The organism is Acetoanaerobium noterae, from assembly GCF_900168025.1.
GTDB classification, from domain to species: domain Bacteria; phylum Bacillota; class Clostridia; order Peptostreptococcales; family Filifactoraceae; genus Acetoanaerobium; species Acetoanaerobium noterae.
In genome coordinates this window covers 634,386-692,056 of sequence record NZ_FUYN01000001.1, presented here as the reverse complement: position 1 = coordinate 692,056, position 57,671 = coordinate 634,386, and the positions used below count along the sequence as shown (strand labels likewise).

54 protein-coding genes and 2 riboswitches (2 of these 56 cut by a window edge) are annotated in these 57,671 nt (G+C 32.5%); of the genes, 41 read left to right on the top strand and 13 right to left on the bottom strand.

Going from position 1 to position 57,671, the window contains the following annotated elements:
- The 20 genes from B5X47_RS03455 to B5X47_RS03360 all read left to right on the top strand — a co-directional run.
- Positions 1–257 carry the 3' end of a glycerophosphodiester phosphodiesterase family protein gene (locus tag B5X47_RS03455; protein ID WP_159446387.1) on the top strand. 943 nt of this gene lie to the left of the window's left edge, so 257 of the gene's 1,200 nt are visible here — the last part of the coding sequence; the start codon falls outside the window, past its left edge; the stop codon is at positions 255–257.
- A gap of 89 nt (positions 258–346) precedes the next feature.
- Positions 347–2,155 (top strand): LTA synthase family protein, encoded by a 1,809-nt coding sequence (locus tag B5X47_RS03450; RefSeq protein ID WP_079588805.1) that lies wholly within the window; start codon positions 347–349, stop codon positions 2,153–2,155.
- A 15-nt stretch (positions 2,156–2,170) separates the two neighbouring features.
- Complete coding sequence (locus B5X47_RS03445) at positions 2,171–4,240, top strand: DUF5693 family protein (RefSeq protein ID WP_079588804.1); 2,070 nt, start codon at positions 2,171–2,173, stop codon at positions 4,238–4,240.
- On the top strand, positions 4,233–5,336 hold the full coding sequence (csaB, locus tag B5X47_RS03440) for a polysaccharide pyruvyl transferase CsaB (RefSeq protein ID WP_143215745.1): 1,104 nt from the start codon (positions 4,233–4,235) through the stop codon (positions 5,334–5,336). Before B5X47_RS03445 ends, csaB begins: the two co-directional genes overlap by 8 nt.
- 15 nt (positions 5,337–5,351) lie before the next feature.
- On the top strand, positions 5,352–6,107 hold the full coding sequence (locus B5X47_RS03435; protein WP_079588802.1) for a WecB/TagA/CpsF family glycosyltransferase: 756 nt from the start codon (positions 5,352–5,354) through the stop codon (positions 6,105–6,107).
- 133 nt (positions 6,108–6,240) lie between these two features.
- Entirely contained in the window at positions 6,241–8,619 is a 2,379-nt protein-coding gene (locus B5X47_RS03430; protein ID WP_079588801.1) for a Lon protease family protein, read from the top strand.
- Between the two features lie 262 nt (positions 8,620–8,881).
- A riboswitch (molybdenum cofactor riboswitch) is annotated at positions 8,882–9,002 on the top strand.
- 46 nt (positions 9,003–9,048) lie between these two features.
- Positions 9,049–10,245 (top strand): S-layer homology domain-containing protein, encoded by a 1,197-nt coding sequence (locus B5X47_RS03425; protein WP_159446386.1) that lies wholly within the window; start codon positions 9,049–9,051, stop codon positions 10,243–10,245.
- A 73-nt stretch (positions 10,246–10,318) separates the two neighbouring features.
- Positions 10,319–13,735, top strand: coding sequence for a two-component regulator propeller domain-containing protein (locus B5X47_RS03420; protein WP_079588799.1), 3,417 nt, complete (start codon positions 10,319–10,321; stop codon positions 13,733–13,735).
- Positions 13,736–13,759: 24 nt separating this feature from the next.
- Positions 13,760–14,581 (top strand): molybdopterin-dependent oxidoreductase, encoded by an 822-nt coding sequence (locus B5X47_RS03415; RefSeq protein WP_079588798.1) that lies wholly within the window; start codon positions 13,760–13,762, stop codon positions 14,579–14,581.
- 13 nt (positions 14,582–14,594) lie between these two features.
- Positions 14,595–16,172 (top strand): FMN-binding protein, encoded by a 1,578-nt coding sequence (locus B5X47_RS03410; protein WP_242950991.1) that lies wholly within the window; start codon positions 14,595–14,597, stop codon positions 16,170–16,172.
- Positions 16,173–16,201: 29 nt separating this feature from the next.
- Positions 16,202–17,347, top strand: coding sequence for a 4Fe-4S binding protein (locus B5X47_RS03405; protein ID WP_242950990.1), 1,146 nt, complete (start codon positions 16,202–16,204; stop codon positions 17,345–17,347).
- Between the two features lie 10 nt (positions 17,348–17,357).
- A complete protein-coding gene (locus tag B5X47_RS03400; protein ID WP_013362311.1) occupies positions 17,358–17,843 on the top strand; it encodes a hypothetical protein in 486 nt (161 codons plus the stop codon).
- A 28-nt stretch (positions 17,844–17,871) separates the two neighbouring features.
- Positions 17,872–18,426: an ECF transporter S component gene (locus tag B5X47_RS03395; RefSeq protein ID WP_041487197.1), complete on the top strand. Its 555-nt coding sequence runs from the start codon at positions 17,872–17,874 to the stop codon at positions 18,424–18,426.
- Positions 18,427–18,435: 9 nt separating this feature from the next.
- Positions 18,436–19,470, top strand: coding sequence for an alkaline phosphatase family protein (locus tag B5X47_RS03390; RefSeq protein ID WP_079588795.1), 1,035 nt, complete (start codon positions 18,436–18,438; stop codon positions 19,468–19,470).
- A 1-nt stretch (position 19,471) separates the two neighbouring features.
- The gene (locus tag B5X47_RS03385) at positions 19,472–19,993 is read left to right on the top strand and encodes a molybdopterin-dependent oxidoreductase (protein WP_079588794.1); all 522 of its coding nucleotides are present in this window, start codon (positions 19,472–19,474) and stop codon (positions 19,991–19,993) included.
- A complete protein-coding gene (locus B5X47_RS03380) occupies positions 19,990–20,637 on the top strand; it encodes an energy-coupling factor ABC transporter ATP-binding protein (RefSeq protein ID WP_079588793.1) in 648 nt (215 codons plus the stop codon). Before B5X47_RS03385 ends, B5X47_RS03380 begins: the two co-directional genes overlap by 4 nt.
- A 35-nt stretch (positions 20,638–20,672) precedes the next feature.
- Positions 20,673–21,314, top strand: coding sequence for an energy-coupling factor ABC transporter ATP-binding protein (locus tag B5X47_RS03375; protein WP_159446385.1), 642 nt, complete (start codon positions 20,673–20,675; stop codon positions 21,312–21,314).
- Positions 21,301–22,029 carry an energy-coupling factor transporter transmembrane component T family protein gene (locus B5X47_RS03370; RefSeq protein ID WP_079588791.1) on the top strand — a complete coding sequence of 243 codons (729 nt, stop codon included), beginning with the start codon at positions 21,301–21,303 and terminating at the stop codon, positions 22,027–22,029. The genes B5X47_RS03375 and B5X47_RS03370 overlap by 14 nt, the downstream gene beginning before the upstream one ends.
- A gap of 12 nt (positions 22,030–22,041) precedes the next feature.
- The gene (gene mobB, locus B5X47_RS03365; RefSeq protein WP_079588790.1) at positions 22,042–22,704 is read left to right on the top strand and encodes a molybdopterin-guanine dinucleotide biosynthesis protein B; all 663 of its coding nucleotides are present in this window, start codon (positions 22,042–22,044) and stop codon (positions 22,702–22,704) included.
- Positions 22,680–23,294: an RIO1 family regulatory kinase/ATPase domain-containing protein gene (locus B5X47_RS03360; protein WP_079588789.1), complete on the top strand. Its 615-nt coding sequence runs from the start codon at positions 22,680–22,682 to the stop codon at positions 23,292–23,294. Before mobB ends, B5X47_RS03360 begins: the two co-directional genes overlap by 25 nt.
- 130 nt (positions 23,295–23,424) lie before the next feature.
- Here the strand turns inward: B5X47_RS03360 and B5X47_RS13765 are convergent, their stop codons facing one another.
- The 4 genes from B5X47_RS13765 to B5X47_RS03345 form a co-directional block, all read right to left on the bottom strand.
- Positions 23,425–23,601 carry a hypothetical protein gene (locus tag B5X47_RS13765; RefSeq protein ID WP_013362302.1) on the bottom strand — a complete coding sequence of 59 codons (177 nt, stop codon included), beginning with the start codon at positions 23,599–23,601 and terminating at the stop codon, positions 23,425–23,427.
- Between the two features lie 543 nt (positions 23,602–24,144).
- Positions 24,145–24,723, bottom strand: a complete 579-nt coding sequence (locus tag B5X47_RS03355; protein ID WP_079588788.1) for a 5-formyltetrahydrofolate cyclo-ligase — start codon at positions 24,721–24,723, stop codon at positions 24,145–24,147.
- A gap of 18 nt (positions 24,724–24,741) precedes the next feature.
- Complete coding sequence (gene lipA, locus B5X47_RS03350) at positions 24,742–25,590, bottom strand: lipoyl synthase (RefSeq protein ID WP_079588787.1); 849 nt, start codon at positions 25,588–25,590, stop codon at positions 24,742–24,744.
- 32 nt (positions 25,591–25,622) lie between these two features.
- On the bottom strand, positions 25,623–26,615 hold the full coding sequence (locus B5X47_RS03345; protein WP_079588786.1) for a lipoate--protein ligase: 993 nt from the start codon (positions 26,613–26,615) through the stop codon (positions 25,623–25,625).
- A 211-nt stretch (positions 26,616–26,826) separates the two neighbouring features.
- Between B5X47_RS03345 and ftsE the strand changes: the two genes are divergently transcribed.
- The 5 genes from ftsE (at position 26,827) to B5X47_RS03320 (ending at position 31,303) form a co-directional block, all read left to right on the top strand.
- The gene (ftsE, locus tag B5X47_RS03340) at positions 26,827–27,513 is read left to right on the top strand and encodes a cell division ATP-binding protein FtsE (protein ID WP_079588785.1); all 687 of its coding nucleotides are present in this window, start codon (positions 26,827–26,829) and stop codon (positions 27,511–27,513) included.
- Entirely contained in the window at positions 27,503–28,393 is an 891-nt protein-coding gene (gene ftsX, locus B5X47_RS03335; RefSeq protein ID WP_079588784.1) for a permease-like cell division protein FtsX, read from the top strand. The genes ftsE and ftsX overlap by 11 nt, the downstream gene beginning before the upstream one ends.
- Positions 28,394–28,404: 11 nt before the next feature.
- On the top strand, positions 28,405–29,526 hold the full coding sequence (locus B5X47_RS03330) for a murein hydrolase activator EnvC family protein (protein ID WP_079588783.1): 1,122 nt from the start codon (positions 28,405–28,407) through the stop codon (positions 29,524–29,526).
- Positions 29,527–29,563: 37 nt separating this feature from the next.
- Positions 29,564–30,730, top strand: a complete 1,167-nt coding sequence (locus B5X47_RS03325; protein WP_079588782.1) for a S41 family peptidase — start codon at positions 29,564–29,566, stop codon at positions 30,728–30,730.
- Positions 30,731–30,826: 96 nt separating this feature from the next.
- Complete coding sequence (locus B5X47_RS03320; protein ID WP_079588781.1) at positions 30,827–31,303, top strand: DUF2680 domain-containing protein; 477 nt, start codon at positions 30,827–30,829, stop codon at positions 31,301–31,303.
- A 179-nt stretch (positions 31,304–31,482) separates the two neighbouring features.
- On the opposite strand, the gene B5X47_RS03315 is transcribed toward B5X47_RS03320, so the two are convergent.
- Positions 31,483–31,992 carry a ferritin gene (locus B5X47_RS03315; RefSeq protein WP_013362292.1) on the bottom strand — a complete coding sequence of 170 codons (510 nt, stop codon included), beginning with the start codon at positions 31,990–31,992 and terminating at the stop codon, positions 31,483–31,485.
- 226 nt (positions 31,993–32,218) lie between these two features.
- Here B5X47_RS03315 and B5X47_RS03310 point away from each other — a divergent pair, with 226 nt between their 5' ends.
- The 4 genes from B5X47_RS03310 to B5X47_RS03295 all read left to right on the top strand — a co-directional run bounded on the left by B5X47_RS03310 (position 32,219) and on the right by B5X47_RS03295 (position 36,341).
- Positions 32,219–33,589 (top strand): MATE family efflux transporter, encoded by a 1,371-nt coding sequence (locus B5X47_RS03310; RefSeq protein WP_079588780.1) that lies wholly within the window; start codon positions 32,219–32,221, stop codon positions 33,587–33,589.
- Positions 33,590–33,604: 15 nt separating this feature from the next.
- Positions 33,605–34,930: an MATE family efflux transporter gene (locus tag B5X47_RS03305; RefSeq protein ID WP_079588779.1), complete on the top strand. Its 1,326-nt coding sequence runs from the start codon at positions 33,605–33,607 to the stop codon at positions 34,928–34,930.
- Positions 34,931–34,937: 7 nt separating this feature from the next.
- Positions 34,938–35,690, top strand: coding sequence for a GNAT family N-acetyltransferase (locus B5X47_RS03300; protein ID WP_079588778.1), 753 nt, complete (start codon positions 34,938–34,940; stop codon positions 35,688–35,690).
- A 78-nt stretch (positions 35,691–35,768) separates the two neighbouring features.
- Positions 35,769–36,341: a DUF3841 domain-containing protein gene (locus B5X47_RS03295; RefSeq protein WP_079588777.1), complete on the top strand. Its 573-nt coding sequence runs from the start codon at positions 35,769–35,771 to the stop codon at positions 36,339–36,341.
- 166 nt (positions 36,342–36,507) lie between these two features.
- On the opposite strand, the gene B5X47_RS03290 is transcribed toward B5X47_RS03295, so the two are convergent.
- Positions 36,508–37,056, bottom strand: coding sequence for a 4Fe-4S binding protein (locus tag B5X47_RS03290; RefSeq protein WP_079588776.1), 549 nt, complete (start codon positions 37,054–37,056; stop codon positions 36,508–36,510).
- Positions 37,057–37,294: 238 nt separating this feature from the next.
- Here B5X47_RS03290 and surE point away from each other — a divergent pair, with 238 nt between their 5' ends.
- Positions 37,295–38,056, top strand: a complete 762-nt coding sequence (gene surE, locus B5X47_RS03285; protein WP_079588775.1) for a 5'/3'-nucleotidase SurE — start codon at positions 37,295–37,297, stop codon at positions 38,054–38,056.
- 39 nt (positions 38,057–38,095) lie between these two features.
- Positions 38,096–39,217 carry a sporulation integral membrane protein YtvI gene (gene ytvI / locus B5X47_RS03280; protein WP_079588774.1) on the top strand — a complete coding sequence of 374 codons (1,122 nt, stop codon included), beginning with the start codon at positions 38,096–38,098 and terminating at the stop codon, positions 39,215–39,217.
- Positions 39,218–39,274: 57 nt separating this feature from the next.
- Here ytvI and B5X47_RS03275 read toward each other — a convergent pair whose 3' ends face one another.
- The gene (locus B5X47_RS03275) at positions 39,275–40,252 is read right to left on the bottom strand and encodes a lipoate--protein ligase (protein WP_079588773.1); all 978 of its coding nucleotides are present in this window, start codon (positions 40,250–40,252) and stop codon (positions 39,275–39,277) included.
- A 232-nt stretch (positions 40,253–40,484) separates the two neighbouring features.
- Between B5X47_RS03275 and B5X47_RS03270 the strand changes: the two genes are divergently transcribed.
- Both B5X47_RS03270 and B5X47_RS03265 read left to right on the top strand, forming a co-directional pair.
- A complete protein-coding gene (locus tag B5X47_RS03270) occupies positions 40,485–41,354 on the top strand; it encodes a GNAT family N-acetyltransferase (RefSeq protein WP_159446384.1) in 870 nt (289 codons plus the stop codon).
- 92 nt (positions 41,355–41,446) lie between these two features.
- Complete coding sequence (locus tag B5X47_RS03265) at positions 41,447–42,292, top strand: formate/nitrite transporter family protein (protein ID WP_079588771.1); 846 nt, start codon at positions 41,447–41,449, stop codon at positions 42,290–42,292.
- Here B5X47_RS03265 and B5X47_RS03260 read toward each other — a convergent pair.
- The 3 genes from B5X47_RS03260 to B5X47_RS03250 form a co-directional block, all read right to left on the bottom strand.
- On the bottom strand, positions 42,289–42,912 hold the full coding sequence (locus B5X47_RS03260; RefSeq protein WP_013362281.1) for a helix-turn-helix transcriptional regulator: 624 nt from the start codon (positions 42,910–42,912) through the stop codon (positions 42,289–42,291). The two genes, B5X47_RS03265 and B5X47_RS03260, sit on opposite strands and share 4 nt — an antisense overlap.
- Before the next feature lie 145 nt (positions 42,913–43,057).
- A complete protein-coding gene (locus B5X47_RS03255; RefSeq protein WP_079588770.1) occupies positions 43,058–43,696 on the bottom strand; it encodes a CBS domain-containing protein in 639 nt (212 codons plus the stop codon).
- A gap of 106 nt (positions 43,697–43,802) precedes the next feature.
- Positions 43,803–44,648 (bottom strand): YitT family protein, encoded by an 846-nt coding sequence (locus tag B5X47_RS03250; RefSeq protein ID WP_079588769.1) that lies wholly within the window; start codon positions 44,646–44,648, stop codon positions 43,803–43,805.
- Between the two features lie 255 nt (positions 44,649–44,903).
- Between B5X47_RS03250 and B5X47_RS03245 the strand changes: the two genes are divergently transcribed.
- The 4 genes from B5X47_RS03245 (at position 44,904) to B5X47_RS03230 (ending at position 49,690) form a co-directional block, all read left to right on the top strand.
- The gene (locus B5X47_RS03245; RefSeq protein ID WP_079588768.1) at positions 44,904–45,317 is read left to right on the top strand and encodes a NusG domain II-containing protein; all 414 of its coding nucleotides are present in this window, start codon (positions 44,904–44,906) and stop codon (positions 45,315–45,317) included.
- 25 nt (positions 45,318–45,342) lie between these two features.
- A complete protein-coding gene (locus B5X47_RS03240; protein ID WP_159446383.1) occupies positions 45,343–47,877 on the top strand; it encodes an ABC transporter substrate binding protein in 2,535 nt (844 codons plus the stop codon).
- A 9-nt stretch (positions 47,878–47,886) separates the two neighbouring features.
- Positions 47,887–48,077, top strand: a riboswitch (cobalamin riboswitch).
- 287 nt (positions 48,078–48,364) lie between these two features.
- The gene (locus B5X47_RS03235; RefSeq protein ID WP_079588766.1) at positions 48,365–49,195 is read left to right on the top strand and encodes a CvfB family protein; all 831 of its coding nucleotides are present in this window, start codon (positions 48,365–48,367) and stop codon (positions 49,193–49,195) included.
- 42 nt (positions 49,196–49,237) lie between these two features.
- A complete protein-coding gene (locus B5X47_RS03230) occupies positions 49,238–49,690 on the top strand; it encodes a CBS domain-containing protein (protein WP_079588765.1) in 453 nt (150 codons plus the stop codon).
- On the opposite strand, the gene B5X47_RS03225 is transcribed toward B5X47_RS03230, so the two are convergent.
- Positions 49,672–50,229: a hypothetical protein gene (locus tag B5X47_RS03225; protein WP_079588764.1), complete on the bottom strand. Its 558-nt coding sequence runs from the start codon at positions 50,227–50,229 to the stop codon at positions 49,672–49,674. The genes B5X47_RS03230 and B5X47_RS03225 overlap by 19 nt on opposite strands.
- Before the next feature lie 173 nt (positions 50,230–50,402).
- Here B5X47_RS03225 and B5X47_RS03220 point away from each other — a divergent pair, with 173 nt between their 5' ends.
- The 3 genes from B5X47_RS03220 to B5X47_RS03210 are packed head-to-tail and all read left to right on the top strand — an operon-like array spanning position 50,403 to position 53,912.
- Positions 50,403–51,440, top strand: coding sequence for an HD-GYP domain-containing protein (locus B5X47_RS03220; protein ID WP_159446382.1), 1,038 nt, complete (start codon positions 50,403–50,405; stop codon positions 51,438–51,440).
- Between the two features lie 22 nt (positions 51,441–51,462).
- A complete protein-coding gene (locus B5X47_RS03215) occupies positions 51,463–52,536 on the top strand; it encodes an HD-GYP domain-containing protein (protein WP_079588762.1) in 1,074 nt (357 codons plus the stop codon).
- Positions 52,537–52,565: 29 nt separating this feature from the next.
- Positions 52,566–53,912 carry a GTP pyrophosphokinase gene (locus B5X47_RS03210; RefSeq protein ID WP_079588761.1) on the top strand — a complete coding sequence of 449 codons (1,347 nt, stop codon included), beginning with the start codon at positions 52,566–52,568 and terminating at the stop codon, positions 53,910–53,912.
- A gap of 7 nt (positions 53,913–53,919) precedes the next feature.
- Here the strand turns inward: B5X47_RS03210 and B5X47_RS03205 are convergent, their stop codons facing one another.
- Positions 53,920–54,630: a hypothetical protein gene (locus B5X47_RS03205; protein ID WP_079588760.1), complete on the bottom strand. Its 711-nt coding sequence runs from the start codon at positions 54,628–54,630 to the stop codon at positions 53,920–53,922.
- An 85-nt stretch (positions 54,631–54,715) separates the two neighbouring features.
- Positions 54,716–56,422, bottom strand: a complete 1,707-nt coding sequence (locus B5X47_RS03200; RefSeq protein ID WP_079588759.1) for a [Fe-Fe] hydrogenase large subunit C-terminal domain-containing protein — start codon at positions 56,420–56,422, stop codon at positions 54,716–54,718.
- 199 nt (positions 56,423–56,621) lie between these two features.
- Between B5X47_RS03200 and B5X47_RS03195 the strand changes: the two genes are divergently transcribed.
- Positions 56,622–57,671, top strand: partial view of a hypothetical protein gene (locus tag B5X47_RS03195; RefSeq protein WP_079588758.1) — the 5' portion only. The gene runs 246 nt beyond the window's last position; only the first 1,050 of its 1,296 coding nucleotides appear in the window; it begins with the start codon at positions 56,622–56,624; the stop codon falls past the right edge of the window.

Genomic DNA, 57,671 nt, shown 5'->3' with positions numbered 1-57,671 from the left:
CACTTATCTATACTTTATATGCTACTTCAGCAACAAATCAACAAGCACTTGAATTTGTAACAGCAAAGGGAATCAAGGTTGTTACTATGCCACCAGAAAGAATCAATGCTCAAGATATAACACTTTTTAACTCTTATGGTATAAAAATATATACACATACTATAAATGATGCTGAGCAAATGAAAAATTTTAAAAATATGGGAGTATATGGTTTTTACACAGATTTTATAACCCCTACACAATTTGATAGCCTATAAATTACTACTTAATATTTTGTTATCTTCGTTTTTGTAGTATAATATTGTAGGATATTTCCCAGATTGTATAGATTGGATGTGAGGGTTAGTTGAAACCTAAATATATAAAGGGAGCAGGTTATATAGGTCTGCTCCTTTGTTCGTTGTTTTCTGTTATGCTAGTTGTGCTTTTAGAGCTGTCAAACAGAGCTTCATTTAGAGAAATTTTGAGCTTTATGGCAAGTGAGCCTAGAATAGTAGCACTGAATATAATTATAGCTGTGTCTCTTACTGGATTTATTTATATTCTAGTTAGGAAGGTTTGGCTTTCTAGCTTTTTAGCACTGCTTTTATCGACTCTAATGGGCTTTGTGAATATGTCAAAATTTAAATACCAAGGCGTTCCTTTTCTTCCTTGGGATATTTTTCTTATTCAAGATGCGGCTAGAGTAATGCCAGCGATGAAAAATGAATTTTTAGATTCAAAAAGTATTGCATTTCTAGGACTAGCTGCTATTTTACTATTAATAGTTGTTGCATTTTATTTTTTCTGGGATAAAAAAGTAAACTTGAAATACAATAGCAATAAGCTTTTGGGTGTAGTGAGCTCTATAGTAGTCATAACTATGTTTTCAAGTGTACTTATAGGTTTCTCCTCGGAGAATAAATATAGAGCAGATTTTTTTAGAACAAATGCTATTACTAATTATTTTTGGGACCAGAATCAGAACTATTCATACAATGGCTTTTTGCTTGGATTTACTATAAATATCAGCAATATTATTATTAAAAAGCCTGATGGATATAGTAAAACTAAAATTGCAGAAATCGACAAGGAGCTACTAGCATATGAAAAGCAAGGTGAGGTTTCACCTGATATAGTAGTTATCATGTCGGAATCCTTTGCAGATGTAACGAAAATAGAAGGACTAGAGTTTTCAAGTGACCCAATGCCAAGGTTTAGAGAAATAGGAGCAAAAGGGATAACTGGTGAAGTATACGTTCCTGTTCTAGGAGGAAAAACTGCAAATACTGAATTTGAATTTTTAACTGGTTATAGTGTAAAGCACCTTCCAGAAGGCTCTGTACCTTACCAGCAGCATATAAAAAACGATATAAACTCGTTAGCCCGATATATGAAGGAAGATAATTACTTAGCGACAGCCATACATAACAATATTCCAGAGTTTTGGAATAGAAAAAAGGTTTATGAGTATATGGGCTTTGATAGATTTATTTCTGTAGACGAATTTGAAAATCCATTTTATTTTGGAAGCTGGATTAGTGATGCAGATATGATGAGCAAGATAAAGCATACACTTGAGGAAAACGAAGACAAAAATCAGATGATTTTTGCTGTTACCGTCCAAAATCATGCTCCTTATTATGTTCCTGGAGGAGTTGAAGAGATTAAAGTGGAAGGCGATTTGTCCGCCGAAGATAAGGATATGCTATCTAGATATGCTACAGGAGTTAAAATATCTGATAATGACTTATACGAGCTTTATAAATATATAGAAAAAAGAGATAAGCCTACGATTTTATGTTACTTCGGAGATCATTTGCCAGGTGGATTCTCAATGTATAGGACTTACCCATACTATACAAACATGAAAGCTGGAACAAGCAGAAAAGATATGTTTGCAACTCCATATATAATTTGGAGCAACTATAAGGAAAATCCAAAGACTATGAATCTTGGAGTAAATGCTCTTTCTGGAGTACTGCTAGATTATGCTGAGGCTAAAGTACCTAAATTTTATGGGTACATGGCTGCTCAATATGAAGACCAGAGTATATCGGAGCAAACATATTTTGATATAAAATCAACTTATGAAGACATACAAAAATTTAGAATGAATGAATATCAAATCATGTATGACGATTTATTTGGCAAAAAATATCAAAATGAGAATTAGAAGGAAGGTAACATTATGAGGGTAGAAAGAATACTTGCGATATTTCTAGCACTTGGACTTATCGTATCATCATTCATATTATTTGATAGAATGAAAGTTGAAAATGGTTATAAAACCTATGAAATAACTTTAGATTACAATGAAATGCTTAGATACTCAAGTGAAGCTGAGCAGGACATGGAAAAATCACTTAGAGACTTTAAAGAAGCAGGAGTAGCTTCTGTAAACATAGGTGAGGCTACTATTAATTCTCTTAAAATGAATGAAGATTTTAAAATTAGAACTAGCTTTGAAGGCTACGATTTAGTTATAGCTGGAGAAAATGAAGGGCTGAAGTTCATTGAAGCTGGGCTAAAGCAGGTACTTAAAGAATCCAGAAAAATGACATATAGAGATGATAATACCTTAGTAATTGAAGGAAAGCCAAAGGATATGGCTTTTGATTCAACAGTTGTAAGAGATTTTGTTGGCAATAAAATCGGAGCTAGTACAATCGGTCAAGCATCTAAGCTAGAGTACACAGGGCTAGGCTTCTTAGAAGACGAAATTAAGCTAGCTAAAGCTTCGGGACTAAATGTGCTTTTAAGACCAGTATATATTGCAGATACACAAGATGCTAAAAAATCCATAGATAGGTTTATAGATTCTATAGATAAAAACAACCTAAAGCAAACATATGTAATTTTTGCTGGAGAGCAAGTAATCGGAAGCGACGAAGAGCTAGATTATCTTGCTAAAACTCTGTACGATAGAAACATTTCAGTTGGTATGATAGAGGCTTCAGTTCAAAGAGAGCATCTAGAGACTATAGGGCTTCAGCCGTTGGTTGAAAAAATGGATTATAAAGCTATAAGAGCGTTTACTACATGGCAGTTCATACAAAAAAGATTTGATTATGGAATACCTATGCACCACAACGGAGAAGAGATAGTAAATACTTTTTATAGAGCAATTACTGAGAGAAATATAAGAATTATATATTTTAAACCATTTATTATGCCAAACAGCAAGGCTGTAACTGATATGAAGATATATAAGGATAGACTTGATGATTTGCAGGAACGCCTTTCTAAAACTCACGATATAAAACCAGGTGAAGTACAGCCTATGGAGCCGCTAAGAGCAAGAAGAAGCATGCAGATGATTGCGGCGATTGGAACCCTAGCTGCGGCATTTATAATGCTTGAAAATATTATTAAATTAAAAAGAAAGCATTTACTTTTAGGGTTTATGGCATCAGCTGTTTTAACTGGAGGAATATATGCGGCAAATATTAAGCTGGATTTAGTTAATAAGCTGTTTGGGCTGCTTGCAACTATTGTATTCCCATCGCTAGCTATAATTTGCGTTCTCGCTATAATAAAAGATATTCTGGCAAAAGATCAAAAGGTTAAAACCTTCCAAGCCTATGCAAGAGGACTTATAGTTCTTGTGCTTGCAATAGCGATATCTCTAATAGGAGCGATATATGAGGTAGCCTTCTTTGCTCAGAGCAAGTATCTTTTAGAGCTAGATATTTTTAAAGGGGTAAAGCTTTCTCAGGTAGCACCTCTAGCAATAGCACTTGTAGCTTACATGGCTTATTTTGGCTACAGCCGAAAAGATAAAGACAATTACCTACGAGTAAATGAAATAAAAGAATTTTTGCTAGGAAATATTAAAATTTGGCAAGCGCTGATAGTAGGGGTACTACTTGGAGCAGTAGCTCTTTTACTGCTTAGAAGTGGACATGAATCAAATGTTGAGCCTTCATCTATAGAATTGCTTGGAAGAAACATGCTGGAGTTATTTTTACCAGCTAGGCCGAGAAACAAAGCCTTCTTATTAGGCTATCCAGCGCTTATTTTATTTGTATTTTTAGCCTTTAGAAAAAGATTTATTTGGAGCTTTCCTGCATTTGCCCTTGTTGCAGCTATTGGGCAGAGCAATATTTTAAATACCTTTTCCCATATTAGAACTCCTATTTATATCTCATATCTAAGAGTCAGCTATGAGCTTGCTATTGCAGTTATAACAGGAGCTATATTTGTACTTTGTGCAGATTTATTTATCAAATTCATGGAAAAGGTCAAGAAAGATGCATAAGATACTCATATCTGGTTATTATGGATTTAATAATGTAGGCGACGAAGCTATATTAAAAGGTTTAATTGAGGGAATAAAAAGGGTTGAAGGGCCGATAGATATCGTAGTTTTATCTCAACATCCTGAGTTTACAAGTAAAAAACACGAGGTAAGATCTATCAAAAGAACTAATTTGCTGCATATTTTTAAAGAAATGAAGAACATGGATCTCCTTGTAAGTGGAGGAGGTTCACTGTTTCAAGATGTAACGTCAAAGAGGTCTATTGCTTACTATATAGGTATAATATGGTTTGCTAAAAGACTATTCAAGAAAAAAGTGATGATATACTCTCAAGGGATAGGCCCAGTTAACAAGAAGTATAACAGGTGGTTGCTTGGGAAAATATTGAATTCCATAGACTTCATAAATGTACGAGATGAAAAATCTAAGCTTGAACTAGAGAGCCTCGGTGTGACTAAGGAAATTTTAGTTACTACAGATACTGTTTTTGGAATATCTAAACCACCATTAGAAATGGGAAAAGCTGTACTTGAGAAAAAAAGTAAGATAAAGGGAAAGTCATATATAGGAATATCAGTAAGGCACTGGAAGACAGGGAATAATATAGCAGAAGAAATGGCAAAATTATGTACTGATATAGTTCAGGATATGGACTGCGTACCTGTTCTTATTCCTTTTCATTTTTACAAAGACTTAAAGCTTATGGAAAGCATCCATAAAAATCTCAATAAAGACATTAAGGACAAGGTAGTTATAATAGATGAATATCTTTATGTAGAAGATTATTTGTCTCTTATTGGAAATATGGATATCATGGTCGCTATGAGACTCCATGGCTTGATTTTTTCTGTTCTTATGGGTGTTTATCCAATTGGGATATCATATGACCCTAAGATTCAAAGCTTTCTTCATATGATGGATAGAGAAGATGCAATGGAAGTAGAAAATTTAAATGCTGAAATGCTGTATAAAGAATTAAAGGATGCTTTTATAAACAAAGAAGAGAATACTATAAAGCTTAAGGAATATCAGAATAAATTTATTGAGCTTGCAGATACACACAATCACAAAGTATATGATTTACTATCGCAGTAACGGAGGAAGTTCTAAATGCAAAGAATGAGGATTTTGGGAGTTTCTATTGATAGGGTAGATATGAAAGAAGCTGTTTCAAGAGTAGCAGAAGCATTAAAGCTTAATAAAAAGTTTTTTATAGTAACCCCTAACAGTGAAATAGTAGTCAACGCAAATAAAGACAAAGCTTTATTTGAAATAATTAAATCTGCTGATATGGTGGTTCCAGATGGAATCGGGCTAGTGCTTGCATCCAAGATAATGAAAACACCACTTAAAGAGCGTGTTACAGGGATTGATTTAATGGATAATCTCTTGATGTTTTCAAGTGAAAATGGCTACAGCGTTTATCTTATTGGCGGAAAAGAAGGCATAGCTCAAGACGCGGCAGAAAATATAAAAATCAAGTATCCTAATATAACAATTGCTGGGACGCATCATGGCTATTTCAAAGGAGAGCATACTGGAAATGTAAATCATCCTGATGAAAAAGAAGTTATAAATCATATTAATAACGCAAATCCTGATTTAGTATTCGTAGCTTTGGGAGCTCCTAAGCAAGAAAAATTTATTTCCTATAACCTAAATAAGCTAAATGCTAAAGTATTTATGGGAGTAGGAGGAAGCTTAGATGTATATGCTGGTACAGTGAAAAGAGCACCAGAATTATATCAAAAGCTCGGACTAGAGTGGGCATATAGAGCAATAAAAGAGCCGTGGAGAATTAAGAGACTTGGAGCTATACCTGTATTTGCACTAAAGGTGCTTATAAAAAAAGATAAGCCTATGTAGCTAATATAGTTAGAAATAGACGACTTCAGCATCGTCTATTTTTTTATGCTTTATTTAGGTAATTTTTGATTTAATCAAAGCGTAAAAGGGGTAACTATGGTTTAAGGACTCATTTTATAAGGGGGAATCAGCCGTGCCAGTAGATATTTCAAAATGGAGATTAGAACCTAGGGATTTAAAATTAAAATACAATATGGATGATTTTGATTTTAAAAGCACTCAGGATTTAAAGCCTTTAAAAGGGATAATAGGCCAAGAAAGAGCAGCAGAAGCTCTAAACTTTGGACTGAAAATGAAAGCAAAGGGCTATAATATATTTGTAGCAGGTATAAGCGGAACAGGGAGAAGCAGCTATACCTATTCGATGGTTTCAAAAGTTGCTCAGACAAAAAAGAACAACAAAGATTATGTCTATGTCTATAACTTTAAAAACCCAGATGAACCTAAGGCAATCAGCTTTCAAGCAGGAGAAGCAAAGCATTTTCAAAAGGATATGGATACAGTAGTAGATAAGCTTTACGAAGAGATACCAAAGGTATTCACCTCAAGAGAGTATGAACTTAGAAATAATGAAATAGCACAGAAATATGAAAGAATGGGACAAAACTTAATTGAAGAATTAAATGAGTTTGCGAAAGATAGAGGTTTCTTTTTTCAGCAGGGAAATCAAGGACTGCTTACTATTCCTTTAAAGGAAGATGGTAGTCTAATGAGTGATGAAGAATATAACAACCTTTCTGAAGATGAGTTTGCAAGATTAAGAGATAAGTCTCAGGACTTAAATAAAGAAGTAACTGAATATATGAACCGAATGAGAAATCTAGAGCAAAAATTAAGAGAAAAAATAATTGAGCTAGATAGAAAAACAGGAGAGAGAGTTATTTCATTTTTCTTTGACGATATAGTAGAAAAATACAGCGCCAATGAAAAGGTAATCCTGCATATTAACGATTTAAAAGAGGATATGGTCGAGCACATTAATAAATTTAAGGGACAACAAAAAGCCTCAGCGAATCCATTTTCTATTCAAAAGGAAGATCCAAAAAAATTCTTCGAAAGATATAAAGTAAATCTTTTTATAGATAACTCAGATAGAATAGGAGCTCCTATAGTAAATGAAACCAATCCTACCTACTATAACTTAACAGGTATGATGGAATATAAAAATGAAATGGGCTTCTTAACAACGAGCTTTATGGATATAAAACCAGGCGCACTTCATAAAGCAAATGGAGGCTTCTTAATTTTAAATGTGAAGGATTTATTCTCTCATCAGTTTGCTTGGGAAGGTCTTAAGCGTTCGTTAAAAACAAATAAAGTAACAATTGAAACTCTTAATAAGCAATATGGCTATATAGTAACAGCAACCTTAAAGCCAGAGCCTATTGATATGGACTTAAAAGTGATTCTTATAGGAGATTATTACACCTATAGTGTTTTATTTTCTTATGATGAAGACTTTAGAAAGCTATTTAGAATTATGGCAGATTTTGATGTGGAAATGCAAAGATCATCTGAGAATGTATATAAATTTGCACGTTCTATCGCCACTCAGTGCGAAGAAAAGGGTCTAAAGCATTTTTCAAAGGAAGCTGTCGAAAAGGTTGTTGAGTACAGCTCAAGACTAGCTGACAGCAAGGATAAACTAAGCTCAAGATATAACCAGCTAGTAGAAATACTATATGAAGCTGATGCACTTAGTGATGAGACTAGTGTATTTGTTACCGCTCAAGATGTACAAAGAGCAATAAATGCAAAGAGATACCGTAACAATAAGTATGAAGAAAAGCTAAATGAAATGTATGAAGATGGAACGCTTCTAATAGATATAGATGGAGAAAAAATAGGACAAATAAATGGACTTGCTGTCATGGGAACAGGAGAATATTCATTTGGAAAGCCTGCAAGAATCACAGCATCTAGCTATAAAGGCAAGGCTGGAATAATAAACGTAGAAAGAGAAGTAAGAAGAAGTGGCTCTAGTCATGACAAGGGAGTTCTCATTCTTTCGGGCTATATAGGTGAAAAATATGCTAAGGAAACCACTTTATCAGTTACAACATCCATAACCTTTGAACAGAACTATTCAGGTATAGATGGCGATAGTGCATCCTCTACTGAGCTTTATGTTATCCTATCAAGCATAGCTCAAATACCAATAAAACAGTATATAGCTGTAACTGGCTCTATCAGTCAGAAGGGAGAAATTCAGCCTATAGGTGGAGTTAATGAAAAAATTGAAGGCTTCTTTGATGTATGTATGCTAAAGGGTCTAACTGGAAACCAAGGGGTTATAATTCCAAAGCAAAATGTCAAGAACCTCATGCTCAAAGATGAAGTAGTAGAAGCAGTCCAAAAAGGAGAGTTCCATATATATTCTATTTCTAATGTAGAGGAAGGACTAGAAATATTAACAGGACTAAGCCATGATGAAATCGAAGAAAAAATTCACGAGGGTTTAAAGTACTACGAAGAAAAAGAAGAAGCTAAGGATAGTGAAGATGAAGAATAATTGATTTTATGCTCTCATATTATATTAATTTAAATTTTAGATTAATATAATAGTATTTCAAAACTATGCCCAAAATATAATATGAAATAAACCTCCGGAGAAGGTAAGTTAATTTAAAATTGCTTATATTTTTGGAGGTTTTTTCATATAATAAATAAGATTAATTGTAAAAATAAGTTGTTATATAAACAAAGCTAGAAAGAAAAATTTTTAGAAAGTTCTGTTATTTACACTGGTTGATAAGTATGTTAAAATATTATTCAATTAAATAAATCTCCGAGCATTTCAACCTGTGGATTTTTAAATTTATGGTTGCTGTGCCGATAGGGTTTGATTGGAAACAATCAGGCCTCCTGATGGAAAGGAGAATATCATGCGCAAAACAACATTCCATTAGGCATGCTGTTTTTTTGTGCGTGCTTCCTTAAAATGCTTGAAGATTTACTTGAAAAAAAGGAAGAGGTGTATGTAAAAATGTTTGGGAAAAAGATGAGATTTGTAACAAGTTTTTTGGTGCTAGTAATGTTGATAGCTCAATCAGCAGTATTTGCACAAGGGGGAGACAAGGTCGCTGTAGAGCTTACAGGAGTGGGGCTGAAAACTGAATTAAAGCTTACGCTAGAAGATTTAAAGGCAATGCCTGCAGAAGCTCAAATCGAAGATGAGTACATTTATAATAGCAAGACGGGAGAGAAATCTGCTAAGGTAAAAGGGGTTAGTCTTGATTATGTGCTAAAAGAAAAAGCAGGTGTAACTGCAAATGATGCACAGGTTTTATTTACAGCATCAGATGGATATGCAATAGATCCTCAATCACTAAAAGATATTTTTAATCCAGAGCTAAAATATGTTTTAGCTTATGAAGTTGACGGCCAAAATATCAATAATGATGACAATGCTGACAGTGAAGAAATAACAGTTTATAGGAAAGTAAAAACTGCAGGAGAATTTGGGACTGTATTCAAAATGGTTGTTAATATTTCTGTAGGAGAGGCTATTGAAACCTCTAATATTCCAGAATCAAGTACTACTCCAGAATCAAATACTGAAGAAACACAAGCTATAGTGTTTAATGATATAACTAATGAGTATAAATTTGCAGAAGTAGCTATTCAAGAGCTTGCTAAAAAAGGAATTATAAATGGAATGGGTGAAGGGAAATTTAACCCAGAGGCTAGCCTTACGAGAGCTCAAATATGCACGATTATGGTTGCTTCTTTAGGATATGAACCTAAAGAATACAAAGGTGGATTTACAGATGTAGATGCCAGTGATTGGTTTGCTCCTTATGTTCAAGCAGCTGTTGATGCAGGATTATTCACAGGATATACAGATGGTTCATTTAAGCCTGAAAAAGCTATAATCAGACAAGAAATAGCTGTAGTAGCAGGAAAAGCAGCTGTAAAATCTGGAGTCGTAGCTGAAGCAAAAATGACTAAGTTTGTAATGGAAAAGTCAAAATATGTAGATAAGGATATGGTTCCTGGATGGGCAGGAAATTCTATAGCATGGCTTGAAGCTCAAGGGGTTTTTGAAGGCATTGCAACAGAAAACTTTGAACCAGCGAAAGTTGTCAATAGAGCAGAAGCTGCATCTATAGTCTATAATACTTTATTTAAAAAATAATAACAGTCTAGAATTAAGTAAATGAGCGATAGCAACAGCTTTCGCTCATTTGCATAGGTTGGGAGAGATAAGTATGGATAAGAGAAAGTTGAAAGGCTTAAGTTATTTACTTACATTATGCATGATTTTTTCTTTGATGGTATTTAATCCTATATCTGCGGAAGGCTTAGCTACAGAGCTATTAATTACTGGCAGTGGAATTCATAGCGAAGTCAAAATAACATCATCTGACTGGTCTAAGTATAAAATGACTGAAAGATTTTATTCTACCAATAATAGTTTAAGTTTTCATAAGATAGTTAAGGCAAAAGGCTATGATTTATTTGATTTAATAGGAAAAACCAATTTAAAAACAGATAAGGATTACACAGTAAAATTTACTTGTGCAGATGGATTTGAGTTTAATAAATCAGTAAGTGAGCTACAAAATACATATTATTCAAGTGATTTTACAGAAGCTAAAAGAGTAAAAGTATCACCAATGATTGCTAGATATACAGCAGTTTTAGCAGATTTTCCAAAGGATAAATTTAAGCCACCAGTAAGTTGGAAAGATAGAGCTCTTACAGATAGTGATTTGGATAAAGACTTTCCAAAACTATTGTTTGGGCAAACAAACATAGATGATATGAATATGTCTAAGTGGGGAAAAGAAGTTGTAAAAATTACAATAGGAGAAGAATCTACATTAGAAAAGCCAGCAATAAAATCCACATATAAGCATATAGACTATATAGGAGCGCCTTACAATGTCGATGCTATATCTAGTGCAACATTTACAGTAGAGGGGCCAGCTGTTGAGGGATATAGAGCTATATCGCTCAGACAGATAGAAGAAGATTCGAAAGGTCAAAGAATAGTCACAACCTTTGAAAAAATAAAGAATAAGATTGTCAAAAACACATATGAAGGAATGAATGTTAAGCACTTGATTGACAACTATGTAAAAGTAAAGCCTAATGCAGGAAATATTGTGTTCAAAAATAAATCAAGGCAGCCAATTCTTACTGTACCAATTTCTGAGGCAGATAAGTATACAGTATCCTATGGTATCAATGGAGTACCTCTTGTCTATTTAGATACAGATGTTGGATTTAAGCCTGATAAATACAACGATAATGGCTGCTTCAAACTTATTTATAAGCAAGAGAGCGAAGATGCAAAGGAATTTTCTAATGTTGCATATATGTATGTTGAAGAAAAAGATGCAAAAAATATTTATGAGCATACTTATTCTCCATATAATGACACCAAGTACACGGACTATGAAATTGTGATTCATGGCAATAAGATGAGTAAAGAGGTAAGGTATAAAGTGTCGGATTTAGAAGCCATGAAGGATATTCAGTTAGAAATGGAATATAGTTTATCAAATAGCGAATATTTTTGGTATTACAATAAGTATAAAGGTGTTACTCTATGGGAACTCTTACTTAAAGCTGGAATAGATCCAAATATAGATGAATCCACTAGTATTCAATTCATAGCAGCAGATAATTACAATTTTGCGCCTATGACAATTAAAGAAATAAAGGATAGTTCACTCTATGGATACTACGAAAAGCAGGCTATGGATAAAGGTGACGGAAGCTTTGATGGAAATCAGGTTAAGCCGTTAAACTCTGGAATGCCAGTGCTTTTAGCATATGGATTCAACGGATATCCATATGTCACTAGACCTACTGATAGTGGATATAATGCAGGCCTAGGAAATGATGGTGGACCACTAAGAATAATTTTTGGAAAGACCAACTACAATGACACTAATGGTTCAAATCAAGTACAATTTCTAAAAGAAATTATTATTGGTGGAGGAAAATCTATATCTACAGATATAAAAAGTAGCATAGAAGGAAAAGCAAATCATAAAGATGTGACTGCAGGTGATTCATGGAGTCATAATCAAAATGGATATGATGAATATCTAGATAAGCCAGCACTTAGAATTACTGGGTCTCAGATAAAACAGCCAGTTACTCTTACTCTAAGGCAGGTTGAAGAAATGAAGCAGTACGCTATTAGAGATATATATACAGGAGACGGAATTAGAGAGTTTGAAGGAGTAGTTCTTTGGGATATGATATCAAAAGCAGTAGAGCTTAAGGATGGAGTTAAGTCACCAAGTATAAGAGTGTTTAGTGGAGAAAGCTACAATCAAATTCTACGAAGCACGGACCAGGTTATAAACGGAAGTGTTAATTCCAAGGGAGAGCTAAAGAAAATATTACTTGCTTATGCAGTTGATGGTTATCCTCTTGTTCCAAATGAAGGAAGTACAGGCTATATTAACAACAATGCTTATGGTCCACTGAGATTAGTAGTTGAAGAAAGTAAATCTATGTGGGTGAAATGGGTAGACTGTATCGTAGTAGGAACGGGAGATTATGAAGCTCCAGAAATGAAAGATGTTAAGCAACTCAATTTTGGAACCGCAAATGATTCTGCTTTAGCAAAAAACGAAACTGATAATAATATATGGAAGCTGTATAAAAATGACACGGGAAAAGAATTACCAGAAGCTAGTGTAAGATGTATGGAGATAGACAAGGATGGAAATCTTTGGGTAGGAACTAACAATGCAGGAGTAGCGATAAAGACCCCCAAAGGAAGTTGGAACAATCTTACAAAAATTACAACTGACAATGGAGGAGAAGTAACTGTCGATATTTCTTATGCTATAGTACAGCGTGAAAATGGAGAACTTTGGATGGCTCTTGGAGGAGCTCAAACTCCACAGGGAATACTAGTTAAAAGTGGGGATAGTTGGAAACTTCTAAATACTGAAAATTCTTTACTTCCTTCGAATTTTGTCCAAGAATTAGAGCTAGATGGTAAAGGTGGCATGTGGATAGGAACAGGAAGTGGAGCAGTATATATAGATAAAAATAATTTATGGAAGGTATATACTAAGAAAAATGGATTGATTCTAAGCTCTGTGGATGCTATTGAGCCTGATGACAAAGGTGGTGTATGGATAGGGTTTTATCCAGATACTATAGGAGATACTGAAAATCCTAAATATATAGGAGGCTATCAGTATATTGATAAAACAGGAAAAATCACTACGTATACTGACTTTGAGAATAAGTCTTTTGGAACAAACTGGGTAAGGAGTATTTCAATTGACAGTGAAGGCAGTATATGGATAACTAGATCAGGAAATTATCCAGGGCAAGGACATGCAGAAATTGATTACATTAAAAATGGAGTAAAAAAAGTATATAAGGCAAAAGATTTATTTCCTGACATAGCTTCAGAAGATGATATAAGAGCTATACAAGCAGATAAAAAACATAAAGGAAGATTATATATAGCAACTCATAGAAGTGGGCTACTTGTAAGTGAAGAAGTAGGTAAAATTCTAAAAAAAATAGATTCGACAAATACCTTTCCAAGTAGACAATGGGATAATATTTATTATATTGATGTAGACAAAGACAGTATTTTTGTAGGAAGTAATGGAGGAGCAGCTATTTCGTCAGAAGAATAAACCTTTTAAAGGAGGCTAGCAAAGATGCCATCTAAATCAAAACGTATACTAGCATTAATTTTATTGCTTGGGATATTAATGCTAGGGGGATGTACTTCAAAAGAAAATACAGAGCAATCCGTGGATGTATCTACGCAAACTGAAAATACTAAGTCAAAAGATGAAGACATAAAAGTTAATGGAGAAGATGACAGTGCTAGTAATATTCCTGAGGAAGAAATTTCTCAGGAATTAGCTTCCAATGTTAACAAAGAGGATTCTGAAGAAAAATTAGAAAGTTCTAAGGAGCCTAAGCCAATTCAAGCACCAGAAAAACAAGAAAATAATGATATAGCAGAAACTAATTCAGCAGAACCTAGCTTAGCAGAAGTTCAAAAGGTAGAAGAAAAAGCAGAAGCAAATACTTTAAAAATACAAGGTAATATCGCAAACAAGCTTAATCTAACCTTAGCTGAATTAAAATCGATGAATGATATTATTTTTGAAGATGAATTTTATTCATTAAATAGTTTCGGAACAACAGGTCATACCTTATTTAAGGGAGTTAAGCTGTGGAGCTTGCTAGAACAAAAAGCAAAAATTTCTCCAAATGCATCAAAAATTACTTTAATTGCCACTGATGGATATAGTATGGAATTTACCGTGAATCAGGTAAAAAAATTAGATTATATTGATGAAACCAATCCAAATAAAAAATTTCCCATGATTATAGCCTGGGAAGAAAAGGGAATAGAATATGATGTCGCAGATGGACCACCGTATAAGCTTATAGTAGGCCAAAAAGAAGCAGGCGATGTAAATAAGCCTCAGTGGGTTTCTAATATTGATAGAATAATAGTTGAGTAAGGTAAGTGATAAAATGAAAAACAGAAAATTTTATATAATAATTTTGGGGATAATACTTGCTGTAATTGGGTGCTCATTTATTCTAAACAATACTGCGTCGCAGGAAAAATTAAAAATCAAAGCGTTTTATCCTGAGGCTCAAAAAATCAAATTAGTAAAAGATATAGCTGATGATACATTTGTTTCTCTTAATTTACCAGCTGTAAAAAGAGCATATGAGGTAGATGGAGTAATAAAGGCTTTTGTAGTTAGTTGTGTTGGGTATGTTGGCCCAATTGAAGTATTGGCTGCCTTAGATGACGAGAGTGATGAACTCAAAGGAATAGAAATACTAAATCACAATGAAACAGTTGGATATGCTGAGCATGTAGAAGAAAACTGGTTTTTAGAAAGATTTAAAGGTATAGGGGCAAATAAATATTTGAATCTAGTCGTACTAGATAAGGAAAAACCTGAGGACATAATTCAGGTTACGGGTGCTACAGTGAGCTCACAGGCAGTTGTTAATGCAGTAAATGCTGCAATAGGAGCGTATCAATATAAAGTGCGTGGCATAGAAATGGAAAAAGTGCCTGATGTAGTTTCACAAGAAATTTGGGAAAATGATGTCAATAGCTTTGTAATTAACTGGGATGGTGGTTCTCAAAGAATTGATACCAAAAAGCTAAAAGATTTTGAACAGCTCGATATGAGTGTAGTATTAATTAATACTACAGGAACCAAGACTCCTATGAAAGTAAAAGGACCGAGCCTTAGAACTATTCTAGAAAAGCAAGGGCTGGATTTAAGCAAATTTGAAGGAGTGGGCATCACAGGCAGAGATGGCTACTATACCATGATAGACAGAGAAAAGTTAGAAGCAAATGAAGTTATTTTGGTCTGGGAAGTAGATGGAAAGGAATTAAAGGAAGAAGAAAAGCCTGTTAGAGTTGCACTGCCAAATGAGATGGGGCCTTACTGGGTGAAAATGGTTTCGAGTATAGACTTATATGAACAAATATCTCCTAAGGAGGTAGATAAAGTCTATATGTTTGATGCTTTAACAGGAGATATAGAACCATACTATTATGAGTATTATGGAAGCAAAGACAAATCTATTGAGATAGGGAAAATCCTAAATAAGTTTGATTTTGTGGATGAAAAAGGCTTTTTTACCATGGCGGCTTCTGATGGACTGATAAAAAATGAAACGATTTCTATAGTGAGACAAAGGTATTTCATTAAAGTTGATGGGGAAAATGCACCTATGAACATAGCTCCAAACTTTAAACTTGGAATGAATGTAAAAGAAATGACTCATTTTTCAACTACAAAGGATGCAGTAATCTTTCCCAAAAGCATGGAAAAAGTTGTTAGAACAAAAGAAATACAAGGACAGCAGGGTTTGTTCCTTGAAGATGTACTAATTACTTCGGGAATGATATGGGAAGAAGACATAGCTTTGAATGTAGTCAATATAGATGGTTCTGAGATTTTATTAGATTTAAAAGAGCTTTCAAATTACTATATTACTTACAAAGATAAAAATGTGTATTTATTTCATAAAGATACTCAGTTAATGGAGAATGTATTAAGGATAGAAAAGCGATGAGATTAAAAAAGCGTAGCCTTATTCAATTATTGATAACTTCTTTTATTGTTTTAAATTTTGTAACCTATGGTTTATACATAAATGATTTTATTGATTTTAAATTTCTATCTATAGGCGATTTAAATCCTTATGGTGGATGGAGCGCTTTAAAATCCTCATTTACAGAGGTAACATATAGGCTTAGGGGAATAACAAAGTCGATTGCACTTACAATTTCAATTGTAGTTACTGCTACTTTATTTGGTAGAATTTTTTGTGGATATATTTGTCCCATAGGTGCTATGCAGGATTTTTTTAAATCCCTTGGAAATAGATTTGGAATCAAAGAAAAGAAACTTCCAAGAAGTAAGTTTTTTGTTCCTGAAGTTATTAAATACTTCATACTGATATTAATATTGATTCTAAGCATTTCTGGATTAGGGCAATACATTTCAAAGCTTTCAGTATGGCTAGCCTTTGCTAATATCTTCGTAGGAATAAATCTACAAATAGGAACATTTTTATTAGTTTTAATCATAATAGTATCTTTAATTTATAAAAGAGTATTTTGCAGGTGTTTATGCCCACTAGGAGCTATTCAAGGCCTTCTTTATGCCATTGGACCTCTAAAAATTAAAAAAGAAAAAACCTGCAATGGATGCTCAAATTGTTTTTTAAGCTGCCCTGTAGATATTACCACTAGTGAAGCAACTTATATATCGCCAGAGTGTATAAACTGTCTTAGCTGTATGGAAAAGACGTGTTTAAGGGATTCTTCAGGCTACTTTGTAAGCTTTGCTGGGAAAAAGCTGAAAAATAGCACTTATTTAGCCATAGGTATAGGCTTAATGCTTTTCACATATTTCTGTCTTCCGGCAATTCCATTACATGAAGAGTATTCAGGAGCTATGGATTTAAAGGGAATAAAAGATGGAAGCTACAACGGTATTGGGGCAGGGTTTGGAGGAAATATTAAGGTTAGGTTGACTATAAAAAACCAGAAAATAAATAAAATAGACATTATAAGCCATAATGAAACTCCTGGATATTATGAAGAGGTTTATAAAAATATGACAGTTCAAATTATTGAAACTCAAAGTTTAAATATAGATGGTGTAAGTGGAGCGACAGTAACTAGTAGAGCTTTTATAAATGGAGTAAAAAGTGGACTTAGTCAAGCTTTGGATAAAGAATAAGAGGTAAAGTATGAAATTCAAAAAAATTTTAATTCCTTTGCTGCTAATAATAATTATTATTTTTATATTTAATCTAACAAAAAAAGAAGAAGCGTCCATAAATATATTAATAAATGAAGAAGATATAATCATAAAGAGTGAATATATATATAACCATCCAGAGACAGTTGTATTTCCAGCGGTAGTGAGAAGTAGTGGAAAAAAACCAGAAGAAACTGAATATAAGGGTATCGAAATCAATTTATTATTCTCATCTTTAGGGATAGATATTACAAAGATGAAGAATATTACTTTTAATGCAACTGATGGATATCGGATAATTTTACCACTTGAAGAGATAATGATGCCAAGGAATGTATATCTGACCTTTGAAAGAGATGGAGAATATCTAAAGTCAAAAAAACAAGGTGGAAACGGTCCATTTCAACTAATAATAAGGAAAGATTCATTTAGTCAGCGCTGGATAAAACATGTGGATGAGATTATTCTAGAGTAAAATCAAATAAATGATTATAGAGGTATTTATGAATAGAGAAAAAAGCTTATTAGGAAATTACACAGTTTTTGACCTTGTAATTATAGCAATTATCTCTTCTCTAGGGATAGCAACAAAGCCAATTATAGTGCCCCTAGTCCATATTCTTACAGGACCTTTATTTATACCAGGAGGTGCTATTGCTGGAGGATTTTACATGCTTTGGATTGTTCTAGGAATTGGATATATAAAAAAAATTGGAACAGGGACACTTATAGGTGTTGTCCAGAGCATTTTAGTAATAGCAAGTGGAGCTATGGGTACGCATGGAATTATGAGTATTATTTCATATACTTGCCCAGGGATAGTTGCTGACCTTGTATTTCTAGTATGCAGGGACAAAAAATATACTGTTATGCATTATATTTTTGGATGTATGGCAGCGAATATAACTGGTACAGCTATTTCTAATTTACTATTTTTTAGGCTTCCTTCTACTGTGCTACTGCTTTTATTTTCAAGTGCAGCTTTATCGGGAGCTATTGGAGGGCTAATAGCATCAAATATCGTCAAAAGCTTAGAAAGTATGAAGTTGAATATATAGAGGTGTACAATGAGGATAGCTAAGATAATTGTACTAGTAACATTAATAATTTCGAATTTATTTCTTGTGGGCTGCGGCTCTGAATCTAAATTACAAAAGAATAACTCTTTGGAGCTAAATGGAGTAACTGTATTTAATAAAGATGAGAACTTGGTTAAAAATTATAGGCCAAAAGAAAAAATACATTTTAAAGAACTGGTTAAAGAAAGTAGTGAGTATATTTCAATAATAACTGGAGATGGTTCTGTAAGAAAAACTACAGCTGATATTTATCTCTCAAGTGATTCAAATGGAGTAAATATAACCTATAAAGATAAAATAATAAGTGATGTTGTAGGCATTTATTTACATGATAATTTGTACAGTATAAGGGATGCTTTTTACGATGCAAAAGAATATTTGGATTCTGAGGAAAAAGTAATGGTGATATTGCTTGATGGATTCTCGCTTAATCAGTACAACTATGCAAAAGAGAACAACTATATAGAATATATTAGCAAGTATTACAGAAATGAAGCTTTGAGTGTATATACACCGGTTACGAATGCGGGGTTTGCTGCCATTATAACTGGTGAAAATCCCAATATAAACGGAGTTCATGATAGAAGCTTTAGAAGTATGAATGTAGATAGTATGTTTGCTTATGCTTTGAGCAAGAAAAAGCAAGCGATACTGCTTGAAGCCGATATAAAAATTCTAGATACTGAAATCGAACCCAAACTCCATGTTGATTCTAATAATGATAAAAATATAGACGACGAAATATTTGAAACAGCAAAATCAGTAGCTAAGGATGAGTACGATTTGATATTTGTACATTTTCATGGAATTGACGATAGAGGGCATGCTTACGGGCCTCAAGCTTTAGAAACCATGAATTATATAAAGCAAATCGATGGATATATTCAAGAACTTAGTAGCATCTGGAATGGACCAATAATATTGACAGCAGACCATGGGATGCATAAATTTGAAGATGGTGGAAGTCATGGAAGCTGTATACAAGAAGATATGCTAGTACCTTATTTTAAAAAGGAGCAATAAAATGCACAAAAAAAACTTCGCTGTAATTTGTATATTTTTGTGCCTATTCGTGGCCGTTTGGATATCTTTGAAATTGAATCAGCCAAATATCGAAGAGCAAAAAAAATTATTAGAAAACGCTGAGATTCTGCTTTTGGCAAATCAGCAGGAATATTTGATAGGATTAAATGACTTGATGGAGATAGGAGAAGAAGAGTTTACCTCAGTACTAGATACATCTTCTACCAATCCAACAAACCATAAGTATACTGGTGTACAGTTGAAAAATATATTATCCCATTACCAAATAGATTTAGATGAAAGCTCGGCTTTAGTACTTAGTGGAATGGACAATTATTCAGTAGCCTATACTACTGAGGAGATACTTAAGAATAACCATGTTTATATTGTTTTTAAAGAGGATGATAGCTATCTGGGAAGTAAAGAAAATGGAGGAAGAGGCCCTTACGAATCTATAGTAGTAGCTGATGATTTTAGCAACAGAAGATGCAAATGGCTTACAAGAATCGAGTGTGTAAAATGATGGCTATTAAAATTCTGAATTTAAGCTTTAAGTATAAGGACTCAAAAGAGTATATACTAAGCAATCTATCTATAAATATAAAAGAAGGAGAAATAACTGCAATTTTAGGAGAAAGTGGCAGTGGGAAAAGCACCTTATGTAAGTGCATCTGTGGTCTTATTCCCAAACTATATCAAGGAGATATTTCAGGAGAAGTGCTGTTGTTTGGGGAAAATATAAATAATATAGCTCTAGCTGAAGTTGCTTCTAGAGTTGGCATTATATTTCAAAATCCATCAACTCAGCTATTTTCACCCACTATTGAAGATGAACTGGCATTTGGGCCAGAGAATTTATGTGTAGATAGAAATGAAATCGGAAAGAGAATAGACGAAATCCTTAAACTAATAGATATGCAAGCATATAGGTATGATAATCCAAATAATTTATCAGGAGGCCAACAGCAACTTATTGCAATGGCATCAGTTCTGATGATGAAGCCTAAAATACTAATATGTGATGAGATTATGTCATGGATTGATGAAGAAAAAAAAGAGGTTATTAAAGATATACTTGTTAAGTTAAAGGGAGAAGGAACAACAATAATTATGGTAGATCATGATATGGAAAATATAAAAATTGCAGATAATATAATATATATTTAGGGATGATTATGGATAATCTAATTGAAATAAAAAATATGAAATATCAATATCATAAAGATAAAAAGCTATTTGAAAAATTTTCTTTGCAATTAGATTGCAAAAGGACAACGGTTATCACAGGGAATAATGGTTCGGGAAAGACAACCTTGAGCAAGCTTATCATGGGAATTTTAAAACCACTTGAAGGAGATATTATTTTATTTGGAGACAATTCGAAAAACATGACTCTTTCTGAAATAGGTCAAGGTATAGGATATGTCTTTCAATATCCAGAAAGACAGCTTTTTACTACTTCTGTGATAGATGAGCTTACCTTTGCTCAGCTCTTAAAAGGAGAAAAAAAGGAAGCGGTGATGGAAAAGGCAGAAGAAATGATAGAACTATTTGCTTTAGAAAAAGCAAGAGACGTTTATCCATTTTTTTTAAGCTATGGAGAGAAAAAAAGGCTTGCTATAGCTTCAGCTTTAATGAGCAATCCAAAATATCTTATTTTGGACGAACCCACAGCCTCTCTAGATAAAGATAAAATTATAAACCTTTCTATGATTTTAAATAAGCTTGAAGAAAAAAATGTTGGAAAACTTATCATAACTCATGACAAAAATTTTATAAAAGAGCACGGTGAGCGCGTAATCCACTTGGATGGGGGTCGAATTGTAAAGGATGAAGCAAATTAATATAGATCCAAGAACAAAACTTGCAATAGTTGCTCTATTATCAACTTTGGGTTTGATATATAAAGATTTGCTAAGCTTAGTAATTATTTTGTCTGTAGCAATTCTAATAGCCTTAGCTTTAAATAGTAATTTTATTTCAGTAGTATCAAGACTAAAAAAATTGCTAGGACTAATTCTTGTTATAGCAATAATACAAAGTATATTTATAAAGGAAGGCAATTCAGTAATAAGTCTAGGGAGTGTAAGTCTCTTAACTGATATTGGGATTATGAAAGCTACAGAATTTATTTTAAGGCTAATGATAATAATCGTATCATCAGTAATACTTACTACATCAACGAGCAGAGAAATAATACAAGCATTGATACAGATGGGACTGCCCTATGAAATTGCCTTTATGGTATCTATTTCAATTAGATTTTTGCCACTATTTAAAGATGAGATGAGAGATCTGGTAGTTGCTTTACAGCTTCGAGGAATCGACCTAAAAAAAATAAAGCTAAAAGAAAAACTGCTGACCTATAAATATTTGCTTTTGCCAATTACGGCAAATTCAATCCTAAGGGCAAGAGAGCTTGCAACTGCTATGGAAATGAAAGCTTTTAGAGCATATCCTAAAAGGTCTAGCTATAAAATACTTAAAATGAATAAAATTGATTATTTAATAATTACAATAAGTTTAATAGGAGCTTGGACATTTATCATCATTTTTTAAATGAGGTGTAATATGAAAGTAGTATCGGTCATAGGTATAACAGATTCAGGAAAAACTACAACGATAGAAAATATTATTAAGGAACTCAGATTAAGGAACTATACGGTAGGAACTGTAAAGGAAATCCATTTTCATAACTTTAAGATGGATGTAGAAGGCACCAATACAGATAGACATAAAAAAGCTGGCTCACAGCTAGTTACAGCAAGAGGAGAAAATGAGACTGATATTTTGTTTCAAGAGAAATTGAGCCTAGCTAAAATTCTATCATTTTATAACCATGATTATGTAATTTTGGAAGGAGTCAGGGAGAAATCTATTCCTAAAATTTTAACAGCTCACAATATAAATGGAATTGAAGATAGGTTGGATGAAACTGTTTTTGCTATATCAGGCAGAGTATCTAGTGAACTTGATATGTATAAAGATATACCTTCAATAAATGGAATAACTCATATTCAAAAGCTCGTTGATTTAATCGAGAAAAATGCAATTGAATTTTTTCAAGATAAAAAAGAAGCGAGATATAAGGTTGTAATTGGGGGCAAGGAAGTTAATATATCAGCAGAATTACAAGAGCTGTTATGTCATACTATGCAAGTTATGACAAAAGAGTTAGGCTTACATATAGAGAATGAGGATACGGGTATATGTATACGAAAACGAGACTTATAAGTAAAAAAAATCAAGTACATAGAGTTATTGAAGATGGAAAGAGCTATATAGAAAAAATATTTTATGAACCTAAAAATATGGAAATTGAAATTGAGATATTAGAGCTTTTGAATAAAAAAGGGTGTAATGTTCCAAAGATAATTAAAGCTTATAAAAATACTCTGATACTAGAAGACTTGGGAGACGTTACTTTATTAGACTGGTATGAAAAAGCTGAAAGAGAAGATTCTAAGAGCTATGAAGCTATGCTTAAAAAGCTGAGCCAATGGATGAAAGCTTTTTACTTTGTCACTAAAAATTATTATAAAAATGACATTATGCTTGGGGATGTAAATTTTAGAAACTTTATTATAAAGGAAAATGAAGTTTTTGGTATAGACTTTGAAGAGGTGAATCAAGGTAATGTGGAAACAGATATAGGCAATTTACTGGCTTTTGCTATGACATATTATCCTGAAAGTAAGTGGAAAATTGATTTTTCGGATAAATTAATGCAGATATTATTAACAGACCTGAAATTGAGTGAAGAAGTTGTCATAAGAGAAAGCGAGAATGCACTTATTAGAATCAAAAACAGGCGTTCAGTTTAGAATAATTTTTTTTAATAGAGGATAAAGGCTATTTAAATTAAAGCTTGCTTATTTGCCTAGTAATCACAGTAAAAAAAGGTAGCAAATTAATGCTACCTTCTTTCTGTAACTACCAACTTCTCTTTTTAAATTAGAAGCGATGTGTTAAAAATGTCGCTTGATGAATTCTTTGTTGTTCAAGAATTTCATTCATTCTTTTTTCATGCTTATATATTTTTTCTAGATTTTTTTCATCCTTCGCTCTTTTTGAAATTTTTATATCAAATCTTAATGAGCTTAGTGAAAAAGCAACGTTCATAGATGACATGTAGTATTCCTCCTCATATTCTTTCTTTTAAAAATTGATTGACTGGCTTGATAATTAATACCTTGCTTCTTAGTGACAAATGAATTCATCATCTCATAGTCACCCTTTTAACAAATAATGTAATGCTCATAATACTAACACTCCTTTCGTTTATTTATATAAAAATAAAAAGACCATAGCTTTGCTTGGTCTTTTTTGACATGGTAAGCCACACAAGTAATTCTCATGTGGAAAAACACATAAAAAGACCGCAGTAATATAGACTGCGGTCAATATAAACATAAATTCACAATAGAAAATTCATTCTAAAGTCTATCTATATAAAGACAACAGTACTATAAAAATATAAAGTTTTGATTTCGCTGTAGACGTTAGTTTTAATCATTTTTACAGTACCTCCCTCTCAAAATTATTTTCTACACTGAAAATTATATTGCATAAATATTAGCTTGGCAATACTTTTTTATAAAAAAATTGTAAATTTAGAATATTTAATCAAACTGTAATTATCTACTAAAAATATCCAAATTATGTAATACTTTGTCAAATAGATCCATTTTCAGTAATTACATAATCCATTTGCTTATCATGCTCTTCCTTTGGTATTTTATCAAAGATTTGAACATCAAAAGCCAGTGCACAGGTTAATGCATCAGCTCGCAGCTTTTCGATGAAGGTATCATAATATCCTCCGCCGTATCCCATTCTATACTTATCCTTTGAAAAAGCGACACCTGGGGTTATAACAAAATCTATATCAGCTGGGGAGACTTCTTTTATTGATTCTTTTTTTGGTACTCTGATATTGTAAAAATCTAGTTCCAAATCATCTGATAGACTTTTAATTTCTGAAAGCAGTAATGTTCTAGTGCCTTTAATTGAGATAGGAACAACCACTTTTTTACCTTGCTTAAAGAGATTTTCAATCAATTCATCAGTGAGAACTTCGCTTCTGAAATTTAAGTAAACCATCACAGTATTAGACTTTTGATATGAATCTAGATTTTCAAGATGTGTTTTTATTAAAGCAGATTTTTCCTGTATTTCTTCTGCTCTTAAGGTATTACGCTTATCTAGAGCCATTTTTCTAAAAGCCTTTTTATCATTTAGCAAGTTTTCCAATTTAAATCCTCCTCTTAATTAAAAAGAATCTATCAAATCTTCTGCAAAATATGAACTGCGAACAAGTGGAGCAGAAGCAATGCTTTTGAAACCTAAATCTGAAGCTATAGCCTTGTATTCATCAAACTGTGCTGGAGAGACATATTCCTTTACTTTTATATGCTTAGAAGAAGGCTGTAAATACTGACCTAGAGTGAGTATATCACAATCCACACTACGCAGACATTTTAAGGTTTCTACTACTTGGTCGCTTTTTTCTCCTAGCCCAAGCATTAAACCAGATTTTGTATATATTTTAGGTTTTATTTTTTTAGAATACTCAAGTACTTCTAGTGACCTTTTGAAATCTGCCATAGGTCTTACATCGAAGTAAAGCTCCTTAACAGTTTCTATGTTGTGATTTAGTACTTCTGGGTTTGAATTTAAAACTATATCTAGACAATCCTTCTTGCCTTGCATATCAGGAATAAGAAGCTCAATTGTCACATTAGGATTTTCTAAGCGAACAGCATTTACAACCTTTGCAAACTGATTTGCACCTTGGTCAGCTAAGTCATCACGAGTAACAGAGGTTATCACTGCATGACGTAGCTTTAATTTTTTAACTGCCATAGCTACGTTTTTAGCTTCATCTAAATTTACTTCCTCTGGAGATTCCTGAGTAACATTACAAAATCTGCAGTTTCGCGTACAGTTTTTTCCTAATATCATAAAGGTAGCAGTTCCTCTTTCAAAACACTCCATCTTATTTGGACAGTTTGCTTCACTGCAAACAGTATTTAGAGATAAACTACCTAGGATGTTGTTTACATTTTGAGTTTTAGCTCCGTTTTGAAGTTTTACTTTTAACCAGTCTGGTTTTTTCATTAAATATCCCCTAACGTAATAAAGTAGATTAATTATTTCATAGATTTTGTTTCAAAAAGTGCAGATATAAAGGTATTGTTATCCACTCCCATAATAAAATCAGATATATCTATATCAGCTAAAGCTTCACAAATGATTTCTTTTTTTAAGTCCAATCCCAAAATCAAATTCTCCAGGTCTTCAATAGGTCTTTCTCCAAAAAAATCTCCAAAAATTTTAAAAGAAGAAATAGCAGTATTATCAAGAGTAAAATTAAAATCTATAATTCCTGAAGGAGCGATAGTTGACGTTGAAATGTTGTAGCTTGTATTTTTACCGAAATTCCAAGAAGCTGTTCTAAAGCGTTTTTGAGCAATTTCTTCAATTTTTTCAATATCAGAGGATGTAAGTATATAGCTTGATTTTATTGAATATGTATCTTTTATATAGTTTTCAAGATAGGTTTTAAAATCATGTAAATCCATTTTGTTTTCTAGATAATCTGTTATATTTGCAACCCTCGAAGATACAGATTTTACAGCTTTGTTTTGGAACTTAAGAGGGTGAGTATTTAGTGCCTTTGTCAATTTATCCATCTTTACATCATAGAGTAAGGTTCCATGGTGTAGCACCTTATCCTCATAAAAATACTGTGCGTTACCTGAAATTTTTTTACCTTCAATTGTTATATCATTCCTGCCTGTGAACTGGGCATCTACATCTAAGGACTTAAGAGCGTCGATTACAGGACTAGCAAAACGGCTGAAAGAGTGGTCGTCTGATTTTTTTGATATGAATGTAAAGTTCATATTTCCTAGGTCGTTATAAACTGCGCCCCCACCTGAAAGTCTTCTAACAACATCGATGTTATTTTCGCTTACATAAGCTGAATTGATTTCAGCAAAGGTATTTTGATTTCTTCCAATCAATATAGATGGGCGGTTTATCCAGATAGTGAATATTTCTTCATCATATTCTGATAAAAAATATTCTTCTAGGGCATGGTTGAAAAACGGGTTATTACTTGTATTTACAACATGTATCATAGATATCTCCTTTAAGATTTAAATACTTGTATATACATTATTATACAGTTTTATGAATAATAAATCAGCTATATTTGTAAGATTCTGAAATATATTTTGTAATTGTAATTTAATCTTATAAATTTTACCTTGGTGCAAATTCTTGCTATAATGTAATTTGGTAGTTAAGTAAATTGTTTGAACTTAAATTAAGATTCAGGAGTGGTATATATTGATAAAATTTGAGAATGTTTCAAAGTCGTATAAGGGAGAAAAATTTGCCCTTGAAGATATAAATATAGATATTAAAAAAGGGGAGTTTGTATTTTTAGTAGGTTCCTCTGGAGCAGGAAAATCTACATTTATTAAACTGCTTTTAAAAGAGGAATCTCCTACAACAGGAAGAATAATTATAAATGATATAGATACGACCGAGCTATCTAGAAGAAAAATTCCCAAGCTAAGAAGAAGCATGGGAGTTGTTTTTCAAGATTTTAGATTGCTTCCAAACAAAACTGTTTATGAAAATATTGCATTTGCAATGGAAATAACGGGAAATAAAGCCAAGGATATCAGAAGAAAAGTTCCTACTATACTGAGCATGGTGGGTCTGAGCGATAAGGCAAAATCTTATCCTTCTGAACTATCTGGAGGAGAGCAGCAAAGGGTGGGGATAGCTAGAGCTATAATCAACAATCCTGCACTTCTTATAGCAGATGAACCGACGGGAAATCTAGATCCTAAAAATGCTACTGAAATTATGAAGCTCCTTAAAGATATTAATAATCGTGGAACCACTGTTTTAGTTGCTACCCATGCTAAAGATCAAGTTGATAAAATGATGCAAAGGGTAATAGCTCTAGATCATGGAAAGCTGGTTAGAGACGTAGAAAGGGGCCTATACAACGATGCTAAATAGTATTGCTTATAATATTTCAGAGGGTACTAAAAGTCTATGGAGAAATAGAGGTATGTCCGTAGCGTCTATAGCTTCGGTTGCAGCATCTTTATTTGTTTTAGGAATTGTGCTATCGATAGTACTAAATATAAACAATTTTGCCATAATTGCTCAAAAGCAGTTTGATAATATACAGATATTTTTGGTTGATGAAATGCAAGCAGATGATATAGCTAGGTTTAAAAGAAAGATTGAGAATATACCTGGAGTAAGCAAGGTGGATTTTGAATCCAAGGATATGGCTATGGAGAAGCTAAAGGATAGATGGGAAGATGATGCTTATCTATTAGAGGGGCTAGAAAATCCGCTTCAAAATTCTATGATAATAGAGCTTACGAACATAAGCCTCGCTGATGAAGTTGTAAAGCAGATTCAAGATGACGATTACATAGATAGTATAAGCTATTACAAGGATGTAATTGACAAAATGCTTACTATATCGAGAATAATTAGTACAGCTGGACTTGCAATAATATTACTCTTATCTATAGTGTCTTTGTTTATTATTGCAAATACAATTAAGATAGCACTTTATGCAAGAAAAAGAGAGATTAATATAATGAAATATATAGGAGCTACAAACTGGTTCATACGCTGGCCGTTTATAATAGAGGGAATGACTCTGGGCTTTTTGGGAGCGGCGATTGCACTGGGCTCTGTATACGTTTTGTATGGGTTTATATTTTCTAAGCTTTCATCAGAAGCGTATTCTCTTATAGGAGGCTATCTGCTACCTATAAGCACTATTTTTGACAATATAGCAATTATTTTTGCGTCGATGGGAATTGGAATTGGAGTACTTGGAAGTCTAGTTTCTCTTCGTAGATATTTAAAGGTATAGGAGGAAAAGCAATGAAAAAACTTATATCTTTGATGATTTCGATGATTATGATTTTTGGAAGCGTTTCATTTGCCTCAAATTATAATAACCAGCTTAATAATGTAAATAAAAATATAAAAAACGTAAAAGATGAAATTAAGAATAAGCAAAATGTTGTTAAGGACATAAACAAGATTATTTTAGAGCTAGATGCAAAGATAGATGAAAGTGAGCAAAAGATTTCGGTTATCCAAAATGATATTGCAAAAACTCAAGCTGAAATTGATGTAACCCAAAAAGAAATAACTAAATTAGAGGACAATATAGATACAAATACTGATTTGCTAGGTAGCAGATTAAGAGTAATGTATAGAACCTCTGATATAGACTATTTTCAGATTTTACTTAACTCTAGTGATATGGAAGAGCTTTTGTCAAATATGACTATGATAAAAAAAATAGTCAAAAATGATAAGGAAATTTTAGCAGATCTTAAAGAACAAAAAGATAGTGTGGAAACTAAGAAAATTAGTCTTCAAAAAGAAGAAAAAAGAATGTCTACATTCAAGGCATCACTGGAATCAGAACAGAAGGTTCTGGAAAAAAACATGCAAGAGCAAAATAGCAACAAGCAAATGGTTGTTAAGGATATTGAAAAATTAAAGCAGATGGAAGATGCTTTAATCAAGGAAGCAAATGACCTGCAGAGCAAGATTAGAGAACTTCAAAAAACAAAAGGTATTGGAGGAAACTACAAAGGCGGAGTTATGGCTTGGCCAGTATCTGGAGGAGGAAGAGTAACATCTAGCTTTGGTTATAGAATACATCCAATTTTAAAGGAAAAGAAGCTTCACACAGGTATGGATATAGCTGCACCAAGTGGAACAGGGATATTTGCTGCAAATGATGGAAGAGTTATATTTGCAGGGACAAAAGGCTCTTATGGAAAAGCTGTTATAGTAGACCATGGTGGAGGAATAGTAACGCTTTATGCTCACTGCTCATCGATTTTGGTATCTGATGGACAGGATGTAAAAAAAGGCGAAACTATTGCAAAGGTAGGCTCTACTGGATATTCTACTGGTCCTCATCTTCATTTTGAAGTCAGAGTAAATGGCGACTATGTAAATCCAGCATCTTATATTGGAGGATAAGCTTAAATTTGTTTTATAAAAGAGCGGAGGCTATAAATTGATATCTAAAAAGAAAGCTGTCATAGGAGCAGTCTTATTAATGGCTGTGACATTTTTGCTCACAAACATATTCAATGTTACTATTGGAAATAAAGTTATTATATCTAAAAGTGATTATCAGGAATTTCAAAAACTTTCTAAAGTCAGATTTTTAAAAGATAGAATTGAAGATGAATTTTACCAAGATGTAAAGGAAGAAGACCTTATTGCAGCTATGGAAAGAGGAATATTCGATGGTCTAGAGGATCCTTATTCTCAGTATTATACAAAGGATGAATTCAAAGATTTGATGGAGATGACATCTGGAAGCTATGTAGGTGTAGGAATTGTGGTTTCTCCAGGAGAAGATGGCTTTATAACCGTTGTTGCTCCAATAGAGGATACTCCTGCAGAAAAAGCAGGCATTTTGCCTGGAGATAAAATAACTAAAGTAGACAAGGTCAAATATTCAGCCAAAGAAATGGATAAGGCTATTTCTATTATTAAAGGAGAGCCTGGAAAAGACGTTGTTCTTTCTATAATAAGAGAAAATAAACCAGAATTTGATATTACTATAAAGCGCGAGCAAATTCTTATAAAGTCTGTAAAATCTGAAATGATGGATGAAATAGGCTACATGAGAATATCTAGCTTTGATGAAAGAACTGGAGAAGAGTTTGATGAAAACCTATTGAGTCTTAAAAATAATAATCCAAAAGGACTGATTATAGATTTAAGAGATAATCCAGGGGGATTGCTAGATCAGGTTAAAGAGGTTGCAGATAGTATTCTTGGCGAGGCTACCATAGTATATACTGAAGATAGAGCGGGAAATAGACAATATCTAAAGTCAAATTCCTCAGGAAAACTTGATATTCCTCTAGTTATACTTGTAAATGAAAACAGTGCATCAGCTTCTGAAATACTTGCTGGAGCAGTGAGGGACAACAAAGCTGGAACTCTTGTTGGAACTACTACCTTTGGAAAGGGACTAGTTCAAAATGTAGTTCCGCTAAAGGATGGATCAGGCTATAAAATTACTATGGCTCAGTATTTCACTCCAAACGGAGAATACATCAATGAAAAAGGAATTACTCCAGAATATGTTGTAGAAATAGGAGAAGAAGATACCGAAGATGTACAGCTTAATAAAGCAATAGAAGTAATTAGAGAAAAAAATAAATAAATTGTATTTTCTTCATAATTCCTTCACAATTTAATTTTATACTTTGATTATAGAAGGACAATACAGTCCTTGATAAAGTTAAAGGAGATGGATATAATGAGAAAATTTAAAACTATGGCACTTGCACTTTCTATGACAGCACTGCTTTCGACAGGAATGGTATTTGCAGCAGAATATAGTTCACCTATTGAAGTGCTTTCTAATTTGACTGGTTCATCAGTTGAAGAAATTTATGAGCAAAGAGGTAATAAAACTCTTGGAGCTATAGCACAAGAAGAAGGCGTTTCTGATGAATTTAAAGCAGCAATGCTAGAAAACAAGAAAGCTATTTTAGAGCAAAGAGTAAAAGATGGAGTTTTAACTCAAGAACAAGCAGATGCTATCCTAGAGAGAATGGAAACTAATATTGCTAATTGCGATGGTACTGGTGCAATGATGGGCAACGGTATCGGAAAAGGCTCTGGCTGTGGATTTGGACTAGGAAATGGTCAAGGAATGATGAGAAATGGTAATGCTCCTAAAAATGGCCAAGGCTTTGGACAAAAAAATGGAATGATGTTTAATCAGCAATAAGTATAGAATATATACTATGATTAAAAATTAGATTATCCGTGAATTTAAAGACCCTCAAGAGCTTTTCTTGAGGGTCTAATTTTTAGTTAAATAAATTTCACAGCGCAAATTCATTAGATTTAAATTAATTTCATTAGATTTAAATTAATGAACTATGCAATTGTATATTTTATATTGAATTACTTAATTACAGCAGGAGTATATGTTCTTGCTGCAAGCTCTTTGTTCATCATAAATAAGCCATTTGGATTGCCATTAACTAGTTTAATTTGCTCTAAAAGACCATTTGCAGTATCTTCCTCTTCAACCTGCTCTTTTACGAACCACTGAAGGAAGTTTTGAGTTGCATAGTCTTTTTCTTCGATAGCGATAGTCATTAGATTGTGAATAGAACGAGTAACTAGCTGCTCATGAGCTAAAGTTTTTTCGAATATATCTATCTCGTCTTTGAAATTAGAATCAAATGCTGCTAAATCCTTTAGTACTACATCTCCACCTACGCTGTAAGCATAGTTGAATAATAAGTATGCGTGGTCTCTTTCTTCTTGAGCTTGGACATGGAAAAAGTTAGCAAAGCCGTTTAAGTTTTTCCCCATAAAGTATGCTTCCATTGCAATGTATGCATAAGAAGATTCAAACTCCAGTTTAATTTGCTCGTTGATTGCGTTTAACATTTTTTCACTTATCATGTAATACACCTTCCTTATCTAATTATTGTGTCTCTCTTAATTGTACCCAATTAATAAGAAAATAACAAATATTTATATATAAAAATTATTCTTGACATTTTACAGACTAATAATATAATAACATCTAGACAGGTATAATTTTATATTAAAAACTTATATAATAGGTGAAGAAGCAACCACTTTGAAAAAACTTCAATTGGGTTGCTTTTTTTTGTGGAGGGAAACTATGACTATGCTAGAAAAACTACAGATTAATAATGAACAGAAGGTATTTTATAGAAGAGTTATGATGCTAACTATACCGATAATAGTACAAAATCTTATAGCTTCACTACTCAATTTAATGGATACAGTAATGATAGGTAGACTAGGTGAGCTATATCTAGCTTCAGTTGGGATAGCTAATCAATATTTTTTCTTTTTTACATTGATGCTATTTGGTGTAAATGCTGGATGTTCCATTTTTATATCTCAGTTTTGGGGAAAGAAAGATGAAGTGAGTATTAAGAAAACTGCGGCACTTGCTATAAGCTTTAGCTTTGTAATAGGAATTTTATTTATGCTAGCTGGAATATATTTTTCAGATGAAATCATATCTGTATTTAACTCAGACAAAGCAGTATTAGCAACTGGTGGAGATTATTTGAAGATAGTTGCTTTTAGCTATATATTTACAGCTATAACTATAGGCTTTGCTTTTTCTTTGAGAAGCACAGAAAATACTTTTGTGCCTATGGTTGGAAGCATAGCAGCTCTAGTAGTGAATGTAGTGCTGAACTATATTTTGATATTTGGGAAGCTAGGCTTTCCGGCTATGGGAGTAAAGGGAGCAGCTATAGCAACTGTTATTGCAAGAATAATAGAAACTATGATAATCTTAATTTACGTGTATAAAAAAAGTAATTTGCTCAATATTAATTTCTCGCATATTAAAATGCTAGATTTCAAGTTTATAAAAATAGTGTATGCAGGAATGCTTCCTGTACTTATAAATGAGTTTGTTTGGGGCCTTGGAAATCTTACTTATAATATCATATATGCAAGAATGGGTGTAGGAACAGCTGCAGCAATACAGGTTACGAGCACTGTTATGAACCTTCTTATGATAGTAATAATTGGACTTGGAAATTCGGCTATGGTTATCGTGGGCAAAGAAATAGGTGCAAAACGAGAAGATTTAGGTAAGATATATGCAAAAAGACTGTATAAGTTTGCTCTGATTATAGCTATAATTATAGCAACGGTAATATTTTTAACAGCAAACGATTTTGTATATTTTTTCAAAATGTCAGCTACAGTTCTTAATGATACCAAGAGAATTTTGTATGTAAATGCTATACTTCTCCTTATAAGAAGCTACACTTTTATCATGATAGTAGGAGTTTTAAGAGGTGCAGGAGATTCAAAATATGCAGTTAAAATACAAGGGCTTACTCTTTGGACCATAGGTATTCCTATGGCGTTTATAGGAGCATTTATTTTGAATTTAGATGTATATTACGTAGTAGCATTAACAGGTATGGAAGAAATAGTAAAATATATATTTATTAGAAGACGCTTTAAATCAGGAAAATGGATTCACAATATGACGAACTAATCTTGGGAGATAATAATGAAAACTGACATAAAAAAAATACTCAGTTTAGCTTGGCCTGTTATGCTAGGAATGGTATTTCAATCCCTTCTAGCTACAGTAGACACCTATTTCATATCTCAGCTTGGTCTTGAGCAATCAGCTTCTTCAGGAATAGCAAATTCAATTTCTGGAGTTGTATTTGTGATGTCTACTCTTGTATCGGCTGGAACCATTGCTCTAATTGCTAGAAGCTTTGGAGAAGAAAACTGGGAGGCTATAAGAAGCATAAGCGGCAATTCTTTGCTACTATCTGCTTGTGTAGGAATGGTTCTAGGCTTATCTGGATATTTTCTTACTACAAGCATTTTAGAAGTGTTTTTTAAGCCAAGTGCTAGCATTCTTAAATATTCATCTGAGTATTTAGGAATTATGTTTCTTGGAACAGTTTTTGTTTTTTTAAACTCTACACTTAGAACTATTCTTCAGGCTATGGGAGACACGAGAACACCTCTTTTTATATTTGGTCTATCAAACATAATAAATGCTATTTTGGATTATATACTTATGTTTATATTTGATTTTGGAATAGCAGGAGCTGCATTTGCGACAGTAATTTCTAATATAGCAGCAAGTATAGCAATAGGCTATATAGTTTTTGGAAGAATTTATAACTTTGATTTAAAAAAGCTAATTGAAAGCTTAGGATTTAATCTAAAAACCTCAACTAGAATTTTAAGAATAGGTGGGTGGGCATGCCTTCAGCAAGTAGCAAGGCCTATAACTGGAATGCTCATGTTTAGCTTGGTATACAGCGTTGGAGCAGCAGAAGGAAGTGCGGCATTTAATATAGGTGCTCAATTATTTAATTATACCTTTATTATATTAGGCGGACTTTCTATGGCAATATCTGTAATGGTAGGTCAAGCCTTAGGAAGAAATGACATAGATTCCTGCGATAGTATAATAAAGCAAGGCATGAAGGTAGCAATAATAAATATTTTAGTATTCGGTGTGCTTTATATTGCTATTCCAGGGCAGATAATTGGGCTTTTTAGAGATGAGCCACTAGTTGTGCAGTATGGAATTTCTTATATGAGGATAGTATATGCTGGTATTATTTTTGTGGCGTGGACCTCTATTTATTCAGGCGTGTTTCAAGGAGCTGGGGATACCTTTCCACCTATGATTTCTGCAATGGTTGCAAATGTAGTTTTAAAGCTGCCACTAGCATATTTACTTGCGTATCCGTTTAAACTTGGAATTGATGGTGTCTGGATAGCTATATCCTTATCAGTTGTAATAGAAGCATTGGGAATCATATGGTCTTTTAGAAAAGGAAAATGGAAGCAAAAGCAAATATAGCTTAGAAATGGGGGAGATTAAAATTTTTAAGACTCAAGATTCAAAGCAAATAAGAGACTATTTCAAAAAATACGAGCTAGAAACTTTAAACCTGGCAGGGATTATTGACAATGTTCCAGAGGCTGAAATCTTTACAGACTCACTTGATAATCCATCAGGAGTTTTAATTAGATATAAATACTTTAACTATTTACATACTGAGAGCACTAAATTTTTAGATGAAATGTTTGAAGAGCTTTTCCCAAAAGGAAAGTATGGCTTCGCAGGAACTACAAGATTTCTCACTTCTGAGATTAAAAGGCGCTATAAGCTAGACTGGGAAAATGACTGTGATTTTTATTACATGCCTAAGGAAAACTACTCAACTGTAGCTTTAAAATCAAAAGCTAGTGAAATTGATATAAAAGATGCCGAGTTTATAGACGAGAACTATAATTACAGAAATAGTCATACCATCCATGAAATTAAGGATGCCATATCAAACAGACCTAGCTCTGGGATATATATTGATGGCAAGCTAGTTTGCTGGGTGCTTATACATGAAGATGATTCATTAGGCTTTATGTATACTATGGATGAGCATAGAGGAAAAGGATTTGCTTTAGATGTGTCCTTGGATATATCTAAGAAGATAATAGACAAAGGGAAAATTCCATTTTTACAAATTGTATCTAGTAATCCAATGTCTCCTGGGCTTGCCAGAAAAACAGGATTTGTAAAAAAAGGTCAGGCAGACTGGTTTGGAATTATTATAGAATAATACTAAATAAAATTATATAATCGTATAAAGTAGAAAAATCAGTAATTTATCTTAGTAGAAAATGGAGATGATAATCCAATGAAAGATACTGTTACTTTATGGACTAGGCAAGATAAAAGAATTTTAGAGGTGCTAGAGTCGAAAGGTAGATTCATTATGGACTCAGCCCATATCGAAGAAAAGCAGATGGATATAGCTCAGTATTACTTAAAGCTATACAACTGGTTTTCTGATAAAGCAAGTAGCCATGTTGAGAGGCCATCTGATGTAAAGTACCCTATATGGTGCTCGATAAGTGAAGAATATATGCTGAGAAAAACAGAAGATACTGTTGTTTTAAAGCTAGAAGTCCCAAGAAAAAATGTCATATACTTTAATGGGGGCAGATGGGACATGGTGTTAAATCACATGTATATACCTAGAGATGAAGAGGATGACAGGGCTTTTAAGCTAGAGCTAAAAAATAGAGGCATAACTAACAGCTTCACTTTAGTAGACGGACCAAATGCCAATTTTTATCCTGATTTAAAAAGAAAGATTATCGCAAGCTGGGATAGAGTCTTTGAAATAGAGGATTGGAATGACATATTTACTCTTCAAGCTAATATTTGGGAGATTCCTTCTGAGTGGATTCTTGAGATAGAGAAGTAAGACCTCGACATAATCAAAGATTCCTAATGGATATTCGTGACATGTGTTATATTTTAAGTAAAAGCCAAACTATTAGATTAACTATAGCTTGGCTTTTAAATTACTTTTAATTATAGTGATTTAGCAAATTCTTTATCAGCCTATTATTATCCTACTGAGTAGAGAACTAAGCAATTTTGTCATTTTTTACTGGAGTGTTTACTTGCTTTGGAGTTTTCTTAATATCAGTAATCAGTCCTGTAGCATGTCCCATAGGACAAACCTGGCACCATGATCTAGGCTTAAAGAATACTCCCATTAATACTCCAACAACAAAAGAAGCGAACATAAATCTAAATAAAGCAAAGGCTATTTTATCAATTTGTCCTCCTGAATGAATGATTGATAATGATAACATCACAACCATAAGAGTCAAAAGTGCATTTTTGAATTTTTTAGTTTTCATAAATTTTGGAAGATTGTTTTGCATAGATAATTTTTCTAAAAATTTGCCTAAAAAAGATCCTCTAGGGCAATAAGCAGAGCAGTGAATTTTTCCTCTGCCTCTTAAAGCATGATAAATAGGCATGGTCATACAGACAATTCCAAATAGGCCGAAATATACATTATAAACTGACAAAATAAAAAAACTGATTATTATTATCCATGACCAGCTTTGGTGTGACTTATGTTTTTTCTTAGGTGTATTTAATGGTTGCTTTGCATTGATGTTCATTGATTATGTAACCTCCTGAAATGTATTTTAAAATTGATATATTCAAATATTACGATATATAGATTGATTTGTCAACACTAAAAATATATTGTATAAATTATAGTATATTAGAATAATAGAAAGTGGTAAAAAGTTATAGAAAGTTATAGTTTATGATATGAAATATTATTATTGCCAGTAAATGAAATCAAAAATTGTAAAATATAAGCATAATTAAAAAGTGAATTGGAGGATATAAATGAATATTTTTATTACTAATGATGATGGAATTGAAGCTATTGGAATCCAAGCCCTAGCAAAGACTATGGCTGAATTTGGGAAAGTCTACGTAGTAGCTCCAGACAAGGAATACAGTGGAATGTCTAGAAGCATATCAATAAGAAAGCCACTAACAGCTAAAAAATATCATATAGCTGATGATATAGTGTCATACAGTCTTGCTGGCTCACCAACTGACTGTGTAAAGGTAGGAATTGAAGGTATTTTTAAAGAAGTAGAATTTGATTTACTTCTTAGTGGGATTAATAGAGGACCAAATTTAGGCAGCGATGTTTTTTATTCAGGAACAGTTTCTGCTGCGCTAGAAGGTTTATACCAGAATATTCCTTCGATAGCACTTTCAAATTGCTCTTTTGAAGATGACAGTAATGCCTATGAGCTTATATGTGATAAGTTTAGAGAGTTTTTAAATGGATATCTTAAGAATATGGATAAGCAGCAGGAGTTTATTCTAAATATTAATTTTCCTGAAAAAATAGGTGTAGATAATGAGTTTGCAGTTACATCTCTTGGCAGGAGAGACTATAATAACGTAATCTTAAAAAGAGATTTGGGAATAGATATCCATGAATTCACTATAGGAGGAGAACCGATAGCTGTAAATGAAGCCTCTGATAATGATGTGTGGATGATTCAAGAAAATAAAATAACTATTACACCTATATATAATTCTTTGTATTCTCATACTCATTTTGAGTATCTAAAAAGTAATTTGTTTTAGTAATTAGTATACAATCAACCATACTAGAGGTGGTTTAATATGTATGACTCAAAAAAATATCTAAAAATACTGCTTAATATATTTCTGCTTCTTCTTTTGGTTATACTTATTTTTTTCGTTGTTCCTAAGCTAGCTGTGTTTTTCATGCCCTTTGTCATTGGATGGATTATTGCTCTTATCGCAAATCCTCTTGTAAAATTTTTAGAAAATCATGTAAAAATAGTAAGAAAACATGGTTCTATGATTATTATAATTTTTGCACTCACATTAGTTATAGGAACAGGTTATTTAGGGATATCCCGTATTTATAAAGAAATTATAACTCTAATTCAGAATTTGCCTGAAATCTACACCTCCCTTAATTTAGATATTGAAAAAATTTCTCATAATTTTGAAGGAATATATAAGCTTATGCCTGAAGAAGTTCAGCTTAGCTTATACAATATAGGAGAAGAACTATCATTAGGCTTTGCAGGAGTTATTTCTGATATTGGAAAGCCGACCTTTACTGCGGCAGGTAGGTTTGCAAAAAATATTCCATCCACCTTTATAAATATTATCATTACTATTTTGGCAGCATATTTTTTTATTGTTGAGAAGGAAAATATAACGAGAGGCATAAAGAAATTTGTGTCCTCTGATGTGCTAAATGTGGTTAGTGATATATCGAATAGGTTAAAAGTGCTGGTTGGAGGATATTTCAAAGCACAATTTAAAATTATGGGTATTGTAGCAGTGATTCTTTTTGTAGGATTTTTAATTCTAGATATAGGCTATTCTTTCTTATTAGCGCTAGGAATTGCGCTACTAGATTTTTTCCCATTCTTTGGAACGGGAGCCGTCCTCATACCTTGGACTATATTTAAAGTCTTAACGGGAGACTATAGGCTTGCTATAGGGCTGTTTCTAATATATATCATCAGTCAAGTGGTAAGGCAGATAGTACAGCCAAAAGTTTTAGGAGATACTATAGGTCTTAATCCGTTGGCTACATTATTTTTTATGTTTATAGGCTTCAAGCTTGGGTCGGTTATTGGTTTAGTTTTAGCAGTACCAATAGGTATGATTTTTATAAACTTTTATGAAGAAGGATATTTTGATAATTTTATAAAGACCATTAAGGATACGATAAAAGAAATTAATGAATTTAGAAGGCTCTAAAAACTTGTAGTAAAATGCAAGTTTTAGAGCCTTTTGAAATTGAAGTAATTATTAAGCTTATTCAATTAATAAACCTATTAGCTCATCCAAGGTTATATTTGTAATGTATTTGCTTATATCTATATTAGATAGAGCTTTAGAAATCGATGCTTTTTCATGAGAAATATTCTTAAGGCTAGCTTCTAATTCACTAATATCATTTTTTCCAAAGAAATCTCCAAAGATTTTTATATCTTTAATAATTCCTTTAAGTACATCAATATGAACCTCAAAGGTTCCAGCGGCAAAGCGTTTTTCATTATAAAATGAATATTTAGGAGAATTTCCAAAATTCCATTCCCAGGTACTGTATTTTTCATCTCTGAGTTTATTGATTTTTTCTATTTCCTCTTGAGTTAATGAGTCTATAGGGCTTTGAGTATTACTTGAAATATATCTAAAAATCTCGTCCTTGAATTCTAGCACGCTGAGTTTATTTGCAAGATGCTCAGAAATATTAGTAACTCTGCTAGCTACTGATTTAACGCTTTTATCTGAAAACTTAATATCCTTTGGCTTTAGAGCTCCACTTAAATCATTCATATTAGATGAAAATAGCAAGGTTCCATGGTGCATTACTCTGCTTTTATGCTTGCACTGGGCATTTCCAGAAAATTTCTTCCCTTCTATCAGCATATCATTTCTTCCAGAAAACTCAGCATCGATTCCAAGCGTCTTCAAAGTGCCTATAATCGGAGCAACAAAGCCCTTGAAATCATTGAAGCTAGATTCATCATTGACTATAAAAGTGAAATTTATATTGCCTAGATCGTGAAAAACAGCTCCACCACCAGTTAGCCTTCTTACTACTTTTATATTTCTCTCTTTTACAAACTCAAGATGAATTTCAGAGAGGGTATTTTGATTTTTTCCTACTACAATACAAGGCTCATTTCTCCAAAGTATAAAATACTCTTCATCAGTTTGCTTTAGAAAATATTCTTCAAGTGCTAGATTAAAATATGGCTCTGTGGAATTATTGTAAATATATCGCATACAGCAGTCTCCTTTAATTTGGCTCGAGTTTTAGGTTTGAAAATTATATGCAATATTCATATGCATATTTATAAACTGATTATAGTTTATAGGCCTGCTTTAATCAATAGAACAAGAAATTAAAAACCACAAAAAATTAATGTAAATGTCTATTACATATCATAAAAAATCTGATATAGTAAAAGATAGGGAATACAATTATTTGTGCTTTTATTGTGGGGAGGTAGACATCTTGAAAATTGAGAAAAAAATAATGCCAGATACGTTATTAGTTGAGCAGCTAAGAGCGTTAGAATCAAAGTGTAATGCCTATGACAAAATCCAAAGTTCAGCGTGTATAGATGTGAGCATGAATTATTATGAGGATATGAATAGCATATTTTTAATGTATGAAGAAGATAAATTGATAAGCTTTATTTCAGTATTTGCACCTTTAAAGCATGAAATAGAGATTTGTGGTTTTACTGATCCTGAATATAGACAAAAGGGCTACTTTTCAATGCTTTTAAAAGAAGTGATAAATGAAGCCAATAAATTTAATATTAAGGACTTGTTGTTTGTATTTGATGGTAAGTTTTCTCACAGTGAGAAATTAGGTAAAAAGTTAAATGCAAAGCTGTATTTAACGGAATATTTTTTGACTTATAGCTTTAAAGATGATAAATGTAATAAACTAAAAAATAAAGTTGTAATAAAAGAGGTGCAACATTCAACTGAATTTCCAATAGTTATTGATCTTGACAAAAGAATTTTTAAAGAGGATGAAGATGTTGCTATATCAATGGCAAAAGCTATACTAGCGAGCGAAACAAGGTCACAATATGTGTGCTATCATGATAAAAAGCCTATTGGAATGATAAATGTAGATATAAACAATGATGAGGCTATGATTTTTGGCCTTGGAGTACTTAGTGAGTACAGAGGAAAAGGCTATGCAAAGGATATGCTCTGCTTGCTTATCCATGAACTTAAAAAAGTGGATATAAGCTCAATAAGCCTAGAGGTAGATAGCAATAATCCAGAGGCTTTAGCTCTTTATATGAGCTGTGGATTTGAGAAGGTTAAAAGCTTTGAATATTATAGAATGGATTTACACGATTAAAACTTAATAACAAGGTATAGGCTTGGAGTTAGAGGATTAGAGTTAATATAGATGTATAAGATTTAAATTAAAAAAATATCAGGGGGATTATTATGGAAAAAGCATATTTGACACCAAAGGAGATTGTAACTGCGACGATAGAGACAGGTATAAAAAAAGTTAAAACTAAGCCATTGAACCAGTTTATTCTTGGAATATTAGCAGGGGCCTTTATAGCATTTGCATCAGAAGGTTCAAATATGGCAGCCTTTAATTTATTTGCTAAGCCAGAGACCTATGGCCTTGGGAAAGCATTAGCTGGAGTAGTTTTTGCAACAGGCTTGATGCTAGTTATAATAGCAGGAGGAGAGCTTTTTACAGGAAATACTCTAATAACTATTGGTGTATTAGAGAAAAAAATTAAACTTAAGGATATGCTTTCGAACTGGTTTTTCGTATATCTTGGAAATTTTGTAGGAGCAGTATTTATAGCTTACATGATGAATATGTCTGGTCTTTTTAACAGTGGAGATAATATGCTTGGAGGAATCACTCTAAAGATAGCAGCGTATAAGACTCATCTTACTTTCTCGCAGGCATTTTATCTAGGAATAATGTGTAACTGGTTGGTATGTATAGCTGTGTGGATGTCTTATGGTGCAAAGGATATAATTGGAAAATGCTTTGCTATATTTTTCCCAATTTCTTTATTTATAACTTCTGGCTTTGAGCACAGCATAGCAAACATGTATTACATTCCAGCTGGAATTTTAGCTAAATCTAACGCCTCATGGGTAGAGGCGTCAGGGCTTACTGCAGAAAAGCTGGCTCATTTAAACTGGAGTACCTTTATAGCGAAGAATCTCGTTCCTGTAACTATAGGCAACATAGTAGGTGGAGTTATTTTAGTTGCTGGAGTATACTGGTTTACCTACTATAAAAATAGTGAGAATGCCTAGTTCCTAATTTCTTTCAAATAGTTATAAAGCGTATATCTAGATATATTTAGACGTTCTGATATAATTGGAATACTTCTTTGAAGTACAAAGGCGCCTTTTTCTTCGAGGCATTTTACTATCTGTACTCTATCCTCTTTCTTTAGCATAGAAATAGGCTTGCCTACAAACTTAAGAGCATCATCTATGTAGCCATCGAGCAAATCTTCTGTATTTGGACTTGCTTGGATTACTTCAGAGATATCTTTACCCACAGAAATTAAATCCTTAAGTATATTATGGGCAAACTCAAAATTTGTGTAATCAAAATTTATGCCAAGAGCATAATGATATCCGTGACCCTTCATATGAAAAGTAGAGCTTTTTAAAGTTCTTTTATCTGGACTTAGAGCTTTGCAATTGATTATATCGGTTCCACTAAAAAATTTATCGATATCCTTTCCGCCTAGGATTTTAAATTTATCTCCTATGTTTCGGTTTGTGACTTGGCCGTTAGCTATGTAGACTATCGATTTATTTGGGTCATTCATGTCATGAACTACAGTTTCGCAATTTGGACCAAACATGACTGAAAGTCCATCACATAATCTGCTTAGAAAATCTAATGCTGTATTTTTATCCATTTTTATCACCTAAACTTTATAAAGATTTATAATTTATTTTAGTTTATATGATTAAATGACTTAAGTCAACAAAATGTGTATCATTATTACAAAATGTAGAAAAAGCTTGGATTTTTATCCAAGCTTTTCACGTATTATAGAATATTTAATTGTTTTTAGCAGGTATGAATTCTTTTACCTTAATTCCTTTAGCTTGCAGCTTTTCTGGAAGCTTTTCTAAATTATCTCCTACAAGCCTAATGGAAATCTCTTGAATTCCCATTACCTCCGTATCCATCTGAGCTATATTTGTTATATTTGCTCCATGCTTATAGATTACATCAGATATCTTTAATAAAGTTCCTGCAAAGTCGTCAGAATGAATTACAATTTTAGCATCCTCAAGCCCATATACCTTTGTTATAACTCGAAATAATGCTTTTTGAGTAACTATTCCTAAGAATTTTCCAAAATCATTAACAACAGGCAGGAATCTAACTTGCTGGTTAAGAAAAATATCAGCAGCTTCTTCTATAAAAAGAGTGTCTTTAACAGGTTCAACCTTCATATAAGCAAAATCACTAACTGGTTTTTGAAGAAATGCTTCAAAATCTTTTTCACCAGATTCAAAAAACTTCTCATAAACATATTGCTTTGAAAGAAAACCTATGAATTTATCATCATCAGTTACAGGAAGAGATAAAAATCCATTTTCCTCAATAATATCTATGGCCGATTTTACTGTGTCGTTTAAACCTAGAGTTGTAAGTTTGTTTACTGGTGTTAAAAGAGAACGGATAAGCATAATATTTCCTCCTTAAGTTTTCGAAATATTTTTAATACAAATAAATTTATTTATATATTGATTTCATAATATTTATTCCCATAATAAAGCTATTAAAACAAAGAATTTAATTAGATAAAAATCCTTGCCCCATTACAGTATGAACTACATTTGCAGTCACAAAAGCACTAGGCTCATTTAGCTCAACATGCTTTTTTAATCTTATAAATTCTCTTTTGCTCATTACCGCTACTATTACAGTTTTTGCTTCCTTAGTATAAGCTCCTTCAGCTTTGTATAAAGTTGCTCCTCTAAGTAGATTTCTTGTTATAAAATCTCTTATAATTTCAGGATGGGTACATACGATATGCACGTTAATTTTTGTGCCGAGTCCAGCAATCATATTGTCAATTATCATACCATTCATAATTACACCTAGAAGTGCATATAACCCTAATCTAGGTCCAAAAGTAAGACCGGCTAATATGGTGATGAAAAAATCAACAAATAGCAAGGATCTTCCTATAGGCACATGAAGGAATTTGTTTAATATCTTTGCCAAAATATCTGTGCCTCCAGTTGATGCATTTTGATATAGCACTAGTGACATTCCCGTACTAGAAACAAGCATACCAAACACTAAATTTATAAATAAATCATCAGTTAAAGGCTTCATACCAGGGAATAGTCTTTGGATAAACCATATAGCGCCAGAAAGTCCTAAGCTGGCATAAATACTTTTTGCACCAAAAGCAGGACCAAGAGTAAAAAATGCTATTATAAATAAAATGGAGTTAATTAAAATAAGCAAAAAGCCCACGGACAAAAAATTAAAATGGGTATGTATAATTAGTGAAAGACCAGTTACTCCTCCCACAGCTAAGTTTGATGGAATTAAAAAAACCGTAAGACCAAGAGCCACGATTATAAAGCCTAAAGTGATTATTAGATATTCTTTTAATTTTTTATTCATGTAGGTATTCCTTCCTTTCTATTATCCAAATTGCTAGTATACTACTTCCGAGCGTAGATTGCAATATACTGGAAATTAGGCGAAATAATTAGATTTTACAGAAATTTCTAGCATAGCAAATAATTACAATATAAATTATAATAATATCTATAGCTGTTATAGTTTTATTAAGTTTTGATTTAAGGTTCAAATAATAGTATACTAATTATATAATGTTTTTTAGATACATAAAATTTTGATTAAGATGGTGAATTGATGAAATTTTTAACTAGAGGAGATAAAATCCTCATTATTTTAATTCTAATACTTAGCTCTCTACCCTTGCTGACACTTAGGGATAGTTTGGCAGCTGGAAGCAAACAAATTATTGTAAATATAGATGGTGAAGTGGAGCATGAGTTTTTACTTAATGAAAAAGCCGAGTCAGTTTATTATACATTTGACGTAGTCAAAGAAGGGATTACCTACCAAGCTAAATTAGAGACTAAAGAAGGAAGGGTAAGACTTTTAAGATTACCTGAAGAGGTCGCACCTTTATCAATTCATTCTGATACAGGATGGATAGATAAGCCACATCAGATGATTGTCGCATTGCCGGCAAAACTGATTGTTACTGTTGAGGACTACCAAGCTGAGTCCCAGAGCGACATAGATATAATATCATATTAAAAATACAATGATGAGGAGGGTTAGCTTGCTTAGTATTAGACCTAGAGTAGCACTATTAATAATAGTAATGATGGCGTTAATTGTAAGTCAATTTGAAAATAGCTATTCCCTTAGTCAAAGTAGAGTTGAGCAGGAAAAGCATATTCTTGTACTGAACTCCTATCATAGAGGCTTTAAATGGACAGATGATACAGTTACTAGCTTTTTAGAGACTCTTGAAAGTTTATCGCCAGAACATAAGTATGCATTTTATATAGAATATTTGGACTGGAAGAAATATCCGACTCAAAAGAATATAGAAAATATGTATGCAAATTTAAGATATAAATATGGCTCAAAGCCTATAGATTTAATAGTAGCAACTGATGATAAGGCTTTGGAGCTAGCTATAGATTACCGTCAAGAGCAGTTAAAAAATATACCTATAGTTTTTACAGGTGTAAGTCAAGGTAGCTTCAAGCTACTTTCAAATGACGAAGAAAACATAACTGGAGTAATAGAAAATATTGATTTAGCACCAACAATCCAGATTGCCAAGCTCCTTAAACCAGATTTTAACAAAATATATACAATTCATGATTTTACAGAAAGTGGCATAGCTATGAATAAAGACGTGTCAAGTACGGTAAAATCAATAGATGCAAGCTTAAACTGCATAGCACTTCCGCCTATGGCTGTAGATGATATAATAGCATCAGTAAAGGAGCTTCCAAGTGATAGTATTGTTTTAATCACAACCTACTATAGAGATGCTCAAGGCTTAATTGTAGAAAATTCAGAATTTGCTAGCCTTATTAGTAAATATTCTAACGTGCCCGTATTTTCATTATATGATTTTTATTTAGGCTATGGAGTAATTGGTGGAGCGGTGCTCCAAGGAAGCAAGCAAGGAGAATTTGCGGCAAAGCTAGCAAATGATTATTTTGATGATAAGGAGCTAAAAAGTTTAACTCCAGTAGTTGATCCAAAAACTGAAGTTATTGTGGATTATAATGAAATTACTAAATACAAGGTAGATATAAACAAGCTTCCAAAGGATACAGTAATTTTAAACAAGCCATTATCCTTTAAGGAGTCAAATCCAGAGGCATATTATTTGGTTATGACAGTAATATTTTTACTTATAATATTAGTCCTTAGCCTAATATATTACACTAGGAGACTAATAAGAACTAAAAGACAGCTAGAAAGCCAAAATGAAGAACTGCATGATTTATACGAGCAAATATACAATTCTGAGGAGGAGCTAAAAAAACTGGTTTATTTCGATTCTCTGACTAAGCTTCCAAACAGAATTGCTCTTACAAATGATATACAAGAGCATGTGAAACAGCAGGAATCAATAACTGCAGCACTTATGATTATTGACATTGACAATTTTAAATATATTAATGACACCTTAGGTCATCATTTTGGAGATGAATTTTTAATTGAAATTGCAAAAATATTCTTAAATTTATCAAGCCAGTCTATACGTGTATATAGAATCGGTGGAGATGAATTTGCGTTTTTAGTAACAGCATCGATGCCTCAGATTGAAATAGCAGCACAGGAAATAATGAATTGTTTTCATAAGCCTATATATATGGATAAGATAAAAATTCACACTACACTGAGTATGGGAATTGCTGTATATCCTTTTGCTGGGAAAACAGTTCAGCAACTACTGAAAAACGCTGATATTGCAATGTATGAAGCAAAACAGAGAGGTAAAGAGCGCTACGTCTTTTTTGATGATGTGATGAATTACAGAATTATAGAAAAAACTAAAATAGAGCATAACCTTCAATTTGCGCTTGATAATAAGGAGTTTATGCTATATTTCCAACCTCAGTATAAAACCTCTAATGACAAAATATCTGGATTCGAAGCTTTGATTAGATGGAAAAGCAGAGAGCTAGGAATGGTGCCTCCGAATGATTTTATTAAGATTGCTGAGGAAAGCCAAAAAATAGTAGCTATAGGTAAATGGGTATTTGTAAATTCCTGCGATTTTGCATCTAAGCTTATTAAAAGAGGATATAAAGATATAAAGGTATCTGTAAATATATCTATAGTGCAATTAATCCAAGATGATTTCACAGATTTTATTTTAGCTACTATAGAAAGTAAGAATCTTGATTTTAAGCTGATAGAATTAGAAATCACTGAAACTGTACTTATACGTTCAGTTCAAGAAGCATACACAAAGCTAGAGACTTTGAGAAGTAAAGGAGTATCCATATCTCTTGATGATTTTGGAACAGGATATTCATCGCTTAGCTATTTACAAAACCTTCCTATAACAACGCTTAAGATGGATAGGGCATTTGTTGAGGATATAACGAAAAATACAATAACTGAAAATCTAGCAAGCTTTATTATATCTATGGCTCACAAGCTGAATCTAGAAGTAATAGCTGAAGGAGTTGAAACTAAGCTTCAACTAGATACACTTAAAAAATATAATTGTGATAAAGTCCAAGGCTATTATTATTCAAAGCCTGTGCCAGAGGAGCAAGCTTTTTTATTGTTAGAAAGTAAGGGTGTTGACAGAAATTTACAAGATGGATATAATTAATATAGAAAACTTAATAACTATGATACATGGTTTAATCGAAAGATTGATTAAAAGAGAAGTTGGGTGAAATTCCCACGCGGTCCCGCCGCTGTAAGAGAGTAGTTTTTACTTATTAATCCACTGATTCAACGGAGAATTGGGAAGGAAAGTAAAAATGATAATCCTCAAGCCAGAATACCTGCCTGTATTATTAGCCAGAAACTCTACGAGAGATAGAGAGGTTAAAGCAAAGTGCTCATGTTTATATATGAATCCTAAGCTCCTCTTATCTTCGTAAGAGGAGTTTTTTAATCCTCCCAATTAATCGGCTCTTCGTTACGCTCATTTCAAGAGCCGGTTACCCTTTTATGCCCCTAACATTGCGGAGTAATAGCAGCTTTTAACTGCATTATTTCCAAAATGCTTAAACTTCCTTTAAAAAATAAAGGGAGTTTTTTTTCGATTATGTGGTAAACTAATTTAATAATAGTTTTTTGGAGGTAAGGGTATGATATTGTTAGGTGAAAGACAAATATTAAAGGTAGTTAGGTTTGCTACTATTGGAGCATATTTAGGAGATGAGGATGATCAAGTACTTCTTCCTAAAAAATATGTCCCAAGCACACTTTGTATTGACGATGAAATTGACGTATTTATATATAGAGATTCTAAGGATAGACTAGTAGCAACAACTGAAAAACCAAAGCTAACTTTAGGTACTATAGCTTTGCTAAAAGTATCCCAGATAACAGATATTGGAGCTTTTATGGATTGGGGTTTAGAAAAAGACTTGCTCTTACCATTTAGAGAGCAGACTATCAAGGTTGAAGAAGGAAATGAGTACATGGTAGGACTCTATATCGATAAGAGCGATAGGTTGTGTGCTACTATGCACACCTATGAGATATTATCAGGAGAGTCTCCTTACGATGTAGATGATATGGTTGAAGGTATGATTTACAGTATAAAAAAAGATGTAGGTATTTTTGTAGCTGTCGATAGAAGATATCACGGTATGCTCCCAATCAGTGAAGCTCTTCGTATATATAAACGAGGAGATATGATTAAGGCTAGAGTAGTAGAAAAAGATGAAGAAGGCAAGTTAAAGCTCAGTCTTAGATTAAAGCCTCTTGAGCAGATAGATAAGGACTCTTATACAATATTGAAGGAAATAGAAAAACAAGGTGGATTTTTAGCACTTAATGACAGCTCAGAGCCTGATGAAATCAGAAAGCAGCTCAGCATGAGCAAAAAATCCTTCAAAAAAGGTCTTGGTAGACTTCTTAGAGAAGAAAAGGTCGAGTTAAAGGAAGATGGAATATCTTTAAAAAAGCTTTAAGCTAAAAATTTAGGGTAAAAAATGGTTAAAGGGGGAGTGTCTATGAAAGCAAAAGATATAATGACTCCAAATGTTATTACTGTTTCAAAGTCGGATTCAGTTGAAAAAGCCATTAAGCTGTTGTTAGAGCATAATATAACAGGACTTCCAGTTGTGGATGAAGCTGGCCACGTTATAGGCATAATAACTGAAGGCGATTTAATGTATAGGGGAGGAGAAATAAAGCCTCCTAGATATTTGGCTATTTTTGACAGCTATATTTTTATTGACAATCCTAGTAAATTTGAGAAGCAATTAAAGAAAATGACAGGGATGTTTGTTGAGGATGTAATGACTACCCCAGTGATAGTAATTGAAGCAGAGCAAAGCGTACCAGATGCAGCCAACCTTATGACAAAGCATAAGGTGAATAGGCTCCCTGTTATAGAAGAAGGAAAATTAGTTGGAATTATAAGTAGGAGAGACATTATAAAAAGCTATGCCTCAATGGCATAGCTTTTCTCGTTTATGTATGATTTGATTGTTCCTTTATATACCAGCTCAAGAGCTTTGATTTGAAGCAAGTCACATGGTTTTATTAGTCCAAAAGCTTTTTGTGGACGGTATATTCCAGCTTGAGTTAGTGCAAGAGAAACGAATTGAGAGCAAAAGAAATGAAAAGATCTATTTACCGGAAGGTTAAACCATAAGCCGAAAAGACCGATAAAATTATATCTGTAGCTGTGCTTGGATATTATAAAAGGTGAGATTTTTTTTCTTAATATGTAATATTGTTTTTCTGTGACTTTAAGTCTATAAATACAAAGTGAAGTATCTTCAAATCTTTTATAGATACCCTCAGAAAGGTCTTCGACAACAAAGCCACCGGAAAAAGGATTGCTTGGGTTTGTTCTTCCAAAAGAATATAAATTGTTTAGAGGATTGTCTAGACCGAGCGACACGTGAATGTAATCTGAATTTTCAAAAAAATTCAGAGTCCTCGATAGCCAAGTTCCAGTTTTTGTAAATACTAAATATATATATTGTTGTTTCATACTATAGACTCCTTAGGTAAAAATGCTTATAATAGATATCTTAAGCATATAGAATTAGTATATGCTAATTTAAAAAAAATGCAATATTTTTTTGAAGCTTTCTTACTAGATGATATTAATAAAAAATTTGATATAATGAAATAGTTAAAATAAGTTTTGGGTGGTGAATGATAATGGATACTGTAATGATGGGACTAGATAAAAATTTGATAGGACAGAAGCTAGAAAAAGATGTCTACAGCGAAACAGGTATTTTAGTCGTAGCTGCCGGAACCTATATTTCTGAAAAAGTATATCAAAAAATGGAATCTTATTTTATAAATAATGTTCATATTAAGAAAAAGGAAACGAAAGATAAAAAATATCAAGATTATGCAGTTATAAAATCAACATATCTTAAAAATGTGGATGTAATGAAAACTGTGCTTAAAGAAATATCATTAAATGGTACAGTTGATGATGAAATGATAATGGACATGACTAATTCTATAACACTTCATTCACAAAAGATGGGGTATTTTATCGATTGTATTCATGATTTAAAATCTGCAGATGAATATACATATAATCATAGTATTAATGTTGCAATATATGCAATGCTCATTGGAAGCTGGATGAAGCTCCCAGAAATAGATATTCAGTACCTCGTACTGGCTGGAATACTTCACGATGTGGGCAAGTCAAAAATTCCAAATGAAATTCTAAACAAAAATACAAGACTAACTGATGAAGAATTTGCTATAATGAAAAAGCATTCTCATTTAGGCTACTGCATTGTTAAAGATATGGAGAATATTCCAGAGGACGTAAAAAAAGCTGTTTTAATGCATCATGAGAAATTAGATGGAAGCGGATACCCATTAAGATGCAAAAGCAAACAAATTCCAAAATTCGCTCAAATATTAGCAGTTGCTGATGTATATGATGCACTGACTTCAAAAAGAGTTTATAAAGATAAAATCACTCCTTTTGAAACCTTTAAAGAGATGAGCAAGATGGGATACTCTCATTTCGCTCCCGATGTTCTGATGACTTTTTTAAAAAACATAGTTTATTATTATGTAGGCTTTAAACTCAAATTAAATACAGGTGAAATAGGAGAAATTCTTTATGTATCACCACTTAATAATTATCAGCCTCTTATTAAAGTAGAGGGTAAAGTAATAGATTTATCTTTAGACAAGAGATATAGTATTTTAGAAATGGCGTAAAATTTAAATTGAAGAGGTTATTATGAGAATATGTAGTATACAAAAAATCCCTCAAAAAGCTAAACTGGCAAAACCGGTATATGATCATAAAGGTATTTTATTATTAAACAAGGGAATAGATATCACAGAGAGCATAACAAATAAATTTAAAGCCAATAACATTTATTTTATTTATATAGAAGACGATATTTCTGAGGGGATAGAGATAGAGTCTATAATTGACGACGAAACTAAAGCAATGATAACCTTTAGCATAAAAAATATAATTGATAACGTAAGCTGTGGGAAAAAAACTAATGCCATGCTACCTATTCAAGAAATAAAAAAAGTAGAAAATATTGTTGACACTCTATTAAAAAACATAAAAGAAAAGAATGAGTTATCCTATATGGCTGTAGAGCTTATGGGAACAGATATGAATACCTATACTCACAGTGTAAATGTAGCTATATTATCTATTATTAATTCAATAGACTATGGCTACGCAGATTCCATGTGCGAAAAGATAGGATTTGGAGCTTTGATGCACGATATTGGAAAAACTAGGATAGATAACCACGTACTGCAAAAACACGGAATTTTATCTCACGAAGAATTTAATCTTATGAAAATGCACCCAACTCTAGGGTATAAGATGCTAAAATCGGACCCATCTATAAGCTCCATATCAAAATCTATAATTTTAAACCACCATGAAAAGCTAGATGGAACAGGATATCCAAGTGGACTTACTGCTTCACAGATGCCAGATTTTTTGAGAATAGTTACTCTTTCTGACATGTTTGACGCTATGACAACGGATAGAGTATATAGAAGAAGAATCCCTGTACATGTTGCACTTGAAAATCTTATGGCAGATTGCATCAGTAAATTGGATGCCAAAATCTATAATAGATTTGTAAGAAATGTAATTTTATATCCACCAGGCAGCATGGTGATGCTAAATGAAGGAACAACTGCAATAGTTAGTGAATATAACAAGCTAAACCCAACAAGACCTAAGCTAAGAATAGTAGACTCAAAAAATTACAGCTATCAAGAGGAAATTGATTTGATGCAGGTGCTTAATCTGTTAATAGAGCATACCATTGATTAAACTCTATTAAGCTAGTTAGGAGGAAAATATTGAAACTAGAAATTTTTGATTTTGTGGATGATTCATTGAAAATACTAGATAAATTTTCTCCAGAGCTTGTAACTCTTTCTAGTGATCTAGAGAATTTTTATAAAAAATATTTATCTGAAAGCGATTATTTTTTAAATGTCTCATCTAGGATAAAATCTCCAATGAGTTTGAAAGAAAAAATACTAAGAAATAATTATTATCTCATGTTTTCAGATGCTGAGGCATTTTTCTTTGAATTATCAGATTTAATAGGAATCAGATTAGAGTGCAGATTTATCGAGGATGAAGAAAAATTATATCAAGCTATAAAGCGTATATTTTGCTTGCAAAGACCTGATGGATATTATTACAATGAAGAATTTCCAAATATATTACTTAATTTGACAGATAAACAGCCTCAAATTCAAAAAAATGGATTTGAAATATATAGACTAGATGGAATTATAATTGGAGAATCAGCGACTTTTCATTATGAGCTTCAGCTAAAATCTCTAGTAAATATGTTTTGGGGAGAAATAGAGCATAAGATTTTATATAAAAATTACAATTATATGCCAATTGAAGATTTTTATAGAGATATAATGTCATCTATCAAAGGCAATATTACTATGATAGACAGGCAGCTTATGATTCTTCACGATCATCTTAACGACATGAACTCATATGATTCGCAGTCTAGAAAAAAACAATTTGAGACTATGATTTCAAAAGCTATTTATGAGCTTTATTCTATTAAAATCAAAAAAAAGCTAGGATTTGTAGTGGATTTTAGAAATACCTGTGATTTGATTACAGATTATCTTTTGAAAAAGGATAGGCAGTATCAAAATATAGAATATCCTCAGATGATAACTAAGATAATGACTAGATTTAATGAAATCATATCCAATCAACTAGATTTTGATGAGTATCTCTACTTTGAAAGGGAAGTTACTTTTGAAAGAGAATTTGAATCAAAGATAGGAAAGGCAGTATATAAAGCTATAAATAAAGATTTCAGATGGAATATGTTATTTAGAATAATATTTGATATAGAAGTAGGGAATAATGCTGAGGATTTTGAAGGCTTCATTAAATATATTAAAAATAGATTTTATAATCCTTTGATGGAAGATCTGAATTTTTTAGAGGCTTTAAGCAAAGATGATAAAAAATATATTATTGATGAGATTTTATTAATGATATCAGGCTGCTTTTTGTCAAGCTTGAGTATAGATTTTATTGATAATGAAAATATACTTAATATAAACAGTTGGATTATAAATAATATGAATGTACCAGACAAAAAAATCTGGGAAGCTAGTAAATCAGATTATTTAAGTCAACTTAAAAATGAATTTAAATAACGCTGAATCATTGATTCAGCGTTATTTTTGATTGAGATATTTTGAAAAATTGACCTTCAACTAAATTTATTGAAATTGGAGATGAAATATAACTGCTGAGTATTATATTTGAAGGTGTGTTTATAGGTTCGTTTGAGACCTCAATAAATCCGTATTTATCATCCGGATAAACTGTATAGCTTCCTGGGCTTATATCTTTACCTACTAAATATTTTGCATTTTTATGAGTAGCTATATTTTCAAAAGAAGTCACAGGGGCTTCATCTAAAGGTATAGCATCAGCATCTATAAGCGTCAAATAATCTCCGTCTTCCACTTTGATATAGGTAAATTTGGAAAAGACATCATTGTCCTTTATATCTATAAAATTAGCTTGAGGAGTCATAGAAATCCTATAAAATGCTGTAGGCATATCAGAAACCAGTTTATAAACTCCGGAAGGCAAATCTCTACCAATTAATAAAGCAGTATCATCTATAGGTTTAGTTACTTCACCAGTTTCTTGCTCGAGGCTGATAGTTTCTTCAGAAATAGAAGCTTCTTCTTTCTCAATTTCTGCAATCTCTTTTGAAACACTAGGTGGATTTTGTGCTTCAGCATTTTTCGAATCCAAGGCTACAGTTATTAAAAGCCCAATTACTATGCCGAATATAATTAAAAATAATAGTCCCATAATTAAGAATTTAAGTTTTGAAAAGAAAGTAGTTTTCTTACTCATAGCAACTCCTTAGATAACAAAAATCAAATAGGCATATTTTACTAGTACTATTATATAGATTATTTTCAAAAATTAAAAGATAAATTTAATCCATAGCAATCTTTTTTAATCTAGTAAGAATGATTTTTGTTTCTGCTGTAGTTTCACCTAAAAGACTTGCAATTTCCTGAGCAACTCTCATTTGTTTATCAATAACCTCTTGAGCAGCATCTAAAGTTCTTTCTTTCATAGCATTCAAAGCTTTTATATTTTTTTCTTCTTGAGTTATATCCGACATTATGACCATATAAACATTTTCTTCTTTAATATAAGACATTTCAAAAATAATGCAGATGTCTTTAGAATCTATACATAGTTTTTTATGTATAACAGCTGATTTATCGAGTCTGATATCAAATAAAATATCTCTACCAACAAGAGCTTCTATATTTTGACCTTCCACATCTTCGAAATGAACTCCTAATATTTCCTCGGCTTTGGGGTTTATTTCTATTATATTCATATCAGGATCTAAAAATAATATTGCATTTGGAGTATATTCAAATATAGTATTTCTTATACTTTCGGCTTTTTTTCTAACAAATGGCAGACACATTGTGATTTCAGACATATTGCAGTAAACAGCCTTTGCTTTATCTCTACATGTTTTGTATCCACAAGTATTGCAGTTTAATTGGTCGCTATCCTTAAACTTACCCATGGAATGGAGAATTTCAACTATTTCTTCTTCAGTTGGCTCTGGCATAAATATAGGCTTTTCGCTAAAATCTCTATTTAGTTCATCACTTTCTATACTTACACTACTAACAGGTTCAGAAGATATAGGTTTGTTTTTTGCAAAATCCCTTACTCTTTTTTCTATTACATAGCAGTTTGGGTGATCGCTAGGCATAGCAGGGCCACCAATACACGAGCCTTCGCACATGTTGAGTTCTACGCAGACTCCCTCAAGCTCGTGGTTGGATAAGGCTTCTAGTATATTGATACAGGCTTCAACTCCATCGGCCTGCATATACTGATATCCATAAATGTCTGAAATAGATTTTAGATTCGAAAATATCCCACCTTTTACAGGAAATGAAGCACCATTTATATCTGTTGGATTTTCAAATTCCTCTTCTTGCAAATCATTTAGGTTTATATTACTTTCCTTTAACCACATTGCTATTTCATCAAAAGTTAGAACCTCGTTGATAACTTCGTTTGTATTGTATTCGAAGGCCTCTTGCTTCTTGGCGATACAGGGCCCTATAAATACAGTGAAGGCATTTGGAGAGCTTTTTTTCATTAGCTTTCCATGTGCTAGCATGGGAGAAACTGTAGGAGCCAAAAAATCTATACACCTAGGATAATATTTCTGAATTAAATAGTTGGCAGATGGACAAGAGCTTGTTATAAAATTTTTATATTTTTGAGTTTTTAATGCATCAATATACTCTTGCTTTACATACTCAGCACCTATTCCAGTCTCGGAAACATCTGAGAAGCCCAATTTTTTTAGGGCAGTTTTAAATTGGCCAGGATACTTCATGTCAAAAGCACCTACAAATGAAGGCGCTATACTTGCGATAACTTGAAAATCATCATCTATAGCGGCTTGAACATTTCTTAGCCTAGATTTTACTTTTATAATATGCTGAGGACAGACCACTTGGCAATGTCCACAAACTATACACATTTCCTTTACAACCTCTGCACGACCGTCGATAATTTTGATGGCTTTGGAAGGGCAGGAGCGAAGACATTTATAGCAATCGCTACAATTTCCCTTTTCTATTTCAATCCACTGCATAACAGCCTCCTAATAATTTTGAAGAACACAGTAAATACTTGCTTAACATATTAATTATACATAATTTATGAATAAAACAAAACTAAGTTCAAAAATAAATTAATTTTAATTATGAATTATAATTTGTAAGAATATTATAACTTTTATTATAATGATTAGTGGTATTATATAAACAAAATAATTGACAGGAGAAGAGTGAATGAAAAAAATTAGCATCGGAATAGCCATGCTCATGATAGTTATAGTATATCAGCTTTTAATTAATGTATTTTTTATTACTATGGATGAATACAAGTTTAATCAAAGCTTAGGCTTATTATCTGAAGATATAAAGCCCTACGAAAGAGATTATTTGAAATTAATATATAAAAGGATAGATAAATTTGAAAAAGAAAGATTAGAAAAAAGCTCTGTAAGCTTAAGCTATAAAGAAGAAAATTTGAGAACCTTCTATAATAAAGTCTTAAATAGATTAACCGACAAATATCTGTCAGAGGACGAAGCTTTTTTATCAGAAACAGATAGCCAAGAAAAACTAGCGGACAAAAACAGCTTAAATGAATCGAGACTCGATAATATGTTCAGTCGCTTAAAATCTATGGTATCTGAAAATGATTATAATGATATTACTACGCTTTACGATAAGTACGAGACTTCCGAGGATTATGCATATATTGAAGATATAAAGGCCATAATAGATAACTATGAAGAGATTAACAGCGATATTTTTGTAGAATATCTTTTAGACCCTATAGATATGAAGGCATATTTTACTTTAAACTCACAGAAAAATTTGGTTTTAAAGCCTCTTTTGCCAATAATTGAAAGTGAACCTACGTCTTCTGAGCTAGAAACCTATGATAAAATTTGGAGAGAAATAAAAGACAAAGTAGGGACAAATCTCTTAGCATCCTTAGATTCGTTTATTGTATATTCTGACGGAAAGGATGAAACTCTTGCCTATGTTAATTATATAGATGACAAAGCAAGTAGATGGTATATGGCTATCGATATAGAAGATTCCATTAACATGGAAGATAATAGTTTAAAGGAAGACTTTTATTTTACTATAGTGCATGAGCTGGCTCACGTTATAACTTTGAATGACACTCAAGCTATATATAATTCAGAGCCTTCATTTGGAAAATATTTTGAGGAGGATATTAGTTTTAATGAGGACTCCTACCTGAATGAATTTTATAATAGGTTTTGGACTTATTCAATTGATGAATCAAGAATTATTCAAAAC

Bases quoted from the DNA above. Each gene is read 5' to 3' on its own strand.
- B5X47_RS03445 (WP_079588804.1), top strand. From the start codon at position 2,171: ATGAGGGTAGAAAGAATACTTGCGATATTTCTAGCACTTGGACTTATC.
- csaB (WP_143215745.1), top strand. From the start codon at position 4,233: ATGCATAAGATACTCATATCTGGTTATTATGGATTTAATAATGTAGGC.
- B5X47_RS03435 (WP_079588802.1), top strand. From the start codon at position 5,352: ATGCAAAGAATGAGGATTTTGGGAGTTTCTATTGATAGGGTAGATATG.
- B5X47_RS03425 (WP_159446386.1), top strand. From the start codon at position 9,049: ATGCTTGAAGATTTACTTGAAAAAAAGGAAGAGGTGTATGTAAAAATG.
- B5X47_RS03420 (WP_079588799.1), top strand. From the start codon at position 10,319: ATGGATAAGAGAAAGTTGAAAGGCTTAAGTTATTTACTTACATTATGC.
- B5X47_RS03415 (WP_079588798.1), top strand. From the start codon at position 13,760: ATGCCATCTAAATCAAAACGTATACTAGCATTAATTTTATTGCTTGGG.
- B5X47_RS03410 (WP_242950991.1), top strand. From the start codon at position 14,595: ATGAAAAACAGAAAATTTTATATAATAATTTTGGGGATAATACTTGCT.
- B5X47_RS03400 (WP_013362311.1), top strand. From the start codon at position 17,358: ATGAAATTCAAAAAAATTTTAATTCCTTTGCTGCTAATAATAATTATT.
- B5X47_RS03395 (WP_041487197.1), top strand. From the start codon at position 17,872: ATGAATAGAGAAAAAAGCTTATTAGGAAATTACACAGTTTTTGACCTT.
- B5X47_RS03390 (WP_079588795.1), top strand. From the start codon at position 18,436: ATGAGGATAGCTAAGATAATTGTACTAGTAACATTAATAATTTCGAAT.
- B5X47_RS03385 (WP_079588794.1), top strand. From the start codon at position 19,472: ATGCACAAAAAAAACTTCGCTGTAATTTGTATATTTTTGTGCCTATTC.
- B5X47_RS03380 (WP_079588793.1), top strand. From the start codon at position 19,990: ATGATGGCTATTAAAATTCTGAATTTAAGCTTTAAGTATAAGGACTCA.
- B5X47_RS03375 (WP_159446385.1), top strand. From the start codon at position 20,673: ATGAAATATCAATATCATAAAGATAAAAAGCTATTTGAAAAATTTTCT.
- B5X47_RS03370 (WP_079588791.1), top strand. From the start codon at position 21,301: ATGAAGCAAATTAATATAGATCCAAGAACAAAACTTGCAATAGTTGCT.
- mobB (WP_079588790.1), top strand. From the start codon at position 22,042: ATGAAAGTAGTATCGGTCATAGGTATAACAGATTCAGGAAAAACTACA.
- B5X47_RS03360 (WP_079588789.1), top strand. From the start codon at position 22,680: ATGTATACGAAAACGAGACTTATAAGTAAAAAAAATCAAGTACATAGA.
- B5X47_RS13765 (WP_013362302.1), bottom strand. From the start codon at position 23,601: ATGTCATCTATGAACGTTGCTTTTTCACTAAGCTCATTAAGATTTGAT.
- lipA (WP_079588787.1), bottom strand. From the start codon at position 25,590: ATGAAAAAACCAGACTGGTTAAAAGTAAAACTTCAAAACGGAGCTAAA.
- B5X47_RS03345 (WP_079588786.1), bottom strand. From the start codon at position 26,615: ATGATACATGTTGTAAATACAAGTAATAACCCGTTTTTCAACCATGCC.
- ftsX (WP_079588784.1), top strand. From the start codon at position 27,503: ATGCTAAATAGTATTGCTTATAATATTTCAGAGGGTACTAAAAGTCTA.
- B5X47_RS03330 (WP_079588783.1), top strand. From the start codon at position 28,405: ATGAAAAAACTTATATCTTTGATGATTTCGATGATTATGATTTTTGGA.
- B5X47_RS03320 (WP_079588781.1), top strand. From the start codon at position 30,827: ATGAGAAAATTTAAAACTATGGCACTTGCACTTTCTATGACAGCACTG.
- B5X47_RS03315 (WP_013362292.1), bottom strand. From the start codon at position 31,992: ATGATAAGTGAAAAAATGTTAAACGCAATCAACGAGCAAATTAAACTG.
- B5X47_RS03310 (WP_079588780.1), top strand. From the start codon at position 32,219: ATGACTATGCTAGAAAAACTACAGATTAATAATGAACAGAAGGTATTT.
- B5X47_RS03305 (WP_079588779.1), top strand. From the start codon at position 33,605: ATGAAAACTGACATAAAAAAAATACTCAGTTTAGCTTGGCCTGTTATG.
- B5X47_RS03300 (WP_079588778.1), top strand. From the start codon at position 34,938: ATGGGGGAGATTAAAATTTTTAAGACTCAAGATTCAAAGCAAATAAGA.
- B5X47_RS03295 (WP_079588777.1), top strand. From the start codon at position 35,769: ATGAAAGATACTGTTACTTTATGGACTAGGCAAGATAAAAGAATTTTA.
- B5X47_RS03290 (WP_079588776.1), bottom strand. From the start codon at position 37,056: ATGAACATCAATGCAAAGCAACCATTAAATACACCTAAGAAAAAACAT.
- surE (WP_079588775.1), top strand. From the start codon at position 37,295: ATGAATATTTTTATTACTAATGATGATGGAATTGAAGCTATTGGAATC.
- ytvI (WP_079588774.1), top strand. From the start codon at position 38,096: ATGTATGACTCAAAAAAATATCTAAAAATACTGCTTAATATATTTCTG.
- B5X47_RS03275 (WP_079588773.1), bottom strand. From the start codon at position 40,252: ATGCGATATATTTACAATAATTCCACAGAGCCATATTTTAATCTAGCA.
- B5X47_RS03265 (WP_079588771.1), top strand. From the start codon at position 41,447: ATGGAAAAAGCATATTTGACACCAAAGGAGATTGTAACTGCGACGATA.
- B5X47_RS03260 (WP_013362281.1), bottom strand. From the start codon at position 42,912: ATGGATAAAAATACAGCATTAGATTTTCTAAGCAGATTATGTGATGGA.
- B5X47_RS03255 (WP_079588770.1), bottom strand. From the start codon at position 43,696: ATGCTTATCCGTTCTCTTTTAACACCAGTAAACAAACTTACAACTCTA.
- B5X47_RS03250 (WP_079588769.1), bottom strand. From the start codon at position 44,648: ATGAATAAAAAATTAAAAGAATATCTAATAATCACTTTAGGCTTTATA.
- B5X47_RS03245 (WP_079588768.1), top strand. From the start codon at position 44,904: ATGAAATTTTTAACTAGAGGAGATAAAATCCTCATTATTTTAATTCTA.
- B5X47_RS03235 (WP_079588766.1), top strand. From the start codon at position 48,365: ATGATATTGTTAGGTGAAAGACAAATATTAAAGGTAGTTAGGTTTGCT.
- B5X47_RS03230 (WP_079588765.1), top strand. From the start codon at position 49,238: ATGAAAGCAAAAGATATAATGACTCCAAATGTTATTACTGTTTCAAAG.
- B5X47_RS03225 (WP_079588764.1), bottom strand. From the start codon at position 50,229: ATGAAACAACAATATATATATTTAGTATTTACAAAAACTGGAACTTGG.
- B5X47_RS03220 (WP_159446382.1), top strand. From the start codon at position 50,403: ATGGATACTGTAATGATGGGACTAGATAAAAATTTGATAGGACAGAAG.
- B5X47_RS03215 (WP_079588762.1), top strand. From the start codon at position 51,463: ATGAGAATATGTAGTATACAAAAAATCCCTCAAAAAGCTAAACTGGCA.
- B5X47_RS03205 (WP_079588760.1), bottom strand. From the start codon at position 54,630: ATGAGTAAGAAAACTACTTTCTTTTCAAAACTTAAATTCTTAATTATG.
- B5X47_RS03200 (WP_079588759.1), bottom strand. From the start codon at position 56,422: ATGCAGTGGATTGAAATAGAAAAGGGAAATTGTAGCGATTGCTATAAA.